Annotated in this window: 32 protein-coding genes and 6 pseudogenes; 16 read left to right on the top strand and 22 right to left on the bottom strand. The window is 68.8% G+C overall.

Annotation, left to right across the window (positions count from 1 at the left end):
- Positions 1-139: 139 nt before the first annotated feature.
- Positions 140-628, top strand: a pseudogene (gene istB, locus CCR87_RS14360) (IS21-like element helper ATPase IstB); the annotation flags it as partial.
- A gap of 349 nt (positions 629-977) precedes the next feature.
- Here the strand turns inward: istB and CCR87_RS14355 are convergent.
- From CCR87_RS14355 to CCR87_RS17375, 5 genes are all read right to left on the bottom strand, one after another.
- The gene (locus tag CCR87_RS14355; RefSeq protein WP_201158222.1) at positions 978-1,253 is read right to left on the bottom strand and encodes a DUF7249 family protein; all 276 of its coding nucleotides are present in this window, start codon (positions 1,251-1,253) and stop codon (positions 978-980) included.
- Positions 1,254-1,541: 288 nt separating this feature from the next.
- Positions 1,542-4,559 carry a DEAD/DEAH box helicase gene (locus CCR87_RS14350; protein ID WP_201158221.1) on the bottom strand — a complete coding sequence of 1,006 codons (3,018 nt, stop codon included), beginning with the start codon at positions 4,557-4,559 and terminating at the stop codon, positions 1,542-1,544.
- Between the two features lie 59 nt (positions 4,560-4,618).
- A complete protein-coding gene (locus tag CCR87_RS14345; RefSeq protein ID WP_201158220.1) occupies positions 4,619-5,959 on the bottom strand; it encodes an EH signature domain-containing protein in 1,341 nt (446 codons plus the stop codon).
- Positions 5,959-7,155, bottom strand: a complete 1,197-nt coding sequence (locus tag CCR87_RS14340) for an OmpA family protein (RefSeq protein ID WP_201158219.1) — start codon at positions 7,153-7,155, stop codon at positions 5,959-5,961. Before CCR87_RS14340 ends, CCR87_RS14345 begins: the two co-directional genes overlap by 1 nt.
- Entirely contained in the window at positions 7,155-8,933 is a 1,779-nt protein-coding gene (locus CCR87_RS17375; protein WP_242512036.1) for a hypothetical protein, read from the bottom strand. The genes CCR87_RS14340 and CCR87_RS17375 overlap by 1 nt, the downstream gene beginning before the upstream one ends.
- A gap of 148 nt (positions 8,934-9,081) precedes the next feature.
- Between CCR87_RS17375 and CCR87_RS17370 the strand changes: the two are divergent.
- Positions 9,082-9,339 (top strand): annotated as a pseudogene (locus CCR87_RS17370) (ATP-binding protein); the annotation flags it as partial.
- Between the two features lie 159 nt (positions 9,340-9,498).
- Here CCR87_RS17370 and CCR87_RS14330 read toward each other — a convergent pair.
- The 3 genes and pseudogenes from CCR87_RS14330 to CCR87_RS14320 form a co-directional block, all read right to left on the bottom strand.
- Positions 9,499-9,816, bottom strand: a pseudogene (locus CCR87_RS14330) (transposase); the annotation flags it as partial.
- A 330-nt stretch (positions 9,817-10,146) separates the two neighbouring features.
- Positions 10,147-10,836, bottom strand: a complete 690-nt coding sequence (locus tag CCR87_RS14325; RefSeq protein WP_201158217.1) for a VPLPA-CTERM sorting domain-containing protein — start codon at positions 10,834-10,836, stop codon at positions 10,147-10,149.
- A 247-nt stretch (positions 10,837-11,083) separates the two neighbouring features.
- Positions 11,084-12,289, bottom strand: a pseudogene (locus tag CCR87_RS14320) (IS256 family transposase).
- Positions 12,290-12,713: 424 nt separating this feature from the next.
- Between CCR87_RS14320 and CCR87_RS14315 the strand changes: the two are divergent.
- The 3 genes from CCR87_RS14315 to CCR87_RS17760 all read left to right on the top strand — a co-directional run bounded on the left by CCR87_RS14315 (position 12,714) and on the right by CCR87_RS17760 (position 15,059).
- Positions 12,714-12,953: a helix-turn-helix domain-containing protein gene (locus tag CCR87_RS14315; RefSeq protein ID WP_201158216.1), complete on the top strand. Its 240-nt coding sequence runs from the start codon at positions 12,714-12,716 to the stop codon at positions 12,951-12,953.
- Positions 12,950-14,308: a HipA domain-containing protein gene (locus CCR87_RS14310; RefSeq protein WP_201158215.1), complete on the top strand. Its 1,359-nt coding sequence runs from the start codon at positions 12,950-12,952 to the stop codon at positions 14,306-14,308. Before CCR87_RS14315 ends, CCR87_RS14310 begins: the two co-directional genes overlap by 4 nt.
- Positions 14,309-14,594: 286 nt before the next feature.
- Entirely contained in the window at positions 14,595-15,059 is a 465-nt protein-coding gene (locus tag CCR87_RS17760; RefSeq protein WP_420850180.1) for a transposase, read from the top strand.
- A gap of 320 nt (positions 15,060-15,379) precedes the next feature.
- On the opposite strand, the pseudogene CCR87_RS14300 reads toward CCR87_RS17760, so the two are convergent.
- Together CCR87_RS14300 and CCR87_RS14295 are read right to left on the bottom strand one after the other, a co-directional pair.
- A pseudogene (locus tag CCR87_RS14300) lies at positions 15,380-15,913 on the bottom strand (IS110 family transposase); the annotation flags it as partial.
- Positions 15,914-15,993: 80 nt separating this feature from the next.
- Complete coding sequence (locus CCR87_RS14295; protein WP_201158214.1) at positions 15,994-17,340, bottom strand: IS5 family transposase; 1,347 nt, start codon at positions 17,338-17,340, stop codon at positions 15,994-15,996.
- Positions 17,341-17,800: 460 nt separating this feature from the next.
- Here CCR87_RS14295 and CCR87_RS14290 point away from each other — a divergent pair, with 460 nt between their 5' ends.
- Positions 17,801-19,624: a glycosyltransferase family 2 protein gene (locus CCR87_RS14290; protein ID WP_201158213.1), complete on the top strand. Its 1,824-nt coding sequence runs from the start codon at positions 17,801-17,803 to the stop codon at positions 19,622-19,624.
- Positions 19,621-21,609: a phosphotransferase gene (locus CCR87_RS14285; RefSeq protein ID WP_201158212.1), complete on the top strand. Its 1,989-nt coding sequence runs from the start codon at positions 19,621-19,623 to the stop codon at positions 21,607-21,609. Before CCR87_RS14290 ends, CCR87_RS14285 begins: the two co-directional genes overlap by 4 nt.
- 16 nt (positions 21,610-21,625) lie before the next feature.
- On the opposite strand, the gene CCR87_RS14280 is transcribed toward CCR87_RS14285, so the two are convergent.
- Genes CCR87_RS14280 through gmd form a run of 3 tightly spaced genes read right to left on the bottom strand, consistent with a single transcriptional unit; the run spans position 21,626 to position 25,239 of the window.
- Positions 21,626-23,134: a phosphomannomutase/phosphoglucomutase gene (locus CCR87_RS14280; protein WP_201158211.1), complete on the bottom strand. Its 1,509-nt coding sequence runs from the start codon at positions 23,132-23,134 to the stop codon at positions 21,626-21,628.
- Between the two features lie 10 nt (positions 23,135-23,144).
- Complete coding sequence (gene fcl, locus CCR87_RS14275) at positions 23,145-24,113, bottom strand: GDP-L-fucose synthase (protein WP_201158210.1); 969 nt, start codon at positions 24,111-24,113, stop codon at positions 23,145-23,147.
- A gap of 4 nt (positions 24,114-24,117) precedes the next feature.
- Positions 24,118-25,239, bottom strand: coding sequence for a GDP-mannose 4,6-dehydratase (gene gmd, locus CCR87_RS14270; protein ID WP_201158209.1), 1,122 nt, complete (start codon positions 25,237-25,239; stop codon positions 24,118-24,120).
- 189 nt (positions 25,240-25,428) lie between these two features.
- Here gmd and CCR87_RS14265 point away from each other — a divergent pair, with 189 nt between their 5' ends.
- From CCR87_RS14265 to CCR87_RS14240, 6 genes are all read left to right on the top strand, one after another.
- Positions 25,429-26,352, top strand: coding sequence for an O-fucosyltransferase family protein (locus CCR87_RS14265; RefSeq protein ID WP_201158208.1), 924 nt, complete (start codon positions 25,429-25,431; stop codon positions 26,350-26,352).
- A gap of 234 nt (positions 26,353-26,586) precedes the next feature.
- Positions 26,587-27,264 (top strand): hypothetical protein, encoded by a 678-nt coding sequence (locus CCR87_RS14260; RefSeq protein ID WP_201158207.1) that lies wholly within the window; start codon positions 26,587-26,589, stop codon positions 27,262-27,264.
- 175 nt (positions 27,265-27,439) lie between these two features.
- Entirely contained in the window at positions 27,440-29,818 is a 2,379-nt protein-coding gene (locus CCR87_RS14255) for a galactosyltransferase-related protein (RefSeq protein WP_201158206.1), read from the top strand.
- A 19-nt stretch (positions 29,819-29,837) separates the two neighbouring features.
- Complete coding sequence (locus tag CCR87_RS14250) at positions 29,838-31,073, top strand: polysaccharide pyruvyl transferase family protein (RefSeq protein ID WP_201158205.1); 1,236 nt, start codon at positions 29,838-29,840, stop codon at positions 31,071-31,073.
- A 122-nt stretch (positions 31,074-31,195) separates the two neighbouring features.
- The gene (locus CCR87_RS14245) at positions 31,196-31,828 is read left to right on the top strand and encodes a hypothetical protein (RefSeq protein WP_201158204.1); all 633 of its coding nucleotides are present in this window, start codon (positions 31,196-31,198) and stop codon (positions 31,826-31,828) included.
- Positions 31,829-31,864: 36 nt separating this feature from the next.
- Positions 31,865-32,857, top strand: coding sequence for a hypothetical protein (locus CCR87_RS14240; protein WP_201158203.1), 993 nt, complete (start codon positions 31,865-31,867; stop codon positions 32,855-32,857).
- Here CCR87_RS14240 and CCR87_RS14235 read toward each other — a convergent pair.
- From CCR87_RS14235 to CCR87_RS14225, 3 genes are read right to left on the bottom strand one after another with little or no spacing between them, the layout of a single operon-like run.
- Positions 32,839-33,765 carry a sulfotransferase family protein gene (locus tag CCR87_RS14235; RefSeq protein WP_201158202.1) on the bottom strand — a complete coding sequence of 309 codons (927 nt, stop codon included), beginning with the start codon at positions 33,763-33,765 and terminating at the stop codon, positions 32,839-32,841. The genes CCR87_RS14240 and CCR87_RS14235 overlap by 19 nt on opposite strands.
- The gene (locus CCR87_RS14230) at positions 33,762-35,738 is read right to left on the bottom strand and encodes a class I SAM-dependent methyltransferase (RefSeq protein WP_201158201.1); all 1,977 of its coding nucleotides are present in this window, start codon (positions 35,736-35,738) and stop codon (positions 33,762-33,764) included. Before CCR87_RS14230 ends, CCR87_RS14235 begins: the two co-directional genes overlap by 4 nt.
- On the bottom strand, positions 35,731-37,050 hold the full coding sequence (locus CCR87_RS14225) for a hypothetical protein (RefSeq protein ID WP_201158200.1): 1,320 nt from the start codon (positions 37,048-37,050) through the stop codon (positions 35,731-35,733). Before CCR87_RS14225 ends, CCR87_RS14230 begins: the two co-directional genes overlap by 8 nt.
- Positions 37,051-37,386: 336 nt before the next feature.
- On the opposite strand from CCR87_RS14225, the gene CCR87_RS17655 reads away from it, so the two are divergent.
- Complete coding sequence (locus CCR87_RS17655; protein WP_201158199.1) at positions 37,387-38,898, top strand: tetratricopeptide repeat protein; 1,512 nt, start codon at positions 37,387-37,389, stop codon at positions 38,896-38,898.
- Positions 38,899-38,911: 13 nt separating this feature from the next.
- On the opposite strand, the gene CCR87_RS14215 is transcribed toward CCR87_RS17655, so the two are convergent.
- From CCR87_RS14215 to CCR87_RS17755, 5 genes are all read right to left on the bottom strand, one after another.
- Positions 38,912-40,189: a polysaccharide pyruvyl transferase family protein gene (locus CCR87_RS14215; RefSeq protein ID WP_201158198.1), complete on the bottom strand. Its 1,278-nt coding sequence runs from the start codon at positions 40,187-40,189 to the stop codon at positions 38,912-38,914.
- 70 nt (positions 40,190-40,259) lie between these two features.
- A complete protein-coding gene (locus CCR87_RS14210) occupies positions 40,260-41,279 on the bottom strand; it encodes a hypothetical protein (protein WP_201158197.1) in 1,020 nt (339 codons plus the stop codon).
- Position 41,280: 1 nt separating this feature from the next.
- A complete protein-coding gene (locus tag CCR87_RS14205; RefSeq protein WP_201158196.1) occupies positions 41,281-43,200 on the bottom strand; it encodes an FkbM family methyltransferase in 1,920 nt (639 codons plus the stop codon).
- Positions 43,190-44,188 carry a glycosyltransferase family 2 protein gene (locus tag CCR87_RS14200; RefSeq protein ID WP_201158195.1) on the bottom strand — a complete coding sequence of 333 codons (999 nt, stop codon included), beginning with the start codon at positions 44,186-44,188 and terminating at the stop codon, positions 43,190-43,192. Before CCR87_RS14200 ends, CCR87_RS14205 begins: the two co-directional genes overlap by 11 nt.
- A 179-nt stretch (positions 44,189-44,367) precedes the next feature.
- A complete protein-coding gene (locus CCR87_RS17755; RefSeq protein WP_201158194.1) occupies positions 44,368-44,478 on the bottom strand; it encodes a helix-turn-helix transcriptional regulator in 111 nt (36 codons plus the stop codon).
- Positions 44,479-44,567: 89 nt separating this feature from the next.
- Here CCR87_RS17755 and CCR87_RS14190 point away from each other — a divergent pair, with 89 nt between their 5' ends.
- A complete protein-coding gene (locus tag CCR87_RS14190) occupies positions 44,568-45,416 on the top strand; it encodes a glycosyltransferase (protein ID WP_201158193.1) in 849 nt (282 codons plus the stop codon).
- A gap of 29 nt (positions 45,417-45,445) precedes the next feature.
- Here CCR87_RS14190 and CCR87_RS14185 read toward each other — a convergent pair whose 3' ends face one another.
- Entirely contained in the window at positions 45,446-46,270 is an 825-nt protein-coding gene (locus CCR87_RS14185) for an IS5 family transposase (protein WP_201158192.1), read from the bottom strand.
- A gap of 217 nt (positions 46,271-46,487) precedes the next feature.
- On the opposite strand from CCR87_RS14185, the pseudogene CCR87_RS14180 reads away from it, so the two are divergent.
- Positions 46,488-46,872 (top strand): annotated as a pseudogene (locus CCR87_RS14180) (IS256 family transposase); the annotation flags it as partial.

Genomic DNA, 46,872 nt, shown 5'->3' with positions numbered 1-46,872 from the left:
CGTCCCTCGATCTCGAGACGACCCATCGTCCTCCCCCGACAACCCCTGCCAGGAAATCGATCAGGCCAAGGCGACACCTCGTAAATCTGGGTGTCGCCTTACGGACTCAATGACGCGTCCTCCTACAGACGCGGCCGAGATCAACGAGACGCTGGTGCGCGACCTCGCCGCCGGAGGCTTCCTCGAGCAGCAGCGCAACGTCGTGCTGATCGGCGGCACCGGCACCGGCAAGAGCCACACAGCCATCGCCATCGCGCGTGCCTGCATCCGGCGCGGTGCCCGCGGCCGCTTCTTCAACGTCGTCGATCTCGTCAACAAGCTCGAGGCCGAGACCCGCGCCGGCCGCCAGGGCCGCATCGCCGACCACCTCACCCGCCTCGACTTCGTCGTGCTCGACGAGCTGGGCTACCTCCCCTTCGCCCAGTCCGGCGGCCAGCTGCTGTTCCACCTCATCAGCCGCCTCTACGAGCGCACCTCGGTGATCGTCACCACCAACCTCGCCTTCGGCGAATGGCCGGCCGTGTTCGGCGACGCCAAGATGACCACCGCCCTGCTCGATCGCCTCACCCATCACTGCGACATCGTCGAGACCGGCAACGAGAGTTGGCGCTTCAAGAACCGCGCCTGACCACCCCCACCCGCCAGACGCGCAACGCAGTTGTCGCCCCACCGCCTCGCCGCCGGCTCGGCGCTGCGGCGACAACTGCGTTCAGCATACCAAACAGGGGGGTCCCTTTTGGACGCCTATACAGGGTCCCGATTCAATGCTGATTGACAATCTGCCGAAGGAGATGGAGTGAGTTTCCTTGTTTCAATGCTGCGGTCATTGTGAAAGTCCTTTTGCTGTTCAAATGGAAGATTGGCCGAAATCAAAATCCAAAAGCGAAATCGCTCTGTGAAATACAGAGGATTTTATGGATTCGTCAGGGGTGCGCTTGTCGTCGGGGAATAGCGTCAGGCATTCGGCTCTTTGCCGCTCATCCCCAGTGGCGAAGAGCATACCGAATGGCGGACTTGGTGAAGCGCGCGCCATCTGGCGTTGTCCGATGGCCGATGTGGTGATGGATGATCAGCGCGGCATCGTCCTTGGTATTTTGACGAACGATTTCGTCGCAGAGACGATAGAGTTCGTGGTCAGCGCCCAGCCACATCGAGACGTTCCAGAGCCGCCAGTTTGGATGGCCATTGTGCGGTGCTGATTTTTTGAGTGGCTTTGCGCGAGGCGAGGTCGGGGATGGCGTGAGTATGGTCATTCGAGGGTCCTCTTTGCTGTGGACCCTGAATGTGGTGATGGGCGCGAAATGCGGGAGGGCTTTTCGGGGGCGAAATGAAAGTATCGCTTACGCAACCTTCAAATGGGTTCTCGTCAGTCCAAATCGAGCCCCCGCGACCAAATTCCTACGCGTTTCCAGACGCTTGAACGCCGCCCTCCGGGGCGGCGCTCGCGTTTCCATTATCCGTGGAAGCACTGTGGAAGCAAGAAGGCGCGAAGTCTATCGTACCCATGAGAAATCCGCGCCTGGCCGACCGGGACGGATCTGTCATCCCAGCACAATGGTTTCACCGTCGATTTTCCAAACTATGCCGGTTCCCAGTTCCTCGAGTGTTTCGACGATCGCTCTCTCGGCCGACTGATCTGGCGCATCCCTGTCTCGAGTGAGTTCGTCCAGGAGTGTTGCGCTTTCTCCATCCGTGTCGCCCATTGGCCAAAGCACAGCGCGCGAGAGTTGTGATTTCCGGAGCATCAGGGCTTGGAGACGGCAATCGAACGATTGCGCACCGAAGTTCGGATGAACGGCAATCGGCAAGTGAACCTCGACCGACCGCGTTTGTCCGATGCGATGGATGCGATCATTACATTGCTCTTCGACGGCGGGGTTCCACCATCGCGATAGATGGATGACGTGGGTGGCCGCGGTCAGCGTCAGCCCGACCCCGGCTGCCCGGGGCCCAAGGATCATCAGATCGAAACCTTCGTCGGTGGCGAGATGCCGCTGGAAGCGCGTGACCATCGCGCGCCTGCGGTCGATCGGTGTATCGCCATTCAGAACGTCGATGCGCGCGAGGCCATAGCGCCGTTGCACAAGGCTCGCCAACCGGTGCTGTGCATTGCGGCTCTCAAGAAAGATCAGGGCTCTTTCGCCACGATCTCGAATTCTGTCGAGAACAGCGAACGCGACCCTGAGGCGGGCAGACGCGTCGGCCCAGGCTTCGCCGGTCGGATCGCCGTCGAGGTCCGGATGCAGGGCCACCGTGCGCAGGCGATGTAGGACGCGGAGCGCGCGGCCGCGGTCGGCAATGCCGGCAAGCTCGATGCGCACAGCATCGTAGGCCGCCGCCTGGACGGGAGGCATGAGGACGGGATGCAGTCGGCGGGTCTTGGCCGGTAGGTCGGCCGCGACCTCGTCCTTCAGTCGGCGCAACGCCAGTGCGGGCCGGCCATCCTGTGGTTCGAAGAGCAACCGGCGCAACAGCGCCATGTTTGTCGGGTCGGGCGTCCCGAAGCGATCCACGTAGTCCCGTAGCGATCCTAGGACCCCCGGCGCGACGACATCAAGGATCGCCCAGAGCTCCGAGGTCGTGTTCTCGATCGGCGTTCCAGTCAGCGCGATGCGGAAATCGGCCTTCAACGCGCGGGCGGCGACATGGCGCAGCGTGGCCGGGTTCTTGATGGCCTGAGCTTCGTCGAAGACGACGGCCGCGAGTGGCAGTCGCGCCAGGGAATGCTGATAGTTCACTAGCGTGTCGTAGGTGGTCAGCAGCCACCAGTCGCGCCCGCGTCCGGCATCGACTGCCGCGAACAGGGGGGCGAGATCCAGATGCTCCGCACCGGTCGCGATCTCGGTGCCCTGTCGCCCCGTCTTCAAGCGCGCGAGCCCCGTGCCGTAAAGCCTGACTAGGCTGCCGAGCCCGCGGGCATCGAGATGTTGTTCGGCTTCCCCCGCCCAGGTCTCGAGAAGCGACGTCGGGGCGACAATCAGCACCGGCCCGGCGGGGGAGGTTGCGCTTCCCGGCTGCTCCGCGAGCCAGCGGAGGAAGGCTAGCGTTTCGAGGGTCTTGCCTAACCCCTGTTCGTCGGCGTTCAGGATCCCGGGTGCACCTGCGGCCCAGGCGGCGACCTGCCAGTCGAAGGCAGAGCGCTGATGTGGACGCAGGGTCGTAGATAGCCCCACAGGCTTGGGCGCCGCAAAGGAGGGGCGCGCGGCCCATACCGGGTTCCAGCGGAGTCGTTCGAGATTGTCGGCGGTTTCGAGAACAAGCCGCTCGCCGCCCCGCCCCTTGCCGCCCGCGCCCGCACCGTCGCGGTCCCGACCGTCCTCGAGCATGCGCAAGCGCGCCGTCAGCGCCTGTATGAGGCTGTCGTCTACCGGCAGTTCCAATCCGGCCACGGTGACGGTCTGATCCCCGAGATCGCGTGCGCTGCGCAATGCGGCAATCGCACTGCGCAGCGTCTCGACCCTCCATGCGGCTATAGCTTCAGCCAGCGCGTCAGGCACCTCGGGCAACCACGTGGTCGTGGCGCGCGCGCCCGGCGGCAGGGATGGCGCCACGAAAGGGGTCACGCCGAGCACGCGCTCGGCATAGGCGCGCGTCTCGACGAAGATGTGTCGTGCCGCGGTTTCGATGGCCTCGACAATCCCTTCGTCGGAGAGCCCGTCCAGCGCTCCGTTCGCGCGTAGCCGTTCCTCGACCCGCCGACTGATCGCCGCACGCGGGTTCTTCAGAAAAACACGCCGGACCTCGACCGGCGCCCGGGCCATTTCGGACATGACCTCGAGCGCCGGCAGTGCACCCGGGTCGATGGCCAGATAGCGCCCGGGCCCCAGGCGGTAGGCGCGCAGCGTCCCGCGGTGCCGCAGCGTGGCCTGAAAGGCAGCCAAATCTCCGCCGGCCAGCTCGGCCGCGTCCTCTTCGATGAGGGCGTCCTCGTCCTCGCGCATGAGCTTGCGGCGGTCGAACGGAAGGACATCGAACTCCGCCTCGCTGCGCGGCTCGATCCCGAAACTGTCGGCAAGCCGCACCTCGAGCCGGCGCAGGAAATCCGTGATGGCAAGCCGCGCCGCCGCCGCATCACCAGACCCGAGCGCCGGATCGAGAGCGGCACGAAAGCGGGCGAGCGCCGCCCAATGCGCCTCTTCTGACCCGGTGCCGGAGGTGAGCCCCTCGGCCGCTTCGATCGCCTCGAGCATCCACAGCGGCAGCCGGCGCGGCCCCTCGGCTGTGGTCAGGATCGCCCCTTTGCGGTGCGGCAAGACGCGCCGGCCGCGATCGCGCCATTCGGTGACCAGGCGAAAGCCGGCGCGCCCCGGCACGCCCTCGGCATCGACGGAGAGCGTCAAGTGCACGAACGGCGGCAGGCCCAGTGCCTGGGCCGTCCCGGCCGGCAGGGCAGCGACCAGTCGGTGCGAGAGCCGGATGCCCTCGGGTTGCATGTCGACGGTCTCGCCGAGCTCCTCGGCGCAGGCCTCGAGATCGCCGAGTGCGGCAGCCAGACGGTCGTCGCGGGCGGCCAACTTGTCGAGGGTCGGGGGCGCGGTAGGGCGAAACAGGCCAGACATGCGCGCTCCGTGCTCGGCCAGCGGAGCGCACGCGATGCCTGTCGTATCAACGCTCCAGCCTAGCATGGGCGGTCTATCCCCCAACGGACACGAGTCTGCCAGTCGCCCCTATGCGCGAACTCGCCATGCTTGGGCGTCAGGCGGATATCCTCGCAATCATAGAACCGGCCATAGAGCGGCGGCGCCGATCCGGCTGCGGCGCAGAAGATGTGCACCTTGTAGCTGTGCGAGCCTTCGACCACCACCTTGTCGCCGATCCGCATGATCAGGATCGAGGTATTGTTGCTGCGCCCGGTCTGGCGCCCATGATCGAGGCGCAGGTTCCGCCGGCCGAGCATGTTGCGGGCGACCAACGCGGCTTCGGGGCTGAAAGCGGGCCAGGCCTCGCGAATGCGGCCCTGTTCGTAGAGGCCGAGCCAGAATGTTCGCCGCGGCGCCCACATGTGGCTTTCATCGGCGCGGGTATGGCGCCGCTCCGCCTCAGTGATCACGTCGAGAAAGAGCCGCAGGTTCGCGCCCGTGAGCCAGCGGCGATAGGTTTCGAGTAACCCGCGATCTATTGCGCCCCAGGGGCCGCCCAGGCTGAGCCGAGGGTCGCCGTAAAGATCGCTAAGCCGGCCGGTAATGCGGTCGACCAGCCCCTCGGGCGGGGTGCGCTCGCCCCAGGCGCGGACCAAGGCTTCGATCACCGCGGCGGCACGGGCCGCGGGCAGCGCCGGGCGCGCCGGATCGGGGCGAAGCCAGCGGAGAAGCCGGTCTATGCCTGCCTCGGTCGCGAGCGTTGGCGCGATGCGTTTCAGCCATTCGCCCTGTGCCGCAGCCCACAGGCCGGGCCCGTGCGGATCGGGCACGCCGAGGGTACGGAGTTCGGTCCACGGATCCTCGGACCGTGCCATCCGCTCGGCCACGGCCAGATGGGCGGCGGTGGCGTCGAACAGGCTGGGAAAGTCCGCGATGATACGCCTCCAGCGAGCGGGAAAGTCCGATGGCGCGATCCGTGACAACCGTTGGGCAAGCGCCCGCGTGTAGAGATTGTTCGGCTCCCAGGTCTCGAGATAGGCCGTCGCCGCCGCCGAGACGAGCAGCGGTTTCCGCTGGTGTCCCACTTCGTCGAGTAGCAACCGCAAAGCCTTCTGATAGATCGGCTGGCGAAACTCGGGCAGGCAGGCTATGCGCAGCGCGCGCGCGGCGTCGGCCAGCGTGCAGCCCTCCCAATCGCCGTTCTTTACGCGCAGCGCGAAGTGGCGCAGGACCTTCTCGCGGTCGGCTTCGGCAGGTAGGCGGGGCAGATCGGGCCAACGCTCGCCGATGCGCTTAACCGCAGCCTCCAGAAGGGCGGGCGAGGTCAATTCGAGGCGGCCGGGTCGCATGGGCTCGGCGAGGCGCTCGGAAAGGCGCATCAGCGCCCCTCCCGCAAACGCCGCTGGATCGTCTCGATCTCGGCAACGTTCGCCGGCGTCTGCATCAGGATCCGGATGTCGATCCGCCGGTTGGCGGGTTCGTTGACATTGTCGGCTGTCGGTACGGCAAGGCGCATCTCGCCATAGCCCGCGACTCCGGGGACGGGTTGTCCCCGCAGGTTCAGTCGCCGCTCGAGCGCAGGCGCAGCTGCGATCATCGCGAGGAAAGCCGCGTTGGCCCGTCGCGTAGACAGATCGAGGTTGCGCTGCGCGCTTCCCACCGTGTCCGTGTGGCCCTCGATCTGCACCGCCTCGACGATTGCGCTTGTTGCGCAGGTTTCGGGCCGCGGGGCCACCGGGCCGGCAAGAGTCATGCAGGCAATGCCATCGTCGAGCAGACGGGCCAGATCCTGAACGATCTGCAACGATTGCGGGTTGAGAGTGAATGCGTTGGTCGCAAACAGACCCTCGCCCTGAAAGCGCAGAGCGTCGCCTTCGGGGCTGACCTCGATCAGGATGCTCGGATGCAGACGCGAAAGGTCGCTTCGCAGCCCCTCCAGCAGGCGACGCCTTTCATCGTAGGCCGCAGAAAGGTACGCTTCCAGCTGGTTCCGGGGGTCACGCTGCGCAAGCAGGCGCTCGAGCTCGGCGATCCGCTCATTTGCATGGGCGAGTGCCTGTCTCAGGGCGCGAAGCTCGGCTTCGACTGCGGCGAGTCGCGTCGCACCGCCGGAGACCGCCTCATCGAGATGCCGCTGAAGTTCCAGCAGGCGCGCTTCTGTCGCCACGACTTCGCTGCGCAGACGCGCCCGTTCATCTTCGCTGGCCGCAATCGCTGAACTTAGAGCACCAAGTTCGGTCTCTGCTGCGGCGAGCCGTTCGGCCAGCGCCTGCCTTGCAGCGTCGGCTTGCGCACGAAGGCGCACCAGATCAGCCATCCTCACCTCAGCGCGAGACAGTGAATCCTTTAGCCGGTCGCGTTCCAACTCGGTCCTTGCCAGCGCTTGCGCCAGCCTGTCACGGTCGGCGGTCATCTGTTCGTACAGCTCGCGCGACACATTGTCGGTGGCGCTGAACTGCGTGGCGAAATAGGCCATCATCAGCATCACGATGAACAGGAACCCGACGGTCAGATCCGTCATCGAAACATAAGCGGACTCCTCCTCTGCCTCGCGATGGCGGCGATAGGCGCGCATCAGCGGCGGCCCCCGGGCGGCGTCGGACGGAAAGCCTCGGCCTGTTCGACGACTTCGCGCAGGGTGTCGAGTGCCGGCTCAAGGCCCTTCTGAAGACTTTGCACATGCTTCTGCAGCTGGTCGAGCGCCGCTTGAACTTCGGCGGTATAGCGGTCTAAGGCCTTGCCGAGCATCTGGTCGATTTTGTCCATTTCTTCGCCCTGACCCTGCAGGCGATCTGTGATTTCGCGCAACCGGGTGAGGACAGCTTCGACGGCCTGAGTCTTGGCTGCAAGGGTGGTCTGTGCCGCGGAAAGCGCGGCCTGCGCGGCTTTCGCGCTTTCGGCAGCGGTCTGGGCCAGACGGCCTGCCGCTGCTTCGACCGCCTTGTTCGAGTCTTCGATCCGGCCCGCGGCTTCGGCCACGGGTCGGGCTGCAGCCGTGAAGTCGCGCGCCGCCTGCCCGAAGCCCTCGGCAGCCGCGCGCGCCGCGGCCCCCCCGGTCTGCGCTCCCTTTGCGACCTCGCGCAGACCCTCGCTTGCGGCCTGCGTCGCATCGGCTGCGGCCCGGATGTGGGTAGCAAGCGCGTCGAAGGGCGAGAGTAGCCGATCACGCGCACCAGATAGTGTTGCCTCTGCTTCTGCTGCAACGGCGGCCTCCGCCCGCGTGCCGGCAGCGGCGATTTGCTCCTCCAACCCGCCCAGCGCCGTCGCAAGGGCCTCGCCGGCAGTTTTCAGCTCGCTGCCGGTGGCGGCACCGCTTTGCGCCAGGCGGTCAACAACCTCCATGAGCCGCTCGGCAGCAAGATCAAGCCGCCCGCTCGCCTCCGACAAGGCGCGGCCGACATCGCCCGAGAGGCGATCCGACAGCGTTTCCACCAAGGCGCCGACGCCCTCGCTCGACTGCGCCTGCACCCGCTCGATCAAGGGCGCTAGTCCATCGCGGATCGCCCCGCCAATACTCCCCGACAGCGACTGGTTGATCTGCGTAGCGATGTCGGTGGCGAGCCCCTGCAGCATGGTGCGGGTCTGGCTCTGCTCCTTCAGCATGCGCAGCGCAATGTCTTCCTGGCTGAGGAAGGACAGGCGGTCTTCGATGGCCTCGTTTGCCTGGCGCAATGCAATCTCGACACGGCTCACGCTGCGGCGCAGCGCCAGGGTGAAGAGAATAGAACCCGCAAGCCCGGTCAGCGACATAATGAATTTCGCCGACGCAATGCCCAGAAATCCCGCCATCTCCTCAGGGGCCAGCGTACCGGACGGACCGATCCTTTCCTGGAACTGCGTGAGCGCTGCGATGAGGCCGAGAAATGTGAGAAAGAGGCCGACTGTCACGAACATGTTCGGAAGGATTCGGAGCCAGCCGGGCCCGAAGCCTAGGTCCTCAACGTTGAAGAAGACCGACGGCCGAACAGCGTTCCGGATCACCGGAGCGCCATCCATGTCGTCGATGATGTGGGTTTCGCGATACTCGCTCCAGGCGGTGGCGATCGCTTCATATTCTGCGCCGCGTTTTCTCGCTTGGCTGAGCGTTGCGTCGATCTCGGGAACCTGCGTTGCGAATTCGTTGCTACTGCCAGCCTTTGCCAAGCTTTCTTTCAGGAGTGCAAGGGCGCTGGTCTGGCGTCTCGTGACGCCATCAAGCGACAGAAGCGCGACGATGAAGCCGCTTGCAAGAGAAATTGCGACCCATCCGGGTGCACCTTCCGAGACCAGAACGCCGGCAAACCATACGATGAAGGCAACGGTAATATCGCCGAAATCCATCCACATCTTCCAAAAATTGTGTCGCTCCGACATTCCCCAAGTGGCGTGCCGTCTGATGTCAAGATTGCCTGAGGCTGCCCGCTGGACAAGCGTTTTTCGTCCCGAACGGCGCCGGCGGTCTCGCAGGCGGCTGGAACTGGGTGGATCGGGCCGCGAAGCCGCAGCGTCCTCGCTCGACCTCGTCGCCATGATGGCGGCCGAGATCCGCGCGGGCGAGAAGGCCGTCACCGCCGCCAGGCGCGTGCGCTGCTTCACCGCCGTCGATCTCGTGAACCGTCTGGACGCCGAGCGGCGTGAGGGCCAGGCCGGCCACCTCGGCGACCAGCTCTGCCGCGTGGACCTGCTGATCATCGACGAACTCGGCTATCTGCCCTTCGCCGAAGCTGGCGGGCAGATGCTTTTCCACCTCATCAGCACACTCTACGAGCGCACCTCGGTCACCCGAAACTTCCGGTCTGATCGAGCGAGCCGTGCAGATGACGCTGCGCAATGGCGGCGGGGTATGGGTGGTCGTACCGGATCGCCTGCCGGATGGCATCTCGATGGCGGCAACCCTGCGCTACTGAGCGCGCCAGAACGAGACGGCGCTTCTCCTCTACCGCGGCCGGGCACGGGCGCGGCTCGGGTTGCCCGATTCCGTGGTGCGCCCGTCGGCGTCCTGGATGTGCGCCCGCGGCACCTGCACGGTCTCGGTGCCGAAGGTCCCCACGAGCTGGCGCGACCGATGGCCGTGGCGATACCCTTTCCGCCCGGCGCCACGGCCATAGCGGCAGCGCCCGATGGCCGCTTCCAGTTCCTCTTCGAACAGCGCCTCGATGGTCGCGCGGATGTTCTGCCGCAGCCGCGCCTCGATCGGGTCGAAGGCGTCATCATCGCCCAGTAGCGCAGGCATGGCGGTCGCTGTAGTCTTGGTCATGGCGTAATCTCCCTGGCGGTTCCAGCCGCCGGTTGGGTGGTTGCAAGTCACCCGGAGATTACGCCGCCCTCAAATTTCCACCACCTTCGCGACACGACCGTAGCATGTTGGATTTCTCGCTGTCCCACTCCCGCAGCAGGTTCGCCGTCTCCCACCCCAGTTCAGCGAAGAGTTGGATGGCGGGTTGCTCGACCGCCGCACCTCTCCGTAGGCGTGGGTGGGGATCGGGGGATCATGGGAAGAAAATAATCTCTTATCATGTCCCCCGATGATCGAGGAGCATGACCCATGCGCGCCTGCCAGCCGCAAGCAAGTCAATAGATCCTGAGCCTACGCTGCTCTGGCGTTGACACCTTTGCCAGATTGACCGTTGCGGCGCGCCGCTCTCAACCCTGCGAGGCTTCCCAGGCCGGCCAACAGAAACCAGGCCGCGCTTGGCAGAGGCACGGGGGTCACGCGATAGGCGACTGTCATTTCGGCAGTGTCAAAGTCGCAGCTGTAGGCGCCGGGCAAAACCGAATCGCGACAATCGCCGCCAAAGCCAAGCACAAACGTTGCTGTTCCGAACGCGCCTACGCCTGGAGCACCAAAATCAAGCTCGCCCTCCGCTCTTCCGCCCCTGAAAAAAAACCGGGTCTCGAGTCCGAAGATGTCCAGAAATCCCCGGTTCTGTGGATTGACCCGGAATCGGAGGAAAGAATCCTCGGGCTCGTCGAAATCAATTCGCAGCGTACTCGACCCCGTCAGCCACCACTCTGTTTCCGGCGCTGTCCAAGTCAAATCCATGAAATACCGCGTGCTCAGCCGAATGTCATCACCCGGCTGTAGCCCATCGAGCCTCCCCAGGTAGACGTCAAGCTCGATCGATCCACCCCATAGCGTAGCGCTTGTATTGAAGAGATCGTTGAGGTTTACGCCGAAATTCAGGCCTCCACCTTCGAGCGACACATTTAACGGCTGGAACCCGGGCCGGGGTGGGTCGGGGTCGTGCTGCGCTTGGGCTGGCGCCGCAGAGATCATGGCAACTATCCCGACGGCCGCTCCGAAAGGTATCAGTGATCCTCGTCTGCGCATCGCGATGTTCCTCCGTCCACCATAGTAGCCTTGCGCTACCGACGCACCAGCACCGATGGTCCCCAAGTACGCTAAGACAGACCAATACGGTCGCCTGACGAGGTTGCCGGATCAAGCTATTTTTGCCCAGTGCGGCTCTGCGGGGTCACGTCCGTCAAGCTGGTGTAATTTCCCGGATGGCCTGAGGGCATGATCAGGCGGCCTTCGTGGTTATGCTGAGAATGGGGTCGATCTCCTCGGTATCGATGCGGGCGAAGGCGTTGACCATCATGTAGCGGCTCGAGGTCTGCCATTCGTCATTCTGCTCGAACAGCACCGCGCCGATGAGGCGCAGGATGGAGGCCTCGTTCGGGAAGATCCCGACGACATCGGCGCGCCGTTTCACCTCCTTGTTCAGCCGCTCGATCGGATTCGTGGAGTGCAGCTTGGTGCGATGCTGGCGCGGAAAGGACATGTAGGCGAGCACGTCGTGCTCGCTGGCGTCCATCAGGTCAGCGAGCTTCGGCCAGCGGGAACGCAGCTGGTCGGAGACCTTGCGCCAGGTCTCGCCGGCGTGGGCGCGGTCGGGCTGGTCGAAGGCCTGCCGGATCGCGGCGGCGACGACGGTGTGCTGGCCGCGCGAGACATGGGCCAGCGCGTTGGGCATCCAGTGAACGCGGCAGCGCTGCCAGGTGGCTTCGAAGACCCGGGCGATGGCGGCCTTGAGGCCGGTGTGCGCGTCGCTGATCACCAGCCGGACCCCGGCCAGGCCCCGCGCGCGCAGGGACCGCAGGAACTCGGTCCAGAAGGTCTCGGCCTCGGACGGGCCGATGCCCAGGCCGATGATTTCCCTGCGGCCCTCGGTGTTCGCAGCCACGGCGATTATTGCCGCGACCGGCACGATCCTGCCGCCCTGGCGCACCTTGAGGTAGGTGGCGTCGAGCCAGACATAGGGCCATTCGCCGGTCAGCGGGCGGTTCAGGAACTCACCCACCCGCTCGTCGATGTCCTTGCACAGCTTCGAGACCGTGCTCTTCGAGATGCCGCGCAGCCCCATCGCCTGCACCAATTCATCGACGCGGCGGGTAGAGACGCCGCCGATCCAAGCCTCCTGGATCACCGCCACCAGCGCCTACTCCGAGGTTTTCCTTGCCTCCAGGAAGCCCGGGAAATAGCTGCCCTGCCTGAGCTTCGGCACCCGCAGGTTCAGCGTGCCCAAACGGGTATCGAGAGCGCGGTCCCGATACCCGTTGCGCCAGGTCGTGCGCTCGCCGCTGCGCTCATGCCGGCCGGCGCCGATCAGGCCTTCGACATCGGCCTCCATGATCAGCTGCAACACCGCTTCGGCGATGGAGCGCAGGAAGTCGCCCTGGTCATGCTTGGCCAGAAGCTCGGACAGGTCCATGTTGGTCTTGGTCATCGGGGTCTCCGTAGGGTCCGTGGTTGAAGCGTCGAAACTCCACCTCGACCATACACCTCGATGGCCACCCGGGATCACACCGCCGGCGGCGATGAAATTACACCAGCTCCTCGGACGCTAACAACGGCCGGTCGGCACCCAGAGAATAAGAAGCGCGAATTCTGTGGAAGCCAGCAGCCAGCCCGTGACGTCAAGAGAGGGTGTGAGAGCATCTTGCAGTGGGTCTCCTGTTGGCTGGTGCGATCCTGGCCGGCATGTCCGGGTTGCGTGCCAGGCTTCGGCCGAGCAAGGATATATCTTGCGAGGCATATTCATTTCAGTTCGACCATTCATGGCGTGAAGTATGCCCTTAGAGATATAAATAGCTTTCATCGGGATCACAGTCCTGATATATGCCCTTTGAAGCATAAGCTGGATCCAGATCATGGCTGCAGTCGGTACCAAGGGCCATCGACGGGTCGTCAGCGCCAAGGATCTTGGCGCGGCGGTGCGTGACGCGCGGCGCAGCCAGAAGATCGGGCAGGAGGAGCTCGCCGAGCTCACCGGCGTGAGCCAGCCCAACATCTCGCGTATCGAGCGAGGGGAGAGGCCAGCGACAGTTGAAACCTATATCCGCCTGCTCGAAGCGGTCGGCGTGGACCTCGTGGCGGTCCCAAGGTCATGATCCTGGATGTTTGGCTGGAAGGCTTCGAGGCGCCGATAGGAGTGCTGGAGCGCCACGATGACAAGTCCCTGACCTTCTCCTACGGGCCGCAAGCCTTCGCGGACCCTGATCGCGGCCGGATCAGCATGTCTCTTCCGGTGCGCGACGCGCCCTACACGGACGACGCCTGTATCGCCTATTTCGGCAACCTGCTGTTCGAGGGGCAGGAGCTCGAACGGGTTCGTGCGAGACACGGAATCGACCGCGATGATCATGGAGGTCTCCTCTACCATCTCGGGGCCGACTGTCCCGGCGCGATCTCGGTCACACCGCAAGGTGCCGGGCCAGGCAAGCGCCCCGGGGTTTTCCCGCAGGATTACGAAGAGATCGGACAGCCGCAGCTGGCCAGGATTGTGGCCTCGCTGCACCACACCGGGCGGCTGCCTGACGGGGCGCGCGATCCCTCGCCGGTGGCGGGCGTCCAGCCGAAGCTTGCCCTTCTGCACCACGACGGGGCATTCCACCTTCCCAAGCCAGGCAGCGGGGCACCGACGACCCACATCCTGAAGGTCGCCCCGCGCGAGGATGCCGTCCTGACGCGCCACGAGGCGGCTTTGCTCGACCTGGCCCGGCATCTCGACCTCGATGTTGCGCAGACGACCCGTCTCCAGTTTCCGCAAGCCCAGCCGGGGCAGCGGATAGAGGCGCTCCTGTCGACGCGCTTCGATCGTATCCTTGATGGCGACCTCGTCCACCGCGTCCATGTCGAAGATTTCTGCCAGGCGCTCGGCCTCCCACGACAGCTGAAGTACGAGCGCGACGGTGTGGAGGCCGACCGCCGGTTCTCGGCTGCTGCGGTGGGTAGAATGGCCGGTGAAACTGCGCAGCCGGCGCAGTTTCGTATCTCCTTCCTGAAGCAAAGCCTTTTCAACCTTGCTGTTGGCAATACCGACAACCACGGGAAGAACAGCTCGATCCTCTACACATTGCCGCGCGGCGTCCTCGCACCGCTCTACGACGTGGTGCCCGTCGTGATGGATCGGCGCGTAACCCACGAGTTCGCCTTTCGCGTGGGGGGACATGACTACATCGAAGACGTTGATCAGGCCGCAATGCTGGCCTTGATGGGGGACCTGGGGTTTTCCAGGCCACGTCTGTCGGAGCGATGGCTGAAGCTTCTGCGAGGGATCGCCGTCGAGGGCATCGATCGGCTGCACAGGGACGGCGGTAAAGCGTTGGCCGATTACGTTGCGGCGCAGCTTGGGATCTTGGAGGCAGCGCTCAAGGTCGACGTGGGGATTCCGCAGCGCGACTTTTTTCCGAGAGCCGTGCGGGGGAGGTCGGACAGCGCCGGGGGGTGGGGTGCATTCTCTTGAGTTCTGGATCCACACCTGCGGTCGCGACAGCCGCATCACCCTGAGGCCGGTTGCCTCCGACACGCGCATCCCGGCGGCGTAGGTAGTCGTCAGCGCAGCGCGCGCCTTCAGGCTCGGCACCGCCTCGAGAAACCGCACCACCTCGTCCGCGCTCAGCACCACCGGCAGCCGGTGCGGCTCGCGGGCGTAGGCGCTCCGCTCGAGGATTTCCGCCATCCCGAGCGTGACGCCGTAAAGGAACCGCAACGCGGCGACCGTCTGGTTCAGGCTTGAACTGATGCGGTGGATGGGCACGATCTACGTGGAGCAGATCGCAAGGCTGACAGAGGTGATCGACCGGCTGGCGGCCGAGCTGGAGGCGGCCTCGAGGGCCGATGTGCAGCTCCGTCGGCTCTGCACGATCCCCGGGATCGGCCCTGTCACCGCCGGGGCCGTCGCGGCGTTCGCACCGGACCTCGATACGTTCGACAGCAAGCGCAACTTCGCCGCATGGCTTGGCCTGGTGCCCCGCCAGAGGTCCACTGGCGGCAAGACCAGGTTGGGCTCGGTCAAGCCGAGATGGCCAGACCGACATCCGCCGCCTGCTGATCGTGGGCGCGTCGCGCCAAAGGCGCGCGTCCCGCGCCATGAGCGTGATCCGCTGGGTGGGTCCGCAAGGGTGGCAGCGCGAACCGCTGGCTCGCCGCTGTGGTGGCGCGCAAACCGAAGATGGTCGCGGCCGTGGCGCTGGCCAACAAGATCGCCCGAATGATCTGGGCAATGACGACGAAACAGGAGAATTCCCGGATGGCGTGACCCAAGCCCGGGAAGGGCTGCGGCACGGCATGGCCGCAAGGCCGGGGTGAGCGATCGACGAGGAGTGGGCGACACCGACTTCGAAGTTCAAGGCGGGAGATTCAGTCCCGGGGCTCGAGCGCTTGCAACTCTCTGAACCGATGTGAGCCCGGCCTTCCGAACAGCATACCGGCCCGTGGCGTCATCCAAGGCCACGCTCAGAGGCCTGACACACGTCCGATCGAAGACCCCGCCGAAAGACGATGATTTCGCTTGCCAAACAGGGGGCATCCACACACGCACCGTCGTCAGCCAGCGCCGGTAGGCAACCGTCCAGCCCTTCTTGCCGGGATAGACGCGGCCGTAGCGCAGCAGAAACCCCTGCAGGTGCTGCCGCGACTTGCCCAGAACCCGCACCGCGGTCGCCCGCGCCCGGACCAGATCGCGCATCGCCTCATGTGCGGCGTCCGGCACCCAGACCGCGGTCAGCTCGCCCGCCCGGTGCAGCTTCGCCAGCATCACCGCATCGCGACGATCCGTCTTCACCCGGTCGCACGCCTTCACCGGGATGAGCGAGGGTGCCACGACGATGCAGTCATGCCCCATCTCGACAAGCTGGCGGTGCAGCCCATACCCGCATGGCCCCGCCTCGTAGCAGAAATGAAGCCGCCCGCCGCCTGCGGCCAGTTGCTCCACCAGCTTGCGGACATGATCGGGGCGGTGCGGCACCGTCCCCCAGTGTCGGACCTCACTGCCGCGCTCGCCGCGCGCAACCGCAACCGAGATCGTCGCCTTGTGGACATCCATGCCGATGAACGTGCTACCCTGCATCCGGTCTCTCCCCCATTCATGAGGCTCGGCGCCAGCCCGTCTGGCACAACCCTCGAAGGAGTTCACCCTGAACAACTCGATCAGGCGGCGGCGAGGGCGCTGTGGCTTGGTCCGGGGCGGCCGAGGGCGGTGAGCAGAGCGGCCACTAGCAGAGCCAAAAGCGCCCTGAGGTGGGCGAGGATCTTGCGGAGGTTGTGGCCGCAAGCGCAGAGGACGGCGAAGACGGCATCGCCGGTAGTGCCCTTGAGCGGGCAGCGGGCGAGACGGCCATCGGTTTTCATGTGTTCGATCTCGGGCTTGATGGCGCTTCGTCGGCGCAGGAGTTTGGCCAGAGCAGGCGTGATGCCGCGTCGGGTTCCGCTGATCAGCACGCGGGTGGTCTCGACGCCGTGGCCGCGATAGCCGCGGTCGACCACGGCGAGGCTCGGGCGGCGGCCGGTGAGGATCTCCACCTGCTCCAGCGCCTCGGCCAGGGTGTGGCCGTCGTAGGGGTTTCCGGGCATTGAACGCGCGCCGAGGATGAAGCCGCCGTCGAGGGTGGCGGCGAGGCTGACCTTGGTTCCGAACTCGTAGCGCTGGCGCGCCTTGCCCTTGGAGATGCAGTCCACATCGGGCTCGTGGAGCGCGTAGAGCTTGCCCGGGTCCTTCGGGCGCTGGAAGAGCAGCCGGCCGGTGAGCGCCAGCGCGTCGAGGATGCGCTCGCGCAGGGGGCCGGCGGGGATGCTGGCGAGCCAGGCTTGGATATTGCGCCGGACGCGGCCGACATAGCCCTTGAGGCGGCGCAAGGCCTTGCGCATGCGCCGGAATTGCCGGGCATGGGCGTAGCGCCCCGCCTGCATCGCCAGCCGGGGGGCGAGCCGTGCGTAGCTCTGGCGCAGCGGCACCCCCGCCTCGCGGGCCAGCGCCACGAGCTTGGTCCGAGCGCGCTCGTAGAGCCGCGCGTCGGTGGGATGGGCGATGTTCTTCTCCATGACCGTGGTATCGACGGCGACCCGCTCCAGGCTCTTTTCCTGGACAGCGCCGGAGGCCAGCCCGGCCTCGATGGTCTTCGTCAGCATCCACTCGACGCCCTCCTCCCCGATCCGCCCGCGCCACCGGCTCAGCGAGGACGGGTCGATGGGCGGGCGATGCTGGAAGAACGTCTCGCCGGTGAAGTGCTGGTAGTAGGGGTTCTCCACCCAGCATGCGACGACCGCGTCGTCCGAGAGCTTGAAAGCGTGCTGCAGGTAGAGAAGCCCGGCCACCAGCCGGGAGGGCGTCGCCGGCCGGCCCTTGTCGGAGGGGAAGAGACCGGCCCACTCGCGGTCGAAGCACTCCCAGTCGATCAGCGCGGCGAGCTTCACCAGCTCGTGGCGCATGTCGATCATGTCGGTGAGCCGCGGGCGCAGCAGATCGTCCTGTTCAGGACCTCGGGGTCTGGCCTTCATCGCACCGTCCGAAATCGCAGGGTTTCGCCCGAAATCCTACAAAACCCTGCAACCCCAAGCCAAGCTGAACTGTCCTTCACCCCATAGAATCAACAACATGCGCTTTGTTCAGGGCGAACGAAGGAGAATGCCGCGGGAGAGGCCACCGGCCCAGTCAGCTCACGCCGCGATCATGGGGTCTAGGATGAGATCATCACGCGATGCTGCGACGCCTGGAGTTTCTTCGCAAACGACATCGACACCGTCCGATCAATCACTACCCGAGACTACGCCAGAACGGCAAAAAGTTAAGGCCATGGGTATTGCACCGCGATCATGGGGTCTAGCCGCGCGCCCGTTACCCTGTTGCGCGCCCCCAGGCGGGGAGATACCCAATTCCGCGTGCGCGCCGGAGCGCTTCGGCCGGTGCTAACATCCCGGCGCGGGGGCCCGGAGAAGGCGTCACGCATGAGGTGCCGCGATGCATGTGCTGCAATCCACGCTGATGCCCGCCCCGGGCCTGCCGGAGGCGCTGTATCTGCGCCTGACAGACGGGGCGCGGGACTGCGCGCTGCGGCGGGGCTGCGATGGGCCGCTGGGGCTGATGCTGCGGCCCGGGCAGGTGCTGTCAACCGACACCTTCTTCGGCAGCTTCCACATGGCGGTTTGGCGCGCCCACACCCCGGTGCGCGAGGTCGCGGTGATCGCCCATTTCCGCGGCCAGGGCGAGGCGCGGGTGTTCGAACACGGCCCCGATGGCGTACGGTTGCTGGCGACAGTACCGCTGGACGATCCCGCGGGGGGGCGGTTCGTGGTCCCCTGCACGCCGGCCACCCGCGACCCCGGCCTCGGGGGCGCCCCCCCGCCCAGCCGCCTGACGGTGGAGGTCGAGGCCACGCGCCCCTCGCAACTCCACGGCCTCGACATCGTCTCGCCCACGGCGCCGCGCCACCGGGCCACGCTGTCGGTGGGGCTGTGCACCTTCAACCAGGAGGCCCGCCTTGCGCGCACCCTGGCCGGCCTCGTCCGGCTGGCCGGGGACTGCGATGCAATCCGCGCGGTGCATCTGGTCAACCAGGGCGTCCCCTTCGCCGATCCGGAGATCCGCACGCTGCTGGCGCACCCGAAGATCCGCGCAGTGCGCCAGCGCAACCTCGGGGGGTGCGGCGGCTTCACCCGGGGGCTGGCGGCCGCGCTGGCCGATCCCGATCCCGCCACCCACCACCTGATGATGGACGATGACATCGTGCTGGACCCACGGATGATCCCCCGCGCGCTGCGGTTTCTGGATCATGCCGGGGATCGCATCGCGCTGGGGGCGGGGATGCTGGATGCGCTGCGCCCGACGGTGATGTACGAGGCCGGCGCCTTTCTGCGCCCCGACAACACCATCGCGCCCCATGCCCGCGACGCCGACCTGGCCGATCCTGCGCAGCTGTCGTGCTTCGATGCGCCGGTGGCGACCGACTACAACGCCTGGTGGTTCTGCATCCTGCCGCAGGCCGCGTGCCGGGGGATCGGCCTGCCGGCGCCGGTGTTCATCCGGGGCGATGATTTCGAATACGGCCAGCGGCTGGCGGGCGCGGGCGTGCCCACCGTCACCCTGCCCGGCATCGCGGTGTGGCACGAGCCGTTCTACGCCAAGCCGCAGGGCTGGCAGAGCTATTACGACCTGCGCAACCGGCTGATCTTTGCCGCAACCCACCCCGGGCGGGTGCGCCAGCTGTCGCTGGCACATGTCGCGGGGCTGATCACCACCGCGATCCTGACCCACGCCCATGCCACCGCCGAGCTGCGCCTGCGCGCGGTGGAGGATTTCCTTACCGGCCCAGGGGCGCTATTCGCCCGCGACCCGGAGGCGCTGCACGCCGAGGTCATGGCGATCAACCGCCACCACGCGCCCGAGCGGCTGGAGGACAGTGCCTGGGCGGCGGCCCCGCTGGCGCCCGCCCGGCCCCGCAGCACCACCATGGCCGGGCTGATCGCGCAGCAGGCGTGGTCGCTTGTGCGCACGGGGCTGGGGCCGCTGCGGCGCGGGGGGGCGGTGGTGCTGCTGGACGTCGACGCGCACCCCGCCAACACCGCCGGACGGGCCTATGTGCTGACCAACGATGCGCGCAGCTTCCATCTGCGGCTGGTGCCCCGTCGCGGCCGGATGTGGGGGCTGATGAGGCGCACCGTTGCGGTGGTCCGACGCTACGCCCGCCAGCGCGCGGCTGCGAACGCCGCCTGGGCCGGGGGCATCGCCCCCTACCGCACGCCGGCATGGTGGGCGCGGCTGTTCGCCAGCGCGGAGGCGCCATGAAGCCCCGGCTGATCCTGCACATCGGCACCCACAAGACCGGCACCACCACGCTGCAGGCGCTGATGGCCGCGCAGCGCCCTGCGCTGGCGGCGGCCGGGATCTGCTATCCCGACACCACCCGGTCCTCGGTGCCGCATCTGCCCAAGCACTCCAGCCTGTTCGAGGCGCTGGTGGACGGCCCGGACGCCTTTGCGCGCGAACACGCGCTGATCACCGGGGAATTCGACCGCTCCGGGGCCCACACCCTTGTCCTCAGCGAGGAGGGGCTGTCGGGCCCGCGGCACGGCGACTTCGGCGCCATGGCGCGGTTTGCCGGGGATTTCGACATCACCGTGGTGTGCGTGTTGCGCCGCCAGGACCGGCTGGCCGAGGCGCTGTGGAACCAGTACTGCCGCGAGGGGCACGAGAAGGCGCAGATCGAGGCCTTCGTGGCCCGGCCACGCGTGCTGTTGCGGCTCGACTATCTGCGCATGCTGACCTTCTGGCAGGGCATCGGCACCGTGCGGGCGCTGAGCTACGACGATCTGGTGCGCGGCGCGGGGCTGGTGGCGGGCTTTGCCGCCGCCACCGGTCTGCCGCTGTCCCCTCAGGATGACCGGCGCGAGAACGTCAGCCCCAGCATGGCCTGTGCGTCGGTGCTGGCCGACCTCAACCGCCGGGGCGAGGCCGGCGACTGGCACGAGATCGAGCGCGCGCTCGGCCCCACCGCGCGGCGCACCGCCCTGGGCGGTCGGCTGCGCCGCGACCTGCTGGCGCGCTTTGCAGGGGTCAACGCCGCCCTGGACACGCGGTTCGGCGTGCGCTTCGACGGCACCCTGCCCGACGAGCCCGACACCCCCCTGCCCGGCCCTGCGGCTCCCGCATACCTGTCCGAGCCTGCGCCTGACCCGGCCGCGACCTTCTCGCCCCGGGTGATCGAGGGGTTGCTGCGGCTGCACCGCCGCTCCGGCACGCCGGACTGGCCGCGGATCGGCGCCGCGCTGGAGCGCCTCGGCCATGGCCCGTCGCTGCGGGCTTACCATGCGCTGGCCGATGTGGTGCCGCAGCAGGCCACGGCGCTGACGCTGCGGCTGCAGAGCCTCTATCTCGTGCTGGCCGAACGGCATGACGACTACGAGGCGCTGCTGCGGGCCTGCGACCCGGGCCTGCGGCTGCGGCCCAACCCGGTGACGCACCGCAGCTTTGCCGGCAGCGGCACCAGCGGCAGCGCGCTGCTGGGATACCGCCGCCTGGACGGGCCATCGGGCGCGCGGTTCGAGAAGATCTACTTCCGGGACACCCCCGGCATGCGCCGCACCGGCCTGGTGCATGGCCGGTTCGCCCCGGAGCTGGCGCGGATCGCGCATCTACCGGCGCTGTGCGAGGTCGCGCAGGGCAGCCAGTTCGCCCAGCACCTGTTCGAATTCGTGGACCTGTCCCGCGCGGCGCCCGCGGACCCGACGCGGCGGCTGGCGCTGGCCTGCGCGCTGGCCGATCTGCGCCTGCGCCCCGATCCGTCGGACGCCGGCCTCGCGGCGCTGCTGGACTATCGCCGGCAGGACCGCCTGACAAAGGCCTGGCGGCGGCTGGTGCGGATGCTGTCGACGGGTCAACCGGACCGCGATGCGGCCCTGCGCGCGCGGCTCGAGCGGGTGGCCGCGGCGATCGCCGGGCTGCCACGGCAACTGGCCCATGGCGATCTGGCCAAGCCGGGCAACGTCTATGCCGGGGATGTGCTTCTGGACTGGGACATGTGCTGCCTGGCGCCCTTTGGCCATGACGCGGGCTGGGTGCTGACGCGCGCGCACAGCGACCTGTCCCCCGACGCGGTCGCCGAGGCGCTGGCCGCCATGGGCGCCGACCAGGCCGGGGACGCCGGGGAGCGGCTTGTGGGGTTGATGTTCTTCGTCCTGGTGTTCCAGGGCGGGCTGGGACGCCCGCGCCCGGCCCCCGCGGCGCTGTCCGAGGCACTGCTGGTCGCGCTGGAGGGCCGCCTGGGGGTCTGAAGCCGCAGGCCCCGCGTCACAGGCTCTGGTCGTAGGCGCCCACCGCGGGCTCGGTGCGGATCACCGCGTCCATCGCCTGGAAGATCGCGCGCAGGTCGTCGGTACCCTCGGGGCTTTCGCAGACCACCACCAGGTTGGGGGTGTTGGACGATGCCCGCACCAGCGCCCAGCCGCCGTGATCCAGCATCACCCGCGCGCCGTTGACGGTCACGATGCCGGTGACGGGGTGGCCCGCCAGCCCCTCGCCCGCCGCCGCCATCGCCTGCAGCCGGTCCACCAGCCGCTCGAGGACGGCGTATTTCTCCTCGTCCGCGCAGAAGGGCGACATGGTGGGCGAGGTGTACGTCACCGGCAGGCCCCGGCGCAGGTCCGACAGGGATGCGCCCGCGTGGCGGTCCATCATCCGGCAGATCTCCACCGCCACGCGCATCCCGCAGTCGTAGCCGCGCCCCACGGGGGGGGCGAGGAAATAGTGCCCCGATTTCTCGAACCCCGCCAGCGCGCCTGTGTCGCGCACGCGGCGCTTCATGTGGCTGTGCCCAGTCTTCCAGTATTCGGTGGTGGCCCCGCGTTCGGCCAGCACGGGATCGGAGGCGTATAGCCCGGTGGATTTCACATCCGCGATGAACCGCGCGCCGGGGTGGATCGCCGCCCAGTCGCGCGCCAGCAGCACGCCCACCTTGTCGGCAAAGATCTCTTCGCCCTCGTCATCGACCACGCCGCAGCGGTCGCCGTCGCCGTCAAAGCCAAGCGCCAGGTCCGCGCCGTGGCTGCGCACGGCATCGGCCATGTCGTGCAGCATCTCCAGCGCCTCGGGGTTGGGGTTGTAGTTGGGAAAGGTGTAATCGAGCCGCTCGTGCAGCCCGATCACCTCGGCCCCGATGCGCGCGACCAGCTTCGGCGCGAACCGCCCCGCGGTTCCGTTGCCGGTGGCGCAGACCACCCGCAGGGGGCGGCTCAGGCGGAAATCGCCGGCCAGATCGTCGAGGTATGCGTCCTCCACCCCCGCCACGGTGGCATAGGCCCCGCCCGGACGCGCGACGCCGTGCCCGCCCAGCACGATGTCGCGCAGCTCCGCCATCTCCTCGGGGCCGTGGGTGAGGGGGCGGTCAAACCCCATCTTCACCCCGGTCCAGCCGTTGGGGTTGTGGCTGGCGGTGACCATGGCGACGGCCGGCACGTCCAGATGGAACTGCGCGAAATAGGCCATGGGCGACAGCGCAGGCCCGATGTCGTGGACCCGGATGCCGGCCTGCATCAGCCCGATCACCAGCGCGTGCTTGATGGCCAGCGAATAGTCCCGGTAATCATTGGCCACCACGATGTCGGGGCGGATGCCGCGCGCCTGCATCTGCGTGCCCAGCCCGAGCCCCAGCGCGGTCATGCCCGGCAGGTTGATCGCCTCGGGGTATTTCCAGCGTGCGTCGTATTCGCGAAACCCCGACGGCGCGATCTGCGCATCGCGCAGGAATTCCCATGTGTTGGGGGTGACGACAGGATCGGGGGCGGCGTCGGGTGCGGTCATGGGCGGGCCTTCATGTGCGCGCGGTGGCGGCGTTTTCCAGATACCAGCGATAGGCGTCGGCCAGCCCCTCGCGCAGGCCGATGCGCGCGCGCCAGCCCATCGCCGCCAGCCGGTCCACATCCATCAGCTTGCGCGGGGCGCCGTCGGGCTTGGTGGTGTCGAACTCCAGCCGGCCGCGGAACCCCGTGACCTCGGCCACCATCTGCGCCACCTCGGCGATGCTGACGTCCGTGCCGGTGCCGACGTTGATGTGCGACAGCATGGGCTGGGTGTTGGCCTCATACGCGGCACGCGAGAGGTCGAGGACAAAGAGCGACGCCTCGGCCATGTCGTCGACGTGCAGGAACTCGCGCCGCGGCGTGCCCGTGCCCCAGATCACCACCTCCTCGGCGCCCGCCTGCGTGGCCTCGTGGAAGCGGCGGATCAGGGCGGGCAGGACGTGGGAGTTCTCGGGGTGGAAGTTGTCGCCGGGGCCATAGAGGTTGGTGGGCATCACCGAGCGGTAATCGGTCCCGTACTGCCGGTTGTAGCTCTCGCATAGCTTGATCGCGGCGATCTTGGCGATGGCGTAGGGCTCGTTGGTGGGCTCCAGCGGGCCGGTCAGCAGCGCATCCTCGGCCATGGGCTGGGGGGCTGCGCGCGGATAGATGCACGACGATCCCAGCTGCAGCAGGCGCGGCACGCTGGCCGCCCAGGCCTCGTGGATGACATTGGCCGCGATCATCAGGTTGTCGCGGATGAACTCGGCCGGATAGGTGTCGTTGGCGTGGATGCCGCCCACCTTGGCGGCGGCCAGGATCACCACATCGGGGCGCTGCGCGGCCATGAAGGCGCGCACCGCCCCCTGGTCGGTCAGGTCCAGCTCGGCATGGCTGCGGGTGAGGATCTCCAGATCCGCGCCCGCCGCGCGCCGCGCCTGCAGCCGGCGCAGGATCGCGCCCCCCACCATGCCGCGGTGCCCTGCGAGGTGGATCCGCATCGCCTCAGTTCTCCGTCGCGACCGGCAGCGCCAGGCCGTGGGTCTTCAGAAGGGCGTGGCGGCGCGCGGTCTTGAGGTCCTCTGCCACCATTTCGGCGCACATCTCGCGCGCGGTGATCTCGGGCTCCCAGCCTAGGCGTTCGCGGGCCTTGGTGGGGTCGCCCAGCAGGGTGTCGACCTCGGCGGGGCGGAAATAGCGCGGGTCGATGCGCATCACCACATCGCCAGGGGACAGGGCCGGGGCGTCGGTGCCGGTGACCTCGGCCACCACCGCGACCTCGTCCACGCCGGTGCCGCGGAACTCCAGCGTCAGGCCCAGCTCCGCGGCGCTCCAGGTGATGAAGTCGCGCACCGAATGCTGCACGCCGGTGGCGATGACATAATCCTCGGGCGTGTCCTGCTGCAGCATCATCCACTGCATGCGCACATAGTCCTTGGCGTGGCCCCAGTCGCGCAAGCTGTCGATGTTGCCCATGTACAGGCACTGCTCGAGGCCCTGCGCGATGTTCGCGAGCCCGCGGGTGATCTTGCGGGTGACAAACGTCTCGCCCCGGCGCGGGCTCTCGTGGTTGAAGAGGATCCCGTTGCAGGCATAGACCCCGTAGGCCTCGCGGTAGTTCACACAGATCCAGTAGGCATAGAGCTTGGCCACGGCATAGGGGCTGCGCGGGTGGAACGGCGTGGTCTCGCGCTGGGGGGTTTCCTGCACCAGGCCATAGAGTTCCGAGGTGGAGGCCTGGTAGAAGCGGGTCTTGCCCTCCAGGCCGAGGAACCGGATCGCCTCCAGCAGGCGCAGCGTGCCCATGGCGTCCACGTCGGCGGTGTATTCGGGGGCCTCGAAGCTGACGGCGACGTGGGATTGCGCGCCGAGGTTGTAGACCTCGTCGGGCTGTACCTCGGACAGGATGCGCGTCAGGTTGGAGCTGTCGGTCAGATCGCCGTAATGCAGCTTGAACTGGCGCTGCGCGTGGTGGGGGTCCTCGTAGATGTGATCCACCCGCTGGGTGTTGAACAGCGAGGCGCGGCGCTTGATGCCATGCACCTCATAGCCCTTTTCCAGCAGCAGTTCCGCCAGATAGGAGCCGTCCTGTCCGGTCACCCCGGTGATCAGTGCCGTTCTTGCCATTGCCCGCCCACCTGTCCGATGCGGCCCCGTCGGGTACCCTGCGCCTCGATAAGGCAGCCGGCGCCGGCTTGGCAACCACGCATCCCCCGGCCGCTTGAGTTGCCCGAAGGCTTCGCGCATGGTTTGCGCATGTGCGCGGCGGCACCCGCGCCCCCGCCCCACCCCCCCATCCCCGGACCCGATATTCCCATGTCTATTGCCGCGCCCCCGAACAGCCGCCCGATCACGGACGCGCCGGCCCACCATGTGGCGCGGCCGCGGTTCTTCATCGATGCGCGCCACGGGCTGGGCAACCGGCTGCGCGCCATCGCCTCGGCGGCGGCCATCGCGGCGCGCACGGGCCACGAGCTGGTCATCGTCTGGGAACCCGATGTCCATTGCCAGGCGCGGTTCGGCGATCTGTTCCGCCATGACGGGGCGGTGATCGGGACCGCTTTCGCCCGGCTGTTCGCGCTGACCGGCGGGCGGCTTTACAACTATATGGAGGTGGAGCCCGGCGCCCAGAGGGATGCTCCGATCCTGGCCTGCGCCGGGCCGGGGGCGGGGCCGCAGGATGTCTATGTCCGCTCGGCCTATCCGCTGGTCTCGGCGCACCGCGACTGGCCGGCCGAGCGCGCCTTTCTGCACGCGCTGGTCCCCGTGGACGCGGTGCGTGCGCGCATGCGCGCGGTGCCCGTCCCCGCCCAGGTGTCCGCGCATGTGCGCATGGCCAGCGGGCCGGGGTACGAGCATCTGCCCCATGAATCGCCCGCCGGCTGGAGCGCGCAGGGCCACGCCGAGATCGCCGCCTGGCGCGCGCGCAGCCACGCGCGCCACTTCATGGCCCGCCTCGACACGCTGGTGGCAGCGGGCGCGGCCGAGACGATCTTCCTGGCCGCCGACCTGCCAGAGACCTATGCGGCCTTTCGCGACCGCTACGGCGCGCGGCTGCGCTTCCTGCCGCGCACCCGCTTCGATCGCTCGGCGGACCAGCTGCGCGACGCGCTGGCCGACATGCTGCTGCTGGGCCGGGCGGAACGGTTCCTGGGCAGCACTTGGAGCTCGTTTTCGGATATGGCGATCCGCCTCGCGCCGCAACGGCCAGTGGTGGAGATGAGCGGGCGTGACTTCTGAACGCAGGAGCCCGCACCCGCGGGCCAGCGTGGTGACGGTCCACCGACGATCGGGCGCCAGCGCGCCCGGCGATCGGAAATGGCGACCAGAAATCAGGCGGCCAGCCGACCGGGACAGACACAGTTCCCCCCCCGCGCCCCAGCGCCGGCCTGTCTGCGGTTGCAATCATGCGCGTCTTTGTTAACCAATGATCCCGACCGCGTGATGCCGCCCCACACACAGGACGTCTTCTGCATGCAGCCGCCTCCCCCTGCCCCGAAGGACCGCGCGGCGCCGGATCGCTCCGAGGCCGGACCAGTGGTGGCGGGGCCCGATCTGGCCCTTGAGAATGTGCTGCACCGGCTGCGCTGGCGCGCACGCGGCGGGCCGGTCGTGCCGAGCCACCCCATTGTGCCCGGAGCGTGGATCGCCGCTGACACCGCCCAGGGCCGGATCGCGGTCGAGGATACCACCGGCCCCGACGGGCTGCTGACGCTGAATCTGCGGGTGGACCAGCCCGGCCGCTGGCTGTCGCTGAACCTCGCCCTCGGCCCCACACCGCTGGCGCCCGGCACGGTGCTGGGACTGGTGGCGGTGCTGCGCGGCACGCCGCCGGGGCCGCTCGGGGTCAGCATCCGGTCGGGCCACGCCGGGCGCGAGGCCGACGACCATTTCCCCGACCGCTTGCCGACCGGGGCTGCGGCGGGGGTGGGGGTGGCGCTCCTGGAGGTGACGCAGGACATGGCGCTGACGCGCCCGGCGGACTGGCGCAACCTGATGCTGCGGCTACCGGTGCGCGGCCTGCGCCTGGAGGTCGCGGACCTGCGGCTGTTCCTGGCCCCGGCCGGGGGCGCAGGCGCACACCCCGGTATCCGGGCCGGCGCCCCGGCCGGAGCGGACGCCGCGCGCGTCCCGGCGGAGACACCCCCCTGACCTTTTCCGGCTCCGGGGTCCGCCCCGGAGTCGCGGCAGGGCCGTTGATGGCCCGGATATTGATCGTTTGTCGTTTCCTCGGTTTTCGGTTTTCACCCCGTACACGAGCACGACCACCGTGACACATCTCTCGGCATCGGATTTCTGGAAGGGCGTCGGACAGCTGCGTGCCCGCATGTCCGCGGGCGACCGCGCGGCCACCTGCGCGGAACTGCAGCTGTTGGCGCGCGGCCTGCGCGGCGATGCCACGGCGGCGGGGCGGCGGGATTTCCTGATCGCCTTTGCCCGCAGCCACGGCCTGCCCGTCCCCGAACTGCCCAACATCCGCGCCCTGCCCGCGCTGAGCCCCGGCGACCCGGTGGAGGCCTGCACCCCCGCCATCGCGCCGGGACTGAGCGTGGTGACCTGCTGCCGCAACCGCACCGGGAACCTGTTGCGCGCGCTGCCGTCATGGCTGGCGCTGGCGCAGGTCGACGAGGTGGTGGTGGTGGACTGGACCTCGGACACACCGGTGGCCGAGGCGCTGGCGCAGGCCGGGCTGAGCGACCCGCGCATCCTGGTCGTGCGCGTGGAGGACGAACCGCGCTGGATCCTGACCTATGCCTTCAACCTCGGGTTCCGCGTCGCGGGCTTCGACACGATCCTCAAGACCGACGCCGACATCGTGCTGGGCCCGGATTTCCCCGACCGCAACCGGCTGGAGCCGGGCTGCTTCATCGCCGGCAACTGGCGCACCGCCCCGCAGGGACAGGAGTACCTCAACGGGTTTTTCATGATCGCGCGGGACGCCCTGATGGGGGTGGGGGGGTTCAACGAGTTCATCCACAGCTACGGCTGGGACGACGAGGACATCTATACCCGCATCGAGGCCACCGGGCTGGTGCGCCGGGACGTGGACGTGGACACCGTCCACCACCTGCCCCACGACGATGCCGCGCGCACCGGAGGCACCGGCGGGGCCTGCGTCACCGCCGCCGACACCCTGCCGCGCGATCCGCGCTTCCTGATCCGGGCCAACCGCTTTGTCGCCAACGTGATGCCGGCCTGGCGGGGGGGCATGCCGTTCCTGCCCTTCGTCGTGCGCGCGGTGCCCGATGGCGGCGTGGCCGACCACGGCGCGCGGGTGATCACCCTGTCCCGCCAGGGCTGGGAGCCGAGCGCGGTGCCCGACACCGTGCAGGCCGACGCCCGCCACTATGCCGCGCTGGAGCTTCTGTCGTGGCAGCTGGGCCGGGCGGCCATGGGGCTGGACCGCGACCGCTGCGCCCGGCTGCTGCGCGCGCGCACCCAGGAGGCGCTGACCAAGCTCGACCTGGAGATCGCGCTCGGCAATGCGCCGCAGGTGCTGGAGGCGCCGGGCCGGCGGCTGGTGATCGCGCTGGAGGGCGGCGTGCCGGCCGGCAGCCCCACCGAGGGGCTGGTCGCGCTGGCGGAAATGGCGGCGGCGCGCGGGCTGGTGCCGGTGCTGTCGGGCCCCTTTGCCGCCCTGCCGCGGGGGCTGTCCGAGCCGCTTTACCGGTTGCCCTTCGTGCCGGGCTGGCACGACATCGGCACCCCCGAGGCCGTGACCCTGGAGACGCTGCGCAGCGGCCCGCCCGAGATGCTGGCCGCGCGCGGCGGTGCCGACCTGCGCATCGCGGTTCCCAAGGACGCGCTGGCGGGGCTGGGCGCGGCACTGGCGGCGCCGGCCGTGGCCCGCCAGCGCCCGGTGCTGTACGTCGATGCCCAGCACGGCATGGGCAACCGGCTGCGCGCCATCGGATCGGCCGCCGCCATTGCCAGCCACGCCGACCGCGCGCTGGTGATCGTCTGGCAGCCCGATCATCACTGCGACTGCCGGCTGGGCGATCTGTTCGACTATTCCGGCCCGGTGCTGGAGAGCGCCTTCGTGGACGACGCGGCCACGCGCGGCATCGAGGTCTACAACTACATGCCGGTGGAGCCCGGCAGCCGCAAGGACGCCGAGATCGACCTTGCCAGCCCCCGCGACATCTATGTCCGCTCGGCCTTCGTTCTGAATGCGGGCGGCGTGGGCGGGGACTGGGACGCCCAGAACCGCTTCCTGCAGGCGCTGCGCCCGGTCGAGGCGGTGCGCGATCTGGTCGCCGCCGTGCGCCACCCCAACGCGCTGGCCGCCCATGTGCGCATGGAAGCGGGCGCCGGCCGCGACAACCAGAGCTATGACCGCCCCGACAACTGGACCGACCAGGACCACGCGCTGATCCACCACTGGCGCGCGCAAAGCCATTTCACACGCTTCATGGAGCGCATCGACGCGCTGATCGCCCAGGGTGCGGCCGACACGCTGTTCCTCGCCGCCGACCTGCCGGAGATCTATGATGCCTTCAGCGACCGCTACGCCGACCGGCTGGCATTCCTGCCACGCGACATCTACGATCGCTCGGCCGAGCAATTGCGCTATGGGCTTGCGGACGCCATCCTGCTGGGGCGCGCTCCGCGGCTTCTGGGCAGCACCTGGAGTTCGTTTTCCGAGCTTGCGACTCGGCTTGCACCGGCGCCGGTCGTGGTCGAGATGAGCGGAACGGATTTCTGACCCCACGGGAGGGCGGCGGGTGAAAAAAGGCATCGCACTGGGCGGCAGCGACGGGCATATCCCCGGGGTGGCCTTCATGGACACCGCCGAGGCCATGCGCCGGGTCGGCAACAACACCGGCAACCTGCTGTTCCAGTACGCCATGCACAGCCTGATCGGCGAGCGGACCTATCAGCTGGGCCGCGATGTGGACTGGACCGGCGCCTCGGTGCGTCGGCTGTGCCGGGCGGTGGTGATCCCCTCGGCCAACTTCCTGCGCGATGGTTTCGACATGGGCGGGGTCACCGGCTTTCTGGAAAAGCTGGAGCTGCCCTTCGTGATGGTGGGGCTGGGCGCGCAGGCGCCCGACTACGCCACCCGCAGCTTCGACTTTCACCCCAGCGTGCTGCGGCTGATCGACCTGATTCGCGAACGCGCGCCGATGGTGGGGGTGCGCGGCGACTTCACCGCCCAAGTGCTGGCCGACCACGGCGTGCACAACGTGGTGGTCACCGGCTGCCCGTCGAACTTCATCAACCCCGATCCCGATGTTGGCCAGCGGATCGCCGCCAAATACGCCCGCGCCCGCGCCGGTCTGCAGGGGGGTGACGGGCTGCTGGACAGCTTCATCACCCACGGCGACGAGCCCTGGCCCAAGGACCCGGTCAAGCAACAGGTGGAAAAGCGCCTGGTGGCCTGGACCAATGCGGGCCCCGGCATGATGGTGCAGCAATCGGTGCCGGTATTCATGGAATACATCCGCCGCGCCAATATTGCCGCCCCCGCCGACATCCCCGAACACCGCGAGCCGGCGCTGGCGCGCGCGCTCCTGCCCGACGCCACCGTGCGGGAGTTCCGCGTCTTCGTCGCCGCCAAGCTGCGCAGCTACTTCTCGGTCCACCAGTGGATGGAGGACAGCGCGCGCTACGACTTCTCGGTGGGGATGCGGCTGCATGGCAACATGGTGGCCTGGCAGGCCGGCACGCCCGCGCTGTGGGTCCACCACGACAGCCGCACCCGCGAGCTGGCCGAGGCGATGGCCCTGCCCACCCTGCCCGTGGACCGCTTCCTGGCCGAGTGCGCATCCGTCGAGGACGCCTTTGCCCGCGCCGAATTCGACGCCGACGCCTATGGCGCGCGCCGCCGCGAACTGGGCCTGCGGCTCTTGCAGGTCTTCGACAGCATCGAGATGACGCCCGCAGGCTATCTTGCGGGGTTGCGGATGCCGGCCCCGACGGACACCGTGCCCCACGCGTCACCATCCAGATCCGCCTGAGCCTCCAACCCCCGCTTCACCGTCCAGACAGTGAGAACGCCATGATCATTCTCTGCTATGGCCCGCCGAAGACCGCCAGTAGCGCCGCCTTCAGCATGATGCGGGCGCTTGTGCGGCGGCACATGAAACAAATCGGCGGCCGCGTCGCCAAGCCCGACCACATCGGCCGGCGCTATGCCGACGGGCTGTTCGTGACGGTGGCCGATCTGCCTGAAACGATCGACACCCTGCTGAACGACCCCGACATGGCCAGCCCCGAACTGGCCGTTTTCGTCAAGACCCATGCGGGACCCAGCCCGCAGGCCCTGGAGGCGGTGCGGGACGGGCGCATCCGGCTGCTGATCAGCCACCGCCATCCGGCCGACTCCGCCCTGTCGCTGATCGATTCTTCACGCAAGATCAGCGAGGGCACCGCGGTGAAGACCCTCGACGAGGTGACCCACCAGATCGCCTGGTCCGACCGCATGCTGCGCCAGTGGGCCGAGGGCGGCCCCAACCTGATGATCGATTTCGTCAGCATGGCCACCCGTCCGTACGAGGTCGGCGCACGCATCAACGCCTTTCTGGATCTCGGCCTGACTCCCGAGCAGGTCCACGAGGAGATCGACCGGCTCGAGGCCGACAAGACCCGCTACGGCAAGTTCAACAAGGGCAAGGTTGATCGCCGCAACGACGAGATGTCCCCCGACGAGATCGCCCGGCTCGAGCAAGTCGCGCCCTACATGACCGAGCTTTATGTTGCGAACCCGCTCTGAGCACAGGCGCGGCGTCCGCAAAGAGACACCGGCCACATGACCCGCAGCATCGTCCTCCATCCCGGCCTGCCGAAATGCGCCACCTCGACGCTGCAGCGGCTGTTCGTGATGGAGGATCACGCACTGGCGCGCGCGCTGGGGGTGGCGGTGCTGGGCAAGGGGTTCGTGCCGATGAACGGCCCGCCCCCGGTCACCGAGCTGATGTATGCCCCCGAAGATTGCCTGCGCGCGCTGCGGGCCCAGGACTATCCCCCCGGGCAGTATTTCCTGTCGAGCGAGGCGCTGGCCAGCCAGCCCGACTTCATCGCCGAGATCGCACAGCTGTTCACGGTGTCGCGGATGGTGGTGACGGTGCGCTTTCCACCTGCGCAGGCGCTGTCGAACTTCCGCTACAGCGGCTGGCTGACGCAGGATCTGCACGGCGCACTGGCCGACCGGGCCACCGGCCCGCTGCATGCGCTGCAGCGCCACGCCCGCAAGCTGGCGCAGCTGTCCGCCCTGGCCGAGACCCTGGCCTGCCCGGTCGAGGGGGCGGGGCTGGCCGAGCGTTTCTGCCTGACCTGTTTCGCACAGACCCCGGCGCGGCTGGGCGACGCGCCCTTCGCCACCCTGCGCCCGGCCAATGAATCGATCGGGCTGGGCTTTGCCACGGCCCTGCGCGAGGCGCTGGTGGCGCAGGGCCTGACGGTGACGGGGGCTGACCGGGCGCGGCTGGTCAAGCTGGCGCAGCGCCGGAGGCTGCCCCCGGATGTCGCCGGGCTGATGCCCGAGGGGTTCGCGCCGGCCGATCTGGCCCCCGCGCTGGACGCGCTGGAGGGGTATGGGGCGCTGCTGCGCGACCACGGCGTCGCCGCCGCGGACACAGCCACCGCCGTCGCGGCCGCCGAGGCGCAGTTCCGCGCCCTGCTCGCCCGGCCCGGCGCGACGCGCCCGCAGATGGCCACGCTGCGGCGCCATGCCGGGGCGGTGGTGCGGGCCGCCACCGATCCCGATGCCGATACGGGCCCGCCTCAGCGCTCCAGGGTATAGCCCAAGCGGTCCAGCAGGTCGGTGAAGGCGGGTGCGGCCAGCGCGGCCTCGATCTGCTCGGGGCTGTGCGCCCGGCGCGGACGCGGGGCGATGCGGTCGCCGCGCCGGCCACTGTCGCCCGACAGCCGGATCGCCGGCAGCACCAGCCGGAAGCCCGGATCATAGGCCAGCTCCAGCAGCGCGCAAAGCCGCTGCACCCCACCCTCGGGATCGGCCAGGAAATCCTCGTAGCGCAGGATCTCCAGCCCGGCGTGATGGTCCAGGAAGGCGTGATAGCGCAGGGCGTATTGCGCCACCGTGGCGGGGGCGAAATGCAGCCAGCCGCGGTCCAGCAGGCTGAGCCAAGACTCGAACGGGTGGCGCACCGTCACCGCGGAGCGCACGGGATGGGCGCGCCCGACGATCTCGCGCAGGCCGGGGCGCTCGGGGATGGCGGGGCCGGTGCAGAAGTGGCTGTGGGCATGGTCGCGCAGCACCAGATCGAGGCCCTGGCGGCGGCAATCGGTCTGCAGCACCGAAAGCCCGGCCAGGAAGACCTCCTCCAGCACCTCCGGCCCCGGCGGGCGGGTGCCCGCGCGCGCCAGGCTGGGCAGGTCGGAGGGGAAGAACCGTTCCTTGCCGGTGTCGCCCAGCGTGCTGAGGGGGTCGACCTCGCTCAGCAGCCGCACATTCGGCAGCGCGCCCAGGCAGCGGCCGATCAGCGTGCCCCCGGTGCAGGCAAAGTGGTGCAGCGTGCGCACCGGGGCGGGGGGCTGTGCGGCACTGTCGTGCACCAGCGCGCGGCATTGGGCCAGCAACCCGGGCAGCGGCACCGCCGGCACTCCCGTGCCGGCCGGCGCGTCCAGGCCATGGGCCTGCAGAAGCGCGCGCGCCGCCGCGATCTCGGCGCGGAAACGGTCGCGGCTCATGGCGCCTTCTTCTTTTTCTTCTTCCTGCCCTTGCCGCCACGCGCGGGTACCAGCGCCGGGACGGAGGGGTCCGGCGACGCGGTCACGGCCGCCATTCCGCCCGCCATATCCTCGGCATCGAGGGCGTCGAGCGTCTGCAGGAACTCCGCCGCCGCCGCCAGCCGCCGGGTCAGGTCCTGGAGCAGGACGTCCTGGCGATCCTTCTGGGCCATCACCTCGGCGTGGCGGCGGCGCAGATCGCCCAGGTCGGCATCGCGCATGGACTGCTGGCGCAGCGCCAGCGCAAGGTCGTCGCGCAGGCCGTCGAGCGTCTGTGCGGTCTCGGCGCGGGCGCGGTCGGCCTCGGCGCGGGCCTCCTGCGCGGCCCGGCGCAGGGCGTCGCATTCAGCCCGCAGAGCGGTGTTGCGCTCCGCGTCGGCCCGGGCGGTGGTCTGGGCATCGGCCTCGGCGGTGGCCAGCGCGGCTTCCATCCCAGCGATGCGCTCGGCCTGCTGCGACAGCTGCGCGGCCGCCTGCGCCGCCGCGCGCTCGGCCACCGCCGAGGTCGCCTCGGCAGTGGCACGTTGGGCATCGTGCTCGGCCTCCAGCGCGCGCAGCCGGTCGGCCGCGCCCTCGGCCTCGCCCAAGGCTGCATGGGCCTCGGCCAGCGCGGCTTCCAGCTCGACGATGTGCGTGGCGTGGCGCGCCGCGGCCTGCGCCCCCTCGGCCGCCGCGCGCTCAGCCGCTGCGCAGGCCGTCTGCGCGGCCTCGGTCGCCGTGCGGGTCTCGGCCAGCTCCATCTCCAGCGCGCGCAGCCGGTCGGCAACGCCCTCAGCCTCGCCCAGGGATTTGTGGGCCTCGGCCAGCGCGGCCTCCAGCTCGGCGATGCGCGTGGCATGGCGCGCGGCGACCTGCGCCCCCTCGGCGGCCGCGCGCTCGGCCACTGCGCAAGCCGTCTGCGCGGCCTCGGTCGCCGTGCGGGTCTCGGCCAGCTCCATCTCCAGCGCGCGCAGCCGGTCGGCAACGCCCTCGGCCTCGCCCAGGGATTTGTGGGCCTCGGCCAGCGCGACCTCCAACTCGGCGATGCGCGTGGCATGGCGCGCGGCGACCTGCGCCCCCTCGGCGGCCGCGCGCTCGGCCACTGCGCAAGCCGTCTGCGCGGCCTCGGTCGCCGTGCGGGTCTCGGCCAGCTCCGTCTCCAGCGCGCGCAACTGGTCGGCAAAACCGCGCTCGGCCTCCCGCACGGCCGCCTCGGTGGAGGTGCGCACGGTCTCCAGCGCGCCGTCGCGCGCCGCCCGCAGCGCCGCGCATTCGTCGCGCAGCTCCGCCAGCCGCGCGGCGGCGTCCACCACCGCCTGCGGCAGGAAGAACTCCAGACAGGGGCGATCGGGATCGGCGGCGTCGATGTGCTCCAGACGGTATCCCGCCTCCTCCAGCCGCTGGCGTAGCTGGTCCACGGGCACGCTGCCGGCGTAATCGCATCCAGTGCCGGCGTGCAGGAATATCCGGCGAAACCGCACCAGCGCGCCGGCCGCCGCGAGCCCGTCGATCACGGCCGCCTCCTCGCCCGGGGTGTCGATGACCAGCACATCCGGGGGGGCCCCGGCGCCCTGCCCGTCCGACGGCAGGATCGCCACCAGCGCGTCGGGCGTCGTGGCCGTCACCGGCACCACAGCGACCCGGTGCAGGCCGGGAAACAGCGCGCGCAGCCCGTCGGGGGCGCGCAGGCTCGACAGCGGCTCGAGGTTGAAGACCTGCAGCTCGGCCGGGCCTTCGGCTGCGGCCACGGCCAGTTCCCAGACCTGCACCCGCGCGTCCGCAGCCGCGCGCGCCTCCAGCGCCCGGGCCAGGGCGGGGTTGGGCTCCACCAGCACAATGTTGCGGGCGGTGCTTTGAAGATATCCCTCCAGCTGGGCACATTCGCCGGCTCCCAGATGCAGGACAAGCCCGACATCCCCCCGCTCCGTCGGGCTGCAGCCCATCCCCTCAGCCACGGCTGTCCCCCCCACGTTGACGGCCCGCGCCGGTGGCCTTGCGGTCTGCGGCCGGGCGCTTGCCCCTGCCCGGCGCGGAGGACGCGGCCGGATCCGCCGGCACGGATGCATCAGAGGCCGCCGCGGCCGCCGGCGCAGGGCTGGCGGCAGGGATTGGCAGGGGGTCTGGTGCAGGGTCCGGATCCTCACCATCGTCCGGGGCGGGACCGGCCTGCGCCTGCTGCGCCCGCAGCGCGCGCGACAGGCGCAGGATCTCTTGGCCCAGCACCGCGTCGCGCCAGCCCTGCCGCGTGCCCTCCCGCTCGCGCCGCGCCAGATCGCCGCGCAGCGCCTCGGCCTGCGCAAGGGCGGCGGCGGCGGCCTGCTCGGCGGTCGCCCGCGCCGCCTGGGCGCGCGCCCGATCGGCTTCGAGGGCCCCCAGCCGGTCGGCCTGGCCCGCGCGCGCAGCCGCCTCAGCATCGGCGTCGGCGCGCGCATCGTCACGTTCGGCCTGGGCCTGCGCAAGCTGGGACCGTGCAGTGTCCAGCGCCGCGGTCAGTTGCGCAGCCTGCTGGTCTGCGGCGGTGACCTCGGCGCGGGCCCGGGCGGTTTCGGCCGCACCCCGGTTGCAGTCCGCGCGGGCCGCGCCGAGAGCAGCGTCGAGCTGCGCGATCTCCTCCGCCATGGCCGCGATCTGCCGATTGAGGTCGGCCTTCACGCCCCCGTCGGCCATCAGCGCGCGCAACTCCACCAGACCCCGCAAGGCGCACGGCGTGTCCTGGCCCTGCGACAGCGGCACCGCCGTCGCGCTGATCTCGGCCAGAAGCGCCCGGGCCCCGGGATCGGCGGCCAGGCCCGCCGCCGCGATCAGCACCAACAGCGCCCGGGGGGTGTCGGAGGCGGGGCGGCCATCGGGCACCGGCGCCCGGGCAGCGCCATCCTCCGTCACAGGCTCCGGCACACGCCCCAGCCGCGGGCCCAGCACCCCCGCCAGAACCTCCGGCGCGGGCGGGGCATCACCGATCAGCACCAGGGTCAGGCGCCGGCGCAGCGGGCGCACCCCGGCCAGCAGCGCCTCTGCCTCGGCCCGCCACCCCTCCAGCGCCGCCTCCAGCGTAGCGCCCCTGGCCAGCGCGCGGGCCACCGCCACCTCGGGGGCCGGGCTCAAGCACAACACCGGCGCGGCCGCGTCATCGCGCGCGGCCTGCGCAAGCGTCGCGGGCACCAACGTCAGCACCGGGCTGAAGGCCTCGGCCAGCCCGGCAAGGCCATCGCCCCCACCGCCCTCAGCCACGACGAGCACCCTGCACGCGCCCTGCTGCGCATCCGTCATCCGCGATCTCCATTGCACGCCCGGCAGTTACCACCGCCCCGGCGGGGCCTGTCAATCGCTCACTGCCCCTGCGCACGGCAGACCCCCGCGCCAGTGTCCAGACACCCCGATTTTTGCACCAATTCCGCCCCCGAACAGGCCAGAGCCCGCCAAAACCTGTACCAGAGGCTCCCGAAAATGCGCGTCCCGCCTTCCTCAGCCCCTCCAAACGGCCCCGGCGATCACCCCGCTTGACGCCCCTTCCCCTTTTCGCTTCCATGGGGTTGTCGTTGGCGGAGGCTTGGCGGACCATCGCCCCTATCCAGACCCCGCACCCCACATGACAGGTGACAGCCCGTGACAGACGCCCTCGCCCTGCATGGCCCGGTCGGCGATTACGCCCGCGCCGCCGCCGCCAAGGATTTCGCGGAAATGGAGCGCATCGCGCTGGCGATCATGGCCGCCGATGAGGTCGTGCTGCCTCACCCCGAAAAGCCCGAGATCCTCTGCCGCTGCCGCAGCAGCCTGCAGCGGGGGATGCGGAACTGCCTTTTCCTGTCAGATGAGAACGGGGGCAACCGGTGGTGCCTGGTGCAGCATTCGCGATTCATCCAGTTCATAGTCACCCAAACCGGAGCACATCATGTTTCTGTCACGGCCAACCATTTGATGACGTCGCTTGTCGCACAGATCCGCGCAGGAGATTTCGATGCTCAGTGGGAGCGACGGGATAGTTACGGCGGCCTCAGTGTCCGCAGCAGCAGACCCTATCACTTTTTCTACGACCAGTTCGTGCAGTTGCCCGACGTGATCGCGCATCTGCCCAAAGCGCGGCAGGTCGTGCATGTGGGCAACGATTGCTTCATGTCACCGACATTGGCTTATGGCATCGCGGAACGCGCGCAGGAGGATGGGAGATACTATCTCGTGCCGACCCGCGTCTCGGCACGCCGGACGCCGACCTGCCGCAGGCAGGCGAAGCGCATGGAAGCAGCCATGTCGGCAAGGATTTCCGCTACCCCCCCGGAACCACGGCCCGGCCTCTCCTTGTGGATCGGCATCACCGGGCAGAAGCGGGCATGGATCGAGCAGGTTGAGGGGTACGTCGCCATCGTCCGCGCCCTCGCCAAACAGTATCCCGACCTTGTCGTCTATATCGACGGGATGACGGCGCCGCATGGCGAGCGGATCGAGAACCGCGACGACGAGGCGGTCGCCGCCGCGATCATCAGAGGCATTGCCGATGTGGCCCGGGCGCAGTCACTGGTCGGGATGGATTACGTCGGCAAGATCGCGCTTTGCCATGGAGTCGATGCCTTCATCGCCAACGGCGGCACCGGCTGTTTCGTGCCGCTCCGGATCTGCCGCAAGCCCGGCGTTCTGCACAGCAACCACAATCTGTGGGTCTTTGCGGATCTTGGGTGTCCGGAAGACGTGATCCGTGTTGACCGCGAGGTGGTTTCGGAACTGCCCGCAGCATCGGAAACGGCGCCAAAGGCCATCAGTTATTCCATCGCCTGGGAAGAGATTTTCAACCGTCTGGTGACGGTGCTGCCGCGCGCACAGGCAATGGCGCCGCCGCAGCGCGTGCCCTCCTCGCCTGCCCCCGCCGAGACGACAGGGCCGGACGAGGGGGGTACGCCGGAGGCTGGCGCCGACGATCCCTTCGCGGACCTCCCCGGCCTGCTAAAAACGCGCCTCACCGCCGAGGCGATCCTGCGCCGTGTTGCGGTGCTGTTCGAGAAATCAGACGACTTCACCACTGCCCTGGCGGTGCTGGAGCGCGCCCACCGGCTCAACCCGGACTCGCCCGAGATCGCCCGCAGGCTGGCCCAATGCCGGGCCCGCAGCGCGCGTCGCCACGGCTGAGACGCCCCCGGCCCTACGACCCGTTCGCGGCCTGCACACCGAGGGAGCGCTCCGCTGCGGCGCGTGCCCCGATGGCCGGGCCGTCCGGGGGTACGGCGACGCCGCTCTGCTCCAGCAGCAGTCCGGCCTCGGTCAAGCGCTGCCGAAAGCCCGCCAGCGCCCCGGCATAGCGGCGGCGGAAACGCGCAAGGCTGTCGACACCAAGCGCCTCGGCAAGCAGGGCCGCGGCGCCGTCGCGGGTGACATCCCGAAGCGCGATGCCGGGGAGCCCAATGCACTCGGCCAGCTCGTGCACGCGGGTGTCATTGTGCACGACCACCGCCGGCCGGCCGGCCTGCAGCGCGATAACCGCGCCATGGATGCGGTCGCCGACGTAGAAGTCATGCTGGGCGGCGAACATGCGCCAGCTGGAAGTGTCGGTGAAGAAATGCATCCGGGGCACCACCGTGTCGGGCCCGGCGGCGGAAAAGAAGCGCGCGCGCACCCAGTCGGGCGCGAGTTCCTTGGTGACGGGATCGTAGAAGCCATCGGCCGCCTCCGTCTCTTTGCCGAAGAACATCTCGTTCTGGATCACATAGTCGATCCGCGCCCGCCCGGCGAATGGGCGCAACAGGTGCGACAGCGTCTCGTAGCGCGCCCCTGGCCCACCGCGCCGTGAGGCGTGCCCGGCCGTGAGCACACTGGCCGGCGCCTCCAGATCGGGCGGGACGACCGAGAGCATCTTGCGCGGAAAGGCATAGAAGCTGGGGCAGCCCAGCGGCTCGGCCCGGGTCAGGCCCATGTCATGGAGCACCTCGGCGGTGCGGGTGCCGCGGGTGCCGAAGATGGAGAAGTTGGCGTTAGCAATCTCAAGAAAGCGCTGCAGCGAGGGCTTGAGCGCCAGCGTGCCAGTTTCGGGGACCTCCTGGATGCCGGCGCCGACCAGCACGGCCGGGATCTTAAGCCCCTCGAAGAATTTCGCCTCATGGGTGAAGTCGGTTTCGGGGCGAACGAAGTTAGCAGCCGAGAACACCACCATGTCGAATTCGGCGTTCGTGACATCGACCAGCCAGCGCATGTTGCGCAGCCGCACGGTGCGCGAAAGCGACAGCGTGGCGCTGCCGCCTGGGTCGAAGCGCAGAATGGTCGGCATCGCCTCGGTGTGGATGAAATTGCCGACGTTGTGACCGGAACTTGCGTGGACCGCCTGCAGCCCGGGCAGGTCAGCGGGATTGGCCGGCACCGTCGGCAGAAACAACGGCCGCACCAGGCTGAGGAAGTTATGCGCATGATAGGGCCGCAGGAACAGCACCCGGGGAAGGCTTGGCATCCGTCAATCTCGCTGTTTTGGGTGCGCTGCGCGGACCTGGGCGGGCCCTTTGTCAGCCCATGTTGCGGATCATCGCCGCGACGCGGCCCATGGTGGCGGCGCAGGCCTCGGGGGGGCGGGTGTCGAAATCGGCGGGAGGCAGCGGCGCGTCGAGCGGCGGGAAGGGCGTGCGCGGCGCACCGAGGAAGGTGCGGGCGGCCTCGAAGTTGCTGTCGCGGAAGCGCCGGCGCAGCGTCTGGCGGGCCTTGAGCGACAGGATGCCGGCGCGGGTTTCCTGCAGCGCCTCGGCATTGGCCTTCGCCATCTCCACCAGCCGGACGACGAAATCATGGTGGCCCTCGCGCCGGTCCAGCCAGGGGTTGGAGATGCGCAGGTATTCCAGCGCGTCAGGCGGCAGCGAGACCTTGTGCAGCACCGACGGCGCGGGGGGCCGGAACTCGGGCCAGGACGCAAGGCCGAGCGTGCGCAGGAAATCCGCGAGGATGCCGTCGGGCAGATGGGCGCGGTCGAACAGCCGCAGCCGGATCGCGTCCGCCCCGAACATCTCCATCCAGGGACGCAGCAGACGCATGGCATCGAGGAAGAACAGCCCCTCCTCGGCGATGTAGGTCTCGATGGTGCGGGGCTCGCGGGTGTCGAAATCCTTGACGAACTGGTTGTAGAAGCTCTCCATGTGGCTGTCGGGGCTACGCAGGTAGAAGATCACCCGCACGTCGTGGTGGGCCTTGAGCGCCTCCAGCCGGGTGGGGTCGAGGCCGAGGCCGAATTCCTCGGAGCTGAGGACCGCGACGGGCTGGGGGGCGGCATCAAGCTCGGCCAGAAGCTCGGACCAGAGCGGCAGCGACGGCAGCGGCGTATCGCGCAGGGCGGGGTCCTTGAGCTCCCAGCACAGCCGGAAATGCGCCTCGTGGATGCGGCCGGCGCGGGGATAGAGGATCCCGAGGGCGTCCAGCGCCGCACGGTTGCGCGCCAGGCTGCTTTGCAGGAAGGTCGTGGCGGTCTTGTGCGAGCCGATGTGCAGGAACAGGATCTTGCGGCCGCCGGTGGCAGCCTGCGCAGTAGAGGTCGGCATGTCAGCGCCCAGTGGTGCGCACGAGTGGCGCGTGCATGTCGAGGGAATCGAGGAAGGCCCAGGCATAGCTGTCGCCCAGACCCGCGAGCCGGCGATGCACCTCGGCGATGTGGTGGTCCATGTCGGGCAGCGTGAAGGGCTGGGGCGCCAGTGTGGCGAAGGCACCGGGGCCAAAGGATTTCTGCATCATCACCCAAAGATCGGCCGCGGCCCGCGCAAAGGAGGGGCGCAGATCGGGGCGCAGGCCCCCATGTGTCCAGTTGACCGTGTTGACGTAGGACGCCAGCAGCGGCGGCAAATCGTTCCAACCCTCGGACAAGGCGCGCCTGAGCATCATCCGGAACATCTCGAGCGAGTAGAAACCGCGTTCGTCGCCCTGACGGATGTCCTGTCCGGGGTGCTGGCGATAGCCATACTGCACATGGGGCAGCATGGGCACGTTGCGGGCATACTGCAAGGTGAGAAGCTGGAAGATCTGATCGTCGAAGGCGCGGATATGCTCGGGGAACCACACCTTGCGGTTATCGAGAAAGTCGCGCCGGTAGACCCGCCGCCAGATCGTGGGCTGCCCGGCCGTCAGCGCCGCCCCGGGCACCATGACGAAGTGCCCGGCGCCGAAGCGGTGGCGTGGTAGCGCGGTGAAGGCGGGATCCGAGGCCTCGTAGGAGGGTTCGCGCCACTCGGCCTCCCCGTCCATGTGCAGCCATTCGAAGCCGCCCTGCACCACCTCGGCGCCGGTGTAGCGCGCCAGTTCCAGCAGCTCGGAGAACAGCCCCGGGCCGGGCACGTCGTCGGCGTCGACAAAGGCGACATGGCTCGCGTCCGACATGATCCGGCCGTGGTTGCGCGCCGAGGCGCAGCCGCCGTTGGCCTTGGGCAGAAGCCGCACGCGGGGGTTGTCGCCGTAGAGATCGCGCACCAGATCGCCCGAGCCATCGGTGGAGCCGTCATCGACCACCAGCGCGCGTATCCCTTCGCCGGGGCTGGACAGGATGCCGTCGACGCAGGCCGCGATCCAGGACCGGGCATTGTACATCGCCACCACCACATCGAGACCCGGGCGCCGCGTCTCCGGCCCGGCGGTGTGGCGCAGCGCCAGCATCGGCGCCCCGGCCACCGGCAGCCAGCAGTGTCGCGGGGCATCAGGCGCTTGGGGGTCCGCGGACGCCTCGTGGATCAGCCAGGCCGGCGGGGTCGTCCACATCTCGCCCAACAGATGTGCGACCGGGGTGTCGTGCAGCGCGGTCAGGATGTCTGTTTCGGCCTGCGGAGCAGTCAGCTTGAGCAACTGCGGGCGCAGGTCGGCCAGTGTGGCGGCGGGAAGCGTGGGCAGGGCGCAGGCCTCGAACTCCTCGGACGGAGGGGGGCCGGCCTGCAGGAAGGCGGGGAGGGCGCGGCTGCGGTTGTGCGGGCGCGGTGGATAGAGCGCCGCCAGCGCGGCCGCATCACTGGCCTCCAGCACCGCGCCGAGGCGCATCGGGTCGATCCCCGGTGCGACGTCCGGGGCGCCGGCGCCCACCGCCAGCGGCACCGCGATGACCGTGTCGAGCCCCAGCGCTGCGATATTGGCCTGCAGCGCGGCGAATGCGTCGGGGTCGGGCTCGAACGCCCAGACCATCCAGCCGGGAAACGCCAGTGCAAACGGCAGCGCGAAGCCGCCGAAGCCCGCGCCGATGTCCACCGCCGTGCCCTCGAGCGGCAGGGTCTGTGCCGACAGGGCGGGCTCGTAGATGGTGCGCAGGCGCCACAGCGTGTCGTCGCGCAGGAAGGGGTCGGGTGGGGCGCGCAGTTCCAGCCGCTGGCCAAAGGCGCGCAACATGAGGGTGTCGGCGACGCTAAACGGCGCGGTGGCCGCGCGGTCCGGCGTGGGCGGGCTTGCAGGGGCTGGGTTCACGGGGCTGCGGGCGGTCTCAGGCGGCATGGGGCACCTCGGGCAGGTGGCGGCGCAGATGCCCCAGCGGGGCGAGGGCCTCGGGCAGCGGATCGGGCAGATGCAGCCACAGCGGATCGGACAACCGCAACACGGCCGCCAGCATCTGGTAATAGTGGTAGCGGTGATAGTGCGAGATCGACTTGCCGCACCAGTCCGCGAGCTTGAGGCACGACAGCAGTACCGCCGCGCGGTGTTCGGGGTCGTGGAACTCCAGCCGGGTTGCGAAGCTCTGCAACGTCATGCGCATCACCGCCAGGATGTCGAACCGAGTGTCCGAGGCGGTGGCGGTGATCTGCGGGCGTTGGTAGCGGCGGAAATAGGTGAAGCACGGCGTCTGCACGAAGGCCAGCCGGTCGGCGGTGGCCAGCGCGTTGGTGTGGAAAAAAATGTCCTCGAAGAAATGGGTGTCGGGAAAGCGCAGGCCGGCGTCGCGCAGGAATTGCGTGCGCACCGCCTTGTTGGCCGCCTGCGGCTCCAGGATCTGGGCGAGGGCGCGCAAGCGGGTGGTGTGGGGATGGGTGCGGCCGGCCACGCCATCGGGGCACAGCGCCTCGATCGCCTCGAAAACAGGCGTATCGTAGAACGGGCGCAACTCATCGCGCACCTCCGACAGTACGCCGCGGCACAGCACCAGGTCGGGGGGAGTGTCCGGGCCGGCGGCGTCGATGGCATCCGCGATCGCCTGGAAGGCCCAGTTCGGGCGGCAGTCGTCGGCGTCGAGAAAGCACACATAATCCCCACGCGCCTGTGCCAGCGCGGTGTTGCGCGCCCCCGACAGCCCGTCGTTGGCCTGCCGAATCACCCGCAGGCGCGGATCCTCCAGCCCGGCAAGGATTTCGGGCGTTGCGTCCGAGGAGCCGTCATCGACGACAAGGTACTCGAAATCCCCGAAGCTCTGCCCAAGCACCGCCCGCACGCTGGTCATCAACACGGGACCGTCGTTGAAGGTAGTAGTGATGCAGGTCAGTTTCGGCATGTTCGGCCCACCCATACGCGCCTTTTCAATCCGGATTCAATCCGGACGACGCAACCGTCGACGGTTCATCATCGCACTTGGACAGCCTCCGGGGAACAGCTAAACGGGAGCTTTGGCTGTATCTGGGTGACGCGGCCGCGCCGCATGACGCCCCGGGGTTTTCCATGTCGGCCATGAGATCAGGTGCGGGGCGGGCGGAAGTTGATCCATGCCAGTACATCCGAGCGACGCCATCCGACAGAACGCCCGCCAAGGCTTGCGGGGGCCAAAAAAGAACCTTCAGATATCATGCTGTTGCCATTTGCCTTGACAAGTCTCTGGGCCCCATGCGCAGGTCTGCGCGCAATCAGGCCCGGCCCGGCAGCCCGTGGGGGATCCAGTGTTTTCCGTTATCATTCCCTGCTGCAACGAGGAAAATTACATCCGCGGCTGCCTCGATGCGCTGCTGTCCCAGGCCGGCCTGCCCGACGACCACGGGATCGAGGTCATCGTCGCGGCCAACGGCTGCAAGGACCGCACGGTGCAGATCGCCCGCGCCTGCGAGGGTGATTTCACCGCCCGCGGCTTTGCGCTTCAGGTCCTCGACATCCCCGAACCCGGCAAGACCGGCGCGCTGAACCGGGCCGAGGCGGCGGCGCGCTTCGGCGCACGGGTGTTCGTGGATGCCGATGTGATCCTGTCCGAGGGCGTTCTGGCGGAGCTGGGCACGCTGCTGGACGCCGACACCCCGGTATATGCCAGTGCCACGGTCACCATCCCCACCCCGCGCAGCGCCATCAGCCGCGCCTATGCCCGGGTCTGGACCAACCTGCCCTTCGTGCGCGACGGTGTGCCGGGCATCGGGCTTTATGCCGTCAATGCTCCCGCCCGAAGCCGCTGGGGTGCGTTTCCGCCGATCTATTCCGATGATCGTTTCGTGCGCATGAACTTCGCCCCGCATGAGCGGCGCAAGGCGCGCGCCAGCTACCGCTGGCCGCTGCCCGAGGGGTTGCGCAATCTCATCCGGGTGCGCCGCCGCTGGACCGAGGGCAACCGCGAGCTGGTGAAGAAATACCCCCAACTGATGGTCAACGAAAGCGAGCGCAACAAGACGCCTGCCAACCTGCTGGCGCTGCTGGCAACGCCTCTGGCCTCGACGGCATTCGTCTCTGTCTATGTCGCAAGTGAACTGCTGGCCCGACTGCCACGGCGCCGGACCGGCTTCCACTGGCGACGTGGCCGCGCCTGAGAGCCCGATTCAGAATGGCGTGAATGTTTTCAGGCTCTTGCGAGGATTCTGGTTAGGCGGCGGATGTGGGCGATCAGCAGCCATGCCTCGGCGCTCTCGACGGTTTTTTCCCAATCCCTTGCCAGACGGCGGCAGCGGCCAGGCCATGCAAAGGTCCGCTCGACGCCCCATCTGCGAGTCAGCACCTCGAAGCCCTTGGCACTGTCGGAGCGCTTCACGATCTGCAGCGTCCAGCGCCTGAGGCTGGCCAGGGCGTTGCGCAGTTTCGGCCCGGCGTGGCCGCCGTCCGCGAACATGTGGCGCAGGTTCGGGGCCTCGCGACGGAGCCTCGCCAAGACCTCGGGCGCGCCATCGCGGTCCTGAATGCCGACGCTGTGGACCGTGCAGGCGATCAGGTTGCCGCAGGTGTCGGTGATGATGTGGCGCTTTCGCCCCTTGATCCGCTTGCCGGCATCAAAGCCGGAAAGCGACGTGTTTTCAGAGGCCTTCACACTCTGGCTGTCGATCACGCCGGCCGTCGGCTGCGCATCCCGTTCCGCCATGTGGCGCACCCGCGCGACCAGCGCCCGGTTGGTCTCGGCGAGCAGGCCGCTGTCGCGCCAGCGACAGAAACAGTACCGACCGGTCGAGACCGGCGGAAAGTCGCGGGGCAGAAACGACCACGCGCATCCCGACGCCGCGATGTGCCAGATCGCATTCCAGACCCGCCGCAGGTCCACCTGCCGCGGGCGCCCGAGCCGGTTGCGACCGGGCAGCAGCGGGTCGACAACAGCCCATTCTTCCGCCGTCAAATCGCTTGGATGGCGTCCGGTCTTCCGCCCATGCTGCGCACGAGGGAGTTCGGTCCAGGACATCGTGATCTCCGTTCAGCTTGGTAACCGAACTGAATCACAACCTACTGAATTCACTCAACGCCTTTCAGATCAGCCTCTTACGGATCGGCTGTTTGGCCCGCCCTCGCACCGGGCTGGGGAATGTCCCGCCCGATGTTGAACTTCGTGGAGTGGAGGGTGGCGTTGCTCTCCCTGAGCCGTAGGCTCGGGGTGTTCAATCCAGATGGAGAGCAACACCATGAAGAGAGTTACCACATCCCCGCTGGCGCTGGCCAGCACGGCCGACCTGACGACGGCGGTCGAGGAGGCGCGCGACGCGGTCGGGGCGAGCTTCGAGCATTTCTGCCTGATGGCGGGGCTCGCGAGCCTCACGCAGATGCTGGAGGAGGACGCGATGACGCTGGCCGGGGCTCCGCATGCGCGCGCGGCCGACAAGCCGGGATACCGCTGGGGCCGCACCCGGGGCCGCGTGGGCTTTCACGGTGGCAAGGTGGAGATGGAGCGCCCACGGGTGCGCTCGAAGACCACCGGCAAGGAACTGGCGCTGCCAAGCTGGAAAGAGGCGGCCGAGGCCGGCTGGCTGGAACAGTGGGCGATGAGCCTGATGCTGATGAACGTGGCCA

Source organism: Rhodobaculum claviforme, assembly GCF_016653255.1.
In the GTDB taxonomy this organism is placed as follows: Bacteria; Pseudomonadota; Alphaproteobacteria; order Rhodobacterales; family Rhodobacteraceae; genus Rhodobaculum; species Rhodobaculum claviforme.
The sequence above is the reverse complement of the archived record's forward strand: the minus strand, read 5'-3'. Positions and strand labels throughout refer to the sequence as shown.

Bases quoted from the DNA above. Each gene is read 5' to 3' on its own strand.
- CCR87_RS14355 (WP_201158222.1), bottom strand. From the start codon at position 1,253: ATGACCATACTCACGCCATCCCCGACCTCGCCTCGCGCAAAGCCACTC.
- CCR87_RS14350 (WP_201158221.1), bottom strand. From the start codon at position 4,559: ATGTCTGGCCTGTTTCGCCCTACCGCGCCCCCGACCCTCGACAAGTTG.
- CCR87_RS14345 (WP_201158220.1), bottom strand. From the start codon at position 5,959: ATGCGCCTTTCCGAGCGCCTCGCCGAGCCCATGCGACCCGGCCGCCTC.
- CCR87_RS14340 (WP_201158219.1), bottom strand. From the start codon at position 7,155: ATGCGCGCCTATCGCCGCCATCGCGAGGCAGAGGAGGAGTCCGCTTAT.
- CCR87_RS17375 (WP_242512036.1), bottom strand. From the start codon at position 8,933: ATGTCGGAGCGACACAATTTTTGGAAGATGTGGATGGATTTCGGCGAT.
- CCR87_RS14325 (WP_201158217.1), bottom strand. From the start codon at position 10,836: ATGATCTCTGCGGCGCCAGCCCAAGCGCAGCACGACCCCGACCCACCC.
- CCR87_RS14315 (WP_201158216.1), top strand. From the start codon at position 12,714: ATGGCTGCAGTCGGTACCAAGGGCCATCGACGGGTCGTCAGCGCCAAG.
- CCR87_RS14310 (WP_201158215.1), top strand. From the start codon at position 12,950: ATGATCCTGGATGTTTGGCTGGAAGGCTTCGAGGCGCCGATAGGAGTG.
- CCR87_RS17760 (WP_420850180.1), top strand. From the start codon at position 14,595: ATGGGCACGATCTACGTGGAGCAGATCGCAAGGCTGACAGAGGTGATC.
- CCR87_RS14295 (WP_201158214.1), bottom strand. From the start codon at position 17,340: ATGAAGGCCAGACCCCGAGGTCCTGAACAGGACGATCTGCTGCGCCCG.
- CCR87_RS14290 (WP_201158213.1), top strand. From the start codon at position 17,801: ATGCATGTGCTGCAATCCACGCTGATGCCCGCCCCGGGCCTGCCGGAG.
- CCR87_RS14285 (WP_201158212.1), top strand. From the start codon at position 19,621: ATGAAGCCCCGGCTGATCCTGCACATCGGCACCCACAAGACCGGCACC.
- CCR87_RS14280 (WP_201158211.1), bottom strand. From the start codon at position 23,134: ATGACCGCACCCGACGCCGCCCCCGATCCTGTCGTCACCCCCAACACA.
- fcl (WP_201158210.1), bottom strand. From the start codon at position 24,113: ATGCGGATCCACCTCGCAGGGCACCGCGGCATGGTGGGGGGCGCGATC.
- gmd (WP_201158209.1), bottom strand. From the start codon at position 25,239: ATGGCAAGAACGGCACTGATCACCGGGGTGACCGGACAGGACGGCTCC.
- CCR87_RS14265 (WP_201158208.1), top strand. From the start codon at position 25,429: ATGTCTATTGCCGCGCCCCCGAACAGCCGCCCGATCACGGACGCGCCG.
- CCR87_RS14260 (WP_201158207.1), top strand. From the start codon at position 26,587: ATGCAGCCGCCTCCCCCTGCCCCGAAGGACCGCGCGGCGCCGGATCGC.
- CCR87_RS14255 (WP_201158206.1), top strand. From the start codon at position 27,440: ATGTCCGCGGGCGACCGCGCGGCCACCTGCGCGGAACTGCAGCTGTTG.
- CCR87_RS14245 (WP_201158204.1), top strand. From the start codon at position 31,196: ATGAAACAAATCGGCGGCCGCGTCGCCAAGCCCGACCACATCGGCCGG.
- CCR87_RS14240 (WP_201158203.1), top strand. From the start codon at position 31,865: ATGACCCGCAGCATCGTCCTCCATCCCGGCCTGCCGAAATGCGCCACC.
- CCR87_RS14235 (WP_201158202.1), bottom strand. From the start codon at position 33,765: ATGAGCCGCGACCGTTTCCGCGCCGAGATCGCGGCGGCGCGCGCGCTT.
- CCR87_RS14225 (WP_201158200.1), bottom strand. From the start codon at position 37,050: ATGACGGATGCGCAGCAGGGCGCGTGCAGGGTGCTCGTCGTGGCTGAG.
- CCR87_RS14210 (WP_201158197.1), bottom strand. From the start codon at position 41,279: ATGCCGACCTCTACTGCGCAGGCTGCCACCGGCGGCCGCAAGATCCTG.
- CCR87_RS14205 (WP_201158196.1), bottom strand. From the start codon at position 43,200: ATGCCGCCTGAGACCGCCCGCAGCCCCGTGAACCCAGCCCCTGCAAGC.
- CCR87_RS14200 (WP_201158195.1), bottom strand. From the start codon at position 44,188: ATGCCGAAACTGACCTGCATCACTACTACCTTCAACGACGGTCCCGTG.
- CCR87_RS17755 (WP_201158194.1), bottom strand. From the start codon at position 44,478: ATGATATCTGAAGGTTCTTTTTTGGCCCCCGCAAGCCTTGGCGGGCGT.
- CCR87_RS14185 (WP_201158192.1), bottom strand. From the start codon at position 46,270: ATGTCCTGGACCGAACTCCCTCGTGCGCAGCATGGGCGGAAGACCGGA.